General features: G+C 57.7%; 52 protein-coding genes and 1 tRNA gene (1 of these 53 running past the window's edge). 32 read left to right on the top strand and 21 right to left on the bottom strand.

Going from position 1 to position 57,671, the window contains the following annotated elements; translation table 11 throughout:
* The 5 genes from ACR0DL_RS11555 to ACR0DL_RS11535 form a co-directional block, all read right to left on the bottom strand.
* A protein-coding gene (locus ACR0DL_RS11555) for a TRAP transporter large permease (protein ID WP_170350193.1) crosses the window boundary here: on the bottom strand, positions 1-408 show its start. Its footprint begins 993 nt before the window's first position; the window shows 408 of its 1,401 coding nt (coding positions 1-408); the start codon lies at positions 406-408; its stop codon lies beyond the left edge, outside the window.
* Between the two features lie 11 nt (positions 409-419).
* Entirely contained in the window at positions 420-1,052 is a 633-nt protein-coding gene (locus ACR0DL_RS11550; protein ID WP_170395831.1) for a TRAP transporter small permease subunit, read from the bottom strand.
* 68 nt (positions 1,053-1,120) lie between these two features.
* Entirely contained in the window at positions 1,121-2,131 is a 1,011-nt protein-coding gene (gene dctP / locus ACR0DL_RS11545; RefSeq protein ID WP_170350191.1) for a TRAP transporter substrate-binding protein DctP, read from the bottom strand.
* Positions 2,132-2,256: 125 nt separating this feature from the next.
* Positions 2,257-3,597 carry a sigma-54-dependent transcriptional regulator gene (locus ACR0DL_RS11540; protein ID WP_480689273.1) on the bottom strand — a complete coding sequence of 447 codons (1,341 nt, stop codon included), beginning with the start codon at positions 3,595-3,597 and terminating at the stop codon, positions 2,257-2,259.
* A complete protein-coding gene (locus ACR0DL_RS11535) occupies positions 3,594-5,324 on the bottom strand; it encodes a sensor histidine kinase (protein ID WP_480689271.1) in 1,731 nt (576 codons plus the stop codon). Before ACR0DL_RS11535 ends, ACR0DL_RS11540 begins: the two co-directional genes overlap by 4 nt.
* Positions 5,325-5,452: 128 nt before the next feature.
* Between ACR0DL_RS11535 and ACR0DL_RS11530 the strand changes: the two genes are divergently transcribed.
* The gene (locus tag ACR0DL_RS11530) at positions 5,453-5,653 is read left to right on the top strand and encodes a hypothetical protein (RefSeq protein WP_170350188.1); all 201 of its coding nucleotides are present in this window, start codon (positions 5,453-5,455) and stop codon (positions 5,651-5,653) included.
* A 29-nt stretch (positions 5,654-5,682) separates the two neighbouring features.
* Here ACR0DL_RS11530 and ACR0DL_RS11525 read toward each other — a convergent pair whose 3' ends face one another.
* The 4 genes from ACR0DL_RS11525 to ACR0DL_RS11510 form a co-directional block, all read right to left on the bottom strand.
* On the bottom strand, positions 5,683-7,200 hold the full coding sequence (locus ACR0DL_RS11525) for an AMP-binding protein (protein ID WP_480689269.1): 1,518 nt from the start codon (positions 7,198-7,200) through the stop codon (positions 5,683-5,685).
* Positions 7,201-7,626: 426 nt separating this feature from the next.
* Entirely contained in the window at positions 7,627-8,022 is a 396-nt protein-coding gene (locus tag ACR0DL_RS11520; protein ID WP_480689267.1) for a hypothetical protein, read from the bottom strand.
* Positions 8,023-8,963: 941 nt separating this feature from the next.
* Positions 8,964-9,533, bottom strand: a complete 570-nt coding sequence (locus ACR0DL_RS11515) for a chloramphenicol phosphotransferase CPT family protein (protein ID WP_480689265.1) — start codon at positions 9,531-9,533, stop codon at positions 8,964-8,966.
* Between the two features lie 35 nt (positions 9,534-9,568).
* Positions 9,569-10,330 carry a TetR/AcrR family transcriptional regulator gene (locus ACR0DL_RS11510; protein WP_480689263.1) on the bottom strand — a complete coding sequence of 254 codons (762 nt, stop codon included), beginning with the start codon at positions 10,328-10,330 and terminating at the stop codon, positions 9,569-9,571.
* A gap of 366 nt (positions 10,331-10,696) precedes the next feature.
* On the opposite strand from ACR0DL_RS11510, the gene ACR0DL_RS11505 reads away from it, so the two are divergent.
* The 4 genes from ACR0DL_RS11505 to ACR0DL_RS11490 all read left to right on the top strand — a co-directional run bounded on the left by ACR0DL_RS11505 (position 10,697) and on the right by ACR0DL_RS11490 (position 13,611).
* Positions 10,697-11,890, top strand: coding sequence for an NAD(P)-dependent alcohol dehydrogenase (locus ACR0DL_RS11505; protein WP_480689261.1), 1,194 nt, complete (start codon positions 10,697-10,699; stop codon positions 11,888-11,890).
* 113 nt (positions 11,891-12,003) lie between these two features.
* On the top strand, positions 12,004-12,384 hold the full coding sequence (locus ACR0DL_RS11500; RefSeq protein WP_170377225.1) for a hypothetical protein: 381 nt from the start codon (positions 12,004-12,006) through the stop codon (positions 12,382-12,384).
* 143 nt (positions 12,385-12,527) lie between these two features.
* Positions 12,528-13,031, top strand: coding sequence for an outer membrane protein (locus ACR0DL_RS11495; RefSeq protein ID WP_170550559.1), 504 nt, complete (start codon positions 12,528-12,530; stop codon positions 13,029-13,031).
* Between the two features lie 82 nt (positions 13,032-13,113).
* Positions 13,114-13,611, top strand: coding sequence for a GNAT family N-acetyltransferase (locus ACR0DL_RS11490; RefSeq protein WP_480689259.1), 498 nt, complete (start codon positions 13,114-13,116; stop codon positions 13,609-13,611).
* Positions 13,612-13,882: 271 nt separating this feature from the next.
* On the opposite strand, the gene ACR0DL_RS11485 is transcribed toward ACR0DL_RS11490, so the two are convergent.
* Positions 13,883-14,575, bottom strand: coding sequence for a Crp/Fnr family transcriptional regulator (locus ACR0DL_RS11485; protein WP_480689257.1), 693 nt, complete (start codon positions 14,573-14,575; stop codon positions 13,883-13,885).
* 178 nt (positions 14,576-14,753) lie between these two features.
* On the opposite strand from ACR0DL_RS11485, the gene hemA reads away from it, so the two are divergent.
* A complete protein-coding gene (gene hemA / locus ACR0DL_RS11480; protein ID WP_480689255.1) occupies positions 14,754-15,977 on the top strand; it encodes a 5-aminolevulinate synthase in 1,224 nt (407 codons plus the stop codon).
* A gap of 56 nt (positions 15,978-16,033) precedes the next feature.
* On the opposite strand, the gene ACR0DL_RS11475 is transcribed toward hemA, so the two are convergent.
* The 7 genes from ACR0DL_RS11475 to ACR0DL_RS11445 all read right to left on the bottom strand — a co-directional run bounded on the left by ACR0DL_RS11475 (position 16,034) and on the right by ACR0DL_RS11445 (position 22,694).
* On the bottom strand, positions 16,034-16,282 hold the full coding sequence (locus ACR0DL_RS11475) for a cytochrome C oxidase subunit IV family protein (protein ID WP_480689253.1): 249 nt from the start codon (positions 16,280-16,282) through the stop codon (positions 16,034-16,036).
* Positions 16,283-16,287: 5 nt separating this feature from the next.
* Positions 16,288-16,836 carry a cytochrome c oxidase subunit 3 gene (locus ACR0DL_RS11470; protein ID WP_480689251.1) on the bottom strand — a complete coding sequence of 183 codons (549 nt, stop codon included), beginning with the start codon at positions 16,834-16,836 and terminating at the stop codon, positions 16,288-16,290.
* The gene (locus tag ACR0DL_RS11465; protein ID WP_480689249.1) at positions 16,833-18,755 is read right to left on the bottom strand and encodes a nitric oxide reductase activation protein NorD; all 1,923 of its coding nucleotides are present in this window, start codon (positions 18,753-18,755) and stop codon (positions 16,833-16,835) included. Before ACR0DL_RS11465 ends, ACR0DL_RS11470 begins: the two co-directional genes overlap by 4 nt.
* 9 nt (positions 18,756-18,764) lie before the next feature.
* Entirely contained in the window at positions 18,765-19,574 is an 810-nt protein-coding gene (locus ACR0DL_RS11460) for an AAA family ATPase (RefSeq protein ID WP_480689247.1), read from the bottom strand.
* A 5-nt stretch (positions 19,575-19,579) separates the two neighbouring features.
* Entirely contained in the window at positions 19,580-20,947 is a 1,368-nt protein-coding gene (locus ACR0DL_RS11455) for a cbb3-type cytochrome c oxidase subunit I (protein WP_170350173.1), read from the bottom strand.
* 16 nt (positions 20,948-20,963) lie between these two features.
* Positions 20,964-21,413, bottom strand: a complete 450-nt coding sequence (locus ACR0DL_RS11450; RefSeq protein WP_170350172.1) for a c-type cytochrome — start codon at positions 21,411-21,413, stop codon at positions 20,964-20,966.
* A gap of 99 nt (positions 21,414-21,512) precedes the next feature.
* Entirely contained in the window at positions 21,513-22,694 is a 1,182-nt protein-coding gene (locus ACR0DL_RS11445) for an NnrS family protein (RefSeq protein ID WP_480689245.1), read from the bottom strand.
* Between the two features lie 236 nt (positions 22,695-22,930).
* Between ACR0DL_RS11445 and ACR0DL_RS11440 the strand changes: the two genes are divergently transcribed.
* From ACR0DL_RS11440 to ACR0DL_RS11345, 20 genes are all read left to right on the top strand, one after another.
* Positions 22,931-24,607, top strand: coding sequence for a cytochrome D1 domain-containing protein (locus tag ACR0DL_RS11440; protein WP_170377212.1), 1,677 nt, complete (start codon positions 22,931-22,933; stop codon positions 24,605-24,607).
* 123 nt (positions 24,608-24,730) lie between these two features.
* Positions 24,731-26,515, top strand: coding sequence for a NapC/NirT family cytochrome c (locus ACR0DL_RS11435; protein ID WP_480689243.1), 1,785 nt, complete (start codon positions 24,731-24,733; stop codon positions 26,513-26,515).
* A gap of 56 nt (positions 26,516-26,571) precedes the next feature.
* On the top strand, positions 26,572-26,973 hold the full coding sequence (locus ACR0DL_RS11430) for a cupredoxin domain-containing protein (RefSeq protein WP_480663056.1): 402 nt from the start codon (positions 26,572-26,574) through the stop codon (positions 26,971-26,973).
* Positions 26,974-27,161: 188 nt separating this feature from the next.
* Complete coding sequence (gene cobA, locus ACR0DL_RS11425) at positions 27,162-27,923, top strand: uroporphyrinogen-III C-methyltransferase (RefSeq protein WP_425082366.1); 762 nt, start codon at positions 27,162-27,164, stop codon at positions 27,921-27,923.
* A gap of 46 nt (positions 27,924-27,969) precedes the next feature.
* Positions 27,970-28,278: a c-type cytochrome gene (locus tag ACR0DL_RS11420; RefSeq protein ID WP_254428531.1), complete on the top strand. Its 309-nt coding sequence runs from the start codon at positions 27,970-27,972 to the stop codon at positions 28,276-28,278.
* Complete coding sequence (locus ACR0DL_RS11415; protein WP_480689241.1) at positions 28,275-29,420, top strand: cytochrome D1 domain-containing protein; 1,146 nt, start codon at positions 28,275-28,277, stop codon at positions 29,418-29,420. Before ACR0DL_RS11420 ends, ACR0DL_RS11415 begins: the two co-directional genes overlap by 4 nt.
* Before the next feature lie 4 nt (positions 29,421-29,424).
* Positions 29,425-30,414: a siroheme decarboxylase subunit beta gene (gene ahbB / locus ACR0DL_RS11410; RefSeq protein ID WP_170411811.1), complete on the top strand. Its 990-nt coding sequence runs from the start codon at positions 29,425-29,427 to the stop codon at positions 30,412-30,414.
* Entirely contained in the window at positions 30,411-30,860 is a 450-nt protein-coding gene (locus tag ACR0DL_RS11405) for an Lrp/AsnC family transcriptional regulator (protein WP_170377198.1), read from the top strand. The genes ahbB (ACR0DL_RS11410) and ACR0DL_RS11405 overlap by 4 nt, the downstream gene beginning before the upstream one ends.
* Positions 30,857-31,339 (top strand): siroheme decarboxylase subunit beta, encoded by a 483-nt coding sequence (gene ahbB / locus ACR0DL_RS11400; RefSeq protein WP_170400006.1) that lies wholly within the window; start codon positions 30,857-30,859, stop codon positions 31,337-31,339. The genes ACR0DL_RS11405 and ahbB (ACR0DL_RS11400) overlap by 4 nt, the downstream gene beginning before the upstream one ends.
* 3 nt (positions 31,340-31,342) lie before the next feature.
* The gene (nirJ, locus tag ACR0DL_RS11395; RefSeq protein ID WP_170359403.1) at positions 31,343-32,557 is read left to right on the top strand and encodes a heme d1 biosynthesis radical SAM protein NirJ; all 1,215 of its coding nucleotides are present in this window, start codon (positions 31,343-31,345) and stop codon (positions 32,555-32,557) included.
* Positions 32,532-34,085 (top strand): cytochrome D1 domain-containing protein, encoded by a 1,554-nt coding sequence (locus tag ACR0DL_RS11390; protein ID WP_425082363.1) that lies wholly within the window; start codon positions 32,532-32,534, stop codon positions 34,083-34,085. Before nirJ ends, ACR0DL_RS11390 begins: the two co-directional genes overlap by 26 nt.
* Positions 34,042-34,305, top strand: a complete 264-nt coding sequence (locus ACR0DL_RS11385; protein WP_170350160.1) for a hypothetical protein — start codon at positions 34,042-34,044, stop codon at positions 34,303-34,305. Before ACR0DL_RS11390 ends, ACR0DL_RS11385 begins: the two co-directional genes overlap by 44 nt.
* Positions 34,306-34,453: 148 nt before the next feature.
* Positions 34,454-34,858 (top strand): hypothetical protein, encoded by a 405-nt coding sequence (locus ACR0DL_RS11380; protein ID WP_480689239.1) that lies wholly within the window; start codon positions 34,454-34,456, stop codon positions 34,856-34,858.
* A gap of 44 nt (positions 34,859-34,902) precedes the next feature.
* Positions 34,903-37,026, top strand: a complete 2,124-nt coding sequence (locus ACR0DL_RS11375; RefSeq protein ID WP_480689506.1) for a 4Fe-4S binding protein — start codon at positions 34,903-34,905, stop codon at positions 37,024-37,026.
* A 16-nt stretch (positions 37,027-37,042) separates the two neighbouring features.
* Positions 37,043-38,950 carry a TAT-dependent nitrous-oxide reductase gene (gene nosZ, locus ACR0DL_RS11370; protein WP_170359395.1) on the top strand — a complete coding sequence of 636 codons (1,908 nt, stop codon included), beginning with the start codon at positions 37,043-37,045 and terminating at the stop codon, positions 38,948-38,950.
* Positions 38,951-38,953: 3 nt separating this feature from the next.
* Positions 38,954-40,210 (top strand): nitrous oxide reductase family maturation protein NosD, encoded by a 1,257-nt coding sequence (locus ACR0DL_RS11365; RefSeq protein ID WP_480689237.1) that lies wholly within the window; start codon positions 38,954-38,956, stop codon positions 40,208-40,210.
* A complete protein-coding gene (locus ACR0DL_RS11360; protein WP_480689235.1) occupies positions 40,200-41,093 on the top strand; it encodes an ABC transporter ATP-binding protein in 894 nt (297 codons plus the stop codon). The genes ACR0DL_RS11365 and ACR0DL_RS11360 overlap by 11 nt, the downstream gene beginning before the upstream one ends.
* Positions 41,090-41,911, top strand: coding sequence for an ABC transporter permease (locus ACR0DL_RS11355; RefSeq protein ID WP_170359390.1), 822 nt, complete (start codon positions 41,090-41,092; stop codon positions 41,909-41,911). The genes ACR0DL_RS11360 and ACR0DL_RS11355 overlap by 4 nt, the downstream gene beginning before the upstream one ends.
* The gene (locus ACR0DL_RS11350; protein WP_170350153.1) at positions 41,908-42,423 is read left to right on the top strand and encodes a nitrous oxide reductase accessory protein NosL; all 516 of its coding nucleotides are present in this window, start codon (positions 41,908-41,910) and stop codon (positions 42,421-42,423) included. Before ACR0DL_RS11355 ends, ACR0DL_RS11350 begins: the two co-directional genes overlap by 4 nt.
* Positions 42,420-43,322 (top strand): FAD:protein FMN transferase, encoded by a 903-nt coding sequence (locus ACR0DL_RS11345; protein WP_480689233.1) that lies wholly within the window; start codon positions 42,420-42,422, stop codon positions 43,320-43,322. Before ACR0DL_RS11350 ends, ACR0DL_RS11345 begins: the two co-directional genes overlap by 4 nt.
* A gap of 121 nt (positions 43,323-43,443) precedes the next feature.
* Here the strand turns inward: ACR0DL_RS11345 and ACR0DL_RS11340 are convergent.
* Positions 43,444-43,533: transfer RNA gene (locus ACR0DL_RS11340), tRNA-Ser, on the bottom strand.
* A gap of 474 nt (positions 43,534-44,007) precedes the next feature.
* Between ACR0DL_RS11340 and ACR0DL_RS11335 the strand changes: the two genes are divergently transcribed.
* Both ACR0DL_RS11335 and ACR0DL_RS11330 read left to right on the top strand, forming a co-directional pair.
* Complete coding sequence (locus ACR0DL_RS11335; RefSeq protein WP_480689231.1) at positions 44,008-44,880, top strand: FecR family protein; 873 nt, start codon at positions 44,008-44,010, stop codon at positions 44,878-44,880.
* A 106-nt stretch (positions 44,881-44,986) separates the two neighbouring features.
* Positions 44,987-47,221: a CHASE2 domain-containing protein gene (locus tag ACR0DL_RS11330; protein ID WP_480689229.1), complete on the top strand. Its 2,235-nt coding sequence runs from the start codon at positions 44,987-44,989 to the stop codon at positions 47,219-47,221.
* A gap of 18 nt (positions 47,222-47,239) precedes the next feature.
* On the opposite strand, the gene ACR0DL_RS11325 is transcribed toward ACR0DL_RS11330, so the two are convergent.
* From ACR0DL_RS11325 to ACR0DL_RS11315, 3 genes are all read right to left on the bottom strand, one after another.
* The gene (locus tag ACR0DL_RS11325) at positions 47,240-50,425 is read right to left on the bottom strand and encodes an ATP-binding protein (protein ID WP_480689227.1); all 3,186 of its coding nucleotides are present in this window, start codon (positions 50,423-50,425) and stop codon (positions 47,240-47,242) included.
* Positions 50,426-50,561: 136 nt separating this feature from the next.
* Positions 50,562-51,332, bottom strand: a complete 771-nt coding sequence (locus ACR0DL_RS11320) for a pyridoxine 5'-phosphate synthase (RefSeq protein WP_480689225.1) — start codon at positions 51,330-51,332, stop codon at positions 50,562-50,564.
* A 9-nt stretch (positions 51,333-51,341) separates the two neighbouring features.
* Positions 51,342-51,992 carry a pyridoxamine 5'-phosphate oxidase family protein gene (locus ACR0DL_RS11315; RefSeq protein WP_480689223.1) on the bottom strand — a complete coding sequence of 217 codons (651 nt, stop codon included), beginning with the start codon at positions 51,990-51,992 and terminating at the stop codon, positions 51,342-51,344.
* A gap of 93 nt (positions 51,993-52,085) precedes the next feature.
* Here ACR0DL_RS11315 and pdxR point away from each other — a divergent pair, with 93 nt between their 5' ends.
* From pdxR to ACR0DL_RS11295, 4 genes are all read left to right on the top strand, one after another.
* Positions 52,086-53,489 (top strand): MocR-like pyridoxine biosynthesis transcription factor PdxR, encoded by a 1,404-nt coding sequence (gene pdxR / locus ACR0DL_RS11310; protein WP_480689221.1) that lies wholly within the window; start codon positions 52,086-52,088, stop codon positions 53,487-53,489.
* A gap of 140 nt (positions 53,490-53,629) precedes the next feature.
* Positions 53,630-55,549, top strand: a complete 1,920-nt coding sequence (locus tag ACR0DL_RS11305; RefSeq protein ID WP_480689219.1) for a DUF3604 domain-containing protein — start codon at positions 53,630-53,632, stop codon at positions 55,547-55,549.
* A gap of 126 nt (positions 55,550-55,675) precedes the next feature.
* On the top strand, positions 55,676-56,497 hold the full coding sequence (locus ACR0DL_RS11300) for a peptidylprolyl isomerase (protein ID WP_170350145.1): 822 nt from the start codon (positions 55,676-55,678) through the stop codon (positions 56,495-56,497).
* Complete coding sequence (locus ACR0DL_RS11295) at positions 56,494-57,495, top strand: HupE/UreJ family protein (protein WP_170350144.1); 1,002 nt, start codon at positions 56,494-56,496, stop codon at positions 57,493-57,495. The genes ACR0DL_RS11300 and ACR0DL_RS11295 overlap by 4 nt, the downstream gene beginning before the upstream one ends.
* The last annotated feature ends 176 nt before the right edge of the window (positions 57,496-57,671 follow it).

Here is a 57,671-nt window from a genome sequence, read left to right as displayed (position 1 = left end):
CACAGCGGAAGTCGCGACCGAGGCTCCGGATACCGCAGCAAACCCAGCGGTTGCGAAAACGGTCGAAACCGCCAGCCCACCGGGGACCCAAGCCAGCCAACGCTTTGCGGCTTCGAACAGTGCTTTGGTCAGGCCCGCGTAATAGGCGAGGTAACCAATCAGGATGAAAGTCGGGATAAGGCTCAACGCTTGGCTTGAAATCTTGGAGTGCGGCACCTGCCCCGCTGTTTTGACGGCCACAGTCACAGCCTTGCCGAACCGCGCCGGGTCATAACCAAACTTGGCCCAGAAGATCCAGATTAGACCAACCATGCCAGCTGTCGCGGCGGCGAAGGCCACGCGCATCCCCAGCACCACAAGAACAAGCATACCGCCCGAGACGATCAGACCAATATCAATGGGTTCCATCAGATTTAACCTCAGTTATCGTGGCCCGAGACGTGCTCGGCTTCCATTGCAGCTTGAGTGGCTGCGTCAGCTATCAGCGGGACGGCAATAGGTGCTTGATCGGGGTGCCGGATCGCGCGCCCGTAGGCCCAGAGCTGCAAAGAAAGCCTTAGGCAAAGCACGCTAAAGGCAACGGGGGCCAACAGCTTTGCGGGCCACAGCGGGATACCTATGTCGATGGAGCTGTCGCGGCTCCAGAGTGGAGCACCAAAGTCAAAGCTGCGTGCGAAATGCGCCCAGCTCCCCCAGATCAGCAAGACGATCAGCGCCAGAATGACAGCGGTTGTGACGAACTCAACGATATAGAGCGTCCGGCCTCTAAGCGCTCCAACAACCATGTCCATTCGGATATGACCGCCATCACGCTGCGCATAGGAAATCCCCATGAAGGCGATTAACGGCATGGCCTGCTCGATCCAGTCCACGTAACCGGGAAGTGGCGCATTGGCGAAATTCCGACCACCAACGGAGACTACGGCCATGACCATCAGCGAGAAAACCGCAAGACCGCTGATCAGGGCCAGAAAGCTTTCCAGTTTGTAGAGATGTTGATCGAGAATGCTGAGACGGCTGTCGTTGGACAGCACCAGGGATGACCCGGCCATCGTTTTGCTCCGCTGTCAGGGAAAAAGGCACCCGACGCCAGCCTGACCGACGCCGGGTTGTGAGTGGATTAGCTGCCGTTTGCGATCTTCCCAGTCACAAGATCATAGAGTTCTTGTGCTGGTAGGCCACGCTCGGTGTTTTCTGCAATCCAGGCCTCGGCCGCGGGGGCGGCAGCGGCTTCTTTGAACGCTGCGATTTCTTCATCGCTGAAAGTGACCCGTTCGATGCCGCGTTGATCCAGTTCAGGGCCCCACGCTTCCATCGTTTTGGTCTGGTAGTGGCTCACGTAGTGATCCAGTGCCTCATCCACCGACCCCAGCAGAACTTCGCGGTGTTCGTCAGACAGATCTTCCAGTGCCAGCGTGTTCACCACGACAGGGCAGTTGACGGTGCCGGGATTGAGGTTCGTCGTCCACCACGTGCCATTCTCAATGGTGCCGAAGGACATATGCGCGTGTGGCGCAAAGCTGACCGCTTTGACGATGCCGCTGTCCATTGCCTGACGCACTTCGGATGCAGACATCGAGGTCGGAACTGCTCCAACCGTCTCCATCGCCTTGCCGATGCCACCTGTCGCCCGAACGCTCAGACCTTCAAAATCGGTTAGGGATTTGGGTGCTTCACCGACACCAACAAGGTTGTACTGCGGCAGCGGAGACGGCATCAGCAGAGTCGCGTCCCAGCGGGCCAGATCTTCGACAACGGCCGGATGTTGATAAACGGCCATCGACAGGTCGACTTCCTGTTCAAGGGATGTCACGCCCAAAAACGGCAGTTCCAAGACAGTGATCGAAGGGTTCTTATCGCGGTGGTAGCCAGCGCAGAACTGCGCCATTTCAAACGCACCAATCGAAATCCCATCGAGGTTTTCTTTGTTCTTCGACAGGCCACCATAGCTGATGTTGAGCGTGAACTCACCGCCCGTCTTTTCGTTCACCAACTCCGCAAGTTTCTCGACGTGTTCGGTAAAGGCGCGACGCTTGCCCCACAGGGAAACGTTCCATTCGACAGCCAGTGCTTCGGATGCAACGGTCAGCGACAAAGCTGCAATGGCCGCCCGGTTAAGATGTTTGCGCATAGTGGCTCCTCCCAGATCACGCAATGTGTTTGGGCAGAGTATTCAGGATGTGCAGCAGCCTGCCTATGAAGGAAAATGCGCGAGGAATTTCTGTTTCCCTGCGGATATCCGCAGAGTGGTTTCGCTTACAACAGCGCCTCTTTATCGAGACCGAGTTTGACGATCTTTTCGTTGAGCGTCCGTCGGCCGATTCCAAGCGCTTCGGCGGCGGCATCCATGCGGCCTTTATGCGCCTTGATGGCTTTGCCGATGAGCTCGCGTTCAAAAGCAGCAACCGCTTCGCGTAGGGTATCCGGCACTTCGTCGAAGTGCTGATCGCTTTGGATGGCCTGCGCCACCGACCCTCCTCCGCGTCGGACCGCCAAAATGCGCCGTTCGCAGACATGGCGCAATTCACGCACATTGCCGGGCCAGCTATGTGAAAGCAGAGCGGCCAAATCGTCCTGATCGAGTTCTGGCGCGTCTATCTCATAAACCTTTGCGTATTCGTTCAAGAAATGCGTTGCCAACAGAACCAGATCATCCCGTCTTTGACGTAGCGGAGGTAGAGACAGGACGACAGTATTCAATCGAAACAAAAGGTCCTGACGCAAGCGGCCTTCGTCTGCTGCCAGTACAACGTCTTCGTTGGTTGCTGACACGACTCTGAAGCTTACCGGCACCGGTGACACAGCCCCCACCGGCAGCACCTGCTGATCTTCAATGACCCTTAGTAGCTTGGCCTGCGCCGCTGGTGGGCACGAGCAGATTTCGTCCAGAAACAAGGTCCCTCCCGACGCCGCCGCAAGCCTTCCGTCGGATTCACCCGCGATGCCGAACATTTCCGCTTCAAACGTATCGGCCGACAATGCAGCGCAATTCAGCGCCAGAAACGGTGCCTCCGGCGAGCGGCCCAAATCATGTAAAGCATGAGCAACCAGCTCTTTCCCGGTGCCCGTATCTCCCTGCAACAAAACCGCAACCGATGTATCAGCAAGATCAAGTACTTCTTGTCGCAAGTCTGTAATGGCGTCTGTTTGGCCCAGCAGGATGCGGTCAAGGCCTGACAGTTTGAACAGCCGGTCTTTGAGGCGAGCATTGCTTCTTCGCATTCTGTTTTGTTCAGCTGCGTGCCTCAGGACCGTAAGCAATCGCCGTGGTTCATATGGCTTTTCGATGAACCCGTACGCCCCGTCCTGTATGGCCTGAACCGCCATCGGGATGTCACCATGTGCCGAAATCAATACCACCGGAGGCGCCACCTGTCTGTCCAGACTGGCCAGCAATTCAAGCCCCGACATACCCGGCATACGCACATCGGAAAGAATGACATCGGGCGACGCGCTGGCCAGATACTCCATCACGTGGGTCGCGCGCGACAGAGCGCTAACAGTCCAGCCGGCGGCTTCGAGCAACTCGACAAGAGACTGTCTCATTGATTTGTCATCATCGACGACCAGAACTTTAAAGGGTTGCCGCTGGGTCATTCGTTCGTTTCTTTAGTAATTGAGGCCGTCGGGAAGGTGACACGAAAAACTGTTCCGCCGCCATCACGATTTCGGGCCGTCATCTTGCCATCGTGATCTTTGACAATGCTGGTGGAAATGGCCAGTCCCAAGCCCATGCCTCTCCCGCTCTCTCTTGTGGTTACAAATGGCTCTTGCAACTCAGCCAGCGTTGCCTCACCCAACCCGTGACCGTTGTCCTGAATTTCCAACACCGCTTCATTATCAGTAGCTATGACAGCGATATGGATTTCAGGTGCATCCACTTCGTCCATCGCGTCAATCGCATTGCGCAAAAGATTAGTGATGACTTGTTCGATCCGCAGTGCACTGCCCCGGATAAAAACCGGACCGGTCGGCGCATCAACTGTGATTTTCACCTTGCCCTGGTCGATGTTTGGCGCAACCAGAGCCAACGCGGCATTGACCGAGGTGCATAAGTCTACGTCGTCGAACGCCTCGCTCTCTGAGCGCGCGAAGAACCGCAATTGGCGCGTGATCCCTTCCATCCTGTCGACCAGACTTCCAATTTTTTGTGGTAGCTTAGACCCACTGGAAGATGAGATCTCTTCTGCCACCAGGTGATTGCGCATCGCAGCGATCGGCTGGCCCAGTTCATGCGTGACCGACGCGGATAGTTGCCCCAGAGCCGCCAGTCGGCTTGCGCGCTCCAATTCCCCTTGGGTGCGTTTGAGGCTCCGCTCGGCTGTCTTGCGGTCGTCGATTTCGATAGCGAGCCTTTCATTTGCCACCCGCAGCTTTGCTTCTTCCTCTTCTGACCGCACTAAGGCCGCGCCTACGCGCCTTGCGCGTTGTATCTGGAAAAAGATAAATGCGAGCCCCGCCAAAAGGACAAAAACTGCAGTTACAAGCCAACTGCGCGCAACGGCTTGATCGTCACTTGCAAAATAGTGAAGCGACCAGCCATGGGGTAAATCCGTAGCTGCAAGGTGCAGGCGCTTCGTTCCAGCAATTCTGGCCTGATCTCCCGGCAACTCAATCCAGTCCAACGCATCTAAGTCTTGCCCCGGAAACTGCCTGGCATCTCGAATCCGTTCTTGCTGAGGTTCTGACAATGGCGCCAACGCGCGATATTGCCAGCTCGAGTTCGAAGAAAGCAAAACGACGCCGTCTTCATTGGCCAAAAGAACCTGTTCGCCCGAGTTTTTCCAACTATCCTGAAGATTGGAGAAATCGATCTTAATCGCTATGACGCCAGTTGAAGCACCCTGGTCGTCAAGCACTGCGTTGGCGATGAAGTAGCCTGGCAGACCAGTCGTTGCCCCGATGGCATAAAAGCGGCCCTGTTCACCAGAAATGGCAGTTTGGAAATACGGACGGAAAGCGTAGTTCTGGCCAACAAAGCTCCCAGTGTCGCGGTAGTTCGATGCGGAAATCGTGATCCCGTCTTCGTCCATCAAGTAGATCGCATCCAGCCCCGCCTGCTCCGCAAAATCCTCGAGGCGTCGGTTCAAAGTTCCGGTGCCGTCTCCTTCAGCTGTTCCAATTACAAAGGAATCCTGTGACAGCACATATGTGAGGTGGGAAAATCGTTCGAGTTCGCTGTTTACCGAGCTTTGGTAAAGAGAGAGCCGGCCCCGAGCTTTCGAAAGCTCCTCCGAAACGAAGTACTGGTAAGAAACCAAATAAAGGCCAATGCTGGCGGCAATGGCTATCAAAATACCTACAATATACGAAGCTGATCGCATCGAATGCCCATGAACTGCGACGGCATAGGATCACAGTAGGTATTAGCCGTCCATCCCAAGCGTACTAAACTAACATTTGGATGTTTAGGCCAAACAAGAATGACCGAGTATTTAGAGAACGCGAAGCAATGAACGAACATGCCGAAACAACTATTTGCATTCCGCAAGCAGATTCGGCCCAGAGCCGACATCCAACCCTTTGTTTCGATGCTGCGGTCGCAGCCCGCATTGCAGACTTTCGCCGCGAACGCAAAATCCTGTTCAAACCGAACTTACACAACGCGGGAAAAACCGTCGTTCTCTGCCTGGTAGAATTGGCATGCAGTTGAACGAAGGAGCTTGCCTTCGAGAAGCTTGATTACGCACCGCTGACATTCGCTTGGCGAAGCAGAAATCTCTGAATTTTACCGCTGGGTGTCTTCGGCAGTTCTTTGACGAATTCGATAAGCCGAGGATAGGCGTGAGCAGAAAGGCGCTGTTTGACATAGTCCTTCAACTCCGCGGCCAACGCATCATTACCTTCTGTGCCATCCGCCAGTACGACTACCGCTTTCACTATTTCGGTCCGTTCCTTGTCAGGAACGCCTACGACCGCCGTTTCCGTTACAGAGGGATGTTCGATCAGAGCGCTTTCAACGTCAAACGGTCCGATGCGATAACCCGAAGAGGTGATAACGTCGTCGTTCCGACCAACGAACGTTATACATCCGTGTTCATCCCGCTCCACTGTGTCCCCAGTAAGATAGTATCCGTTCTCGATCGATTTGGTGCCCATGTTTAGGTAGCCGCTAAAGAACAAGAGAGGTGAATCCTCAATGTTGACGGCCAATTGACCTGGCTCATTGAAGTCGGCGATGCTGCCGTCCTCAGCCAGAACCTCAACCCTGTATCCTGGCATCACATAGCCAGCCGATCCCGGGCGTACTGGATGTTCGAGCCCGTGATGATTATTCACCAGCATACCCGTTTCCGTCTGCCCATAATGATCCTTAATCGGCGCATTCAGTTCGGTCTCGAACCAACGGATGACTTCGGGGTTCAGTGGCTCGCCTGCGCTGCTGATGCAACGGATCTGATCGCGCAACTGTGACGCGCGCTCGGTTCCCGCGGCGATGATTAGTCGAAACGCAGTTGGCGCGCCTGCAAAGTTAGTCACGCCCAATTTCGAAATCACGTCATATGTACTGTCCACTGTGAAAGGCCCTTCGACCAGAGTGGTTGCATGTCCCAATAGAAGCGGGCCGATCAATGCATAGTAGAGTCCATAGGCCCAGCCTGGATCGGCTATATTCCAGAAAACATCCTCATGTTGCAGGCCGATCCCTTCGACCATGTAGGATCGAAAGGCAGCCAGAGCCTTTAGGGGCACGGGCACTCCTTTGGCGGGACCTGTAGTTCCAGATGTCGCCATCATGAACATCAGATCATCGCCGTTCCGCAAAACAGGGACGAACTCAGGCGAATGCGCGGCCATCGCCTGGCGGAAATCAATGTCTCCCGCAATAACCCCTTGTCTCATTTCCACAATCGTCGCAACAGGCGGACAACTTTCCACTCCGTCGAGCTTGATGCGGTTCGCGGCGTCAGTCACAACCAACTTCGCGCCACTCATGGTCAAACGGTCCTGAATGGCCTTGGGCCCAAAGGCTGTAAACAAAGGCTGATAGGCCGCGCCAGCCAGGAGGGTGCCGAGAACAACTGTCACAAGATCCGGGGTGCGAGGTAACAGACCCGCCACGATGTCACCGGGTTGGATGCCTTGTTCTTCCAGCAAGTTGGCGAAACGCGCAGCTTCTTCGCGCAACTCTGCAAAACTGCGCGTCTCATGGTGCCCATCCAATGCAACCCAGTTCAAAGCACGGGGATTGCCCTGCAAATGGGCGTCACAACATTCTACGCATGCATTTATCCCGTCGCTGAAGTTGCCGAAAAAGGAAGACTTTGCCAGCTCCAGGTCAAATTTCTCCACCGTTTTGGAGTATTCTGGGGAAGTCTCAGTGTCAGAACTCGATTCCATCAAAACGTATTCCTCCAAGTGCAGCCCTTAATTACCCTGCACTTAAACAAGTCGAGTTTCCACGTTGGAAATTACGCGAACATCAGCGCAACGTGAGTGGTCCATTTGTCCCGAACCAAAGCTCGGTTTGTGTTACATAGCAACCATCGGGGGTTGCGCAGCATCTGCATAGTTTCGGCTTTAGTTTGCGACGCCAACGGCCCATTTCAGACATTCGAGTAAAGCATAATTTGAGATGACCGCTTCCGCCGAGTTGACCTCCGAGTATTGCGAAATATCGGACGGCTACGGCCCTTCGCAGATCAGCGGGAAGGCACCGACTTCTGGTATCGTGAGTGTGCCCACGGTGACGAAATCGTCACCTTCGACGGCTGTTATCAATCGAACCGAGGCAACGATCCGGCTATATTCAGGATCGGCGAAGTCGATGACAGTGTGCATATCGACATCGGCCCCCTGCGCCACGATGATTGGTATCGCACCATCAACTTCTGTTAAGCTCCAGTGTTTGCTGTCTGCGTGAATGGTCGCACTCACGACTGCGAGTCCAGGGACAGTTCCCAATCCGACAGCAACAACTGCGCCTGATCCATCAAGGGCTTCGCAATACAACTCAACAGTTGCGAATGCCGAGGTTGCCGAGAAGAAAGCAAACAGCGCCAGCGCAGAAGTCCTGATCATGAAGATTTCCCTTCGTTCGCAATCCGACCTAAAATACATTTTGGGTTCACTGTTCTCAACAAGCGTGTCTCAACACGGGTCAAAGACAAGGAAACACCGGCATCCACAGACCACTACGTTGCCCCAAATCATTGGCATCGAACGGCTAGAAGTTGATTGAATCCGTTAAGAGTTTGAGCATTGTAGCGGACATTCGACTTCAGCACAGCGACCGAAGCAATAATACCCCAGGCTGCGACGTGGCACGACCCAAAAGAGACGTTGGCCAAGGGCTGTGGTGTTGCAGTGCAGCTTCCCGAAAGCAGACATTTCCAGTTCACATCAAACCAACTTCACCTCGGATGGACCAGCTTATCTGCGTTTGCTGCGGCCCACTCGTGCATCGCGCGAAGCAACCCGTCACGCATGAAATACTTGTCGGAGAAGCTCTAGAGCGCGGCAGCCTATGCCACGGCTGGTGCAGATGGAATCTTTGTTCCGGGACTGACGATTGTTTTGGTGAGTGCTGAATTCCCTTTACAAACCGACCGCCGGTCTAGATATACAGACCAACGGTCTGTATTGATGGATTCGGAAAACCACTAAAGCCTGACCGCCCTCTCACCTCGTGAGTACTTAAAACAAAAACGCCGGTCGCTCCACGACACCCATTTCGTGGACGCATTAGCTGTGCCCGAAATTGAAAGCTCGAAACATGCATCATAATACAATTCGTGCCCCGCGCAGTATTTTGGAGTTCTGCGCCCGTCAGTTGCGTCGAATTTGGCAACACTCAGGAGATGTTCGAAAAAGAAATGGCTCAGTAGGAAATCCCAACACTACAACACCATTGTCCGACCACATGCGCCGAGACGTTGGGTTGATTGAGCGAGGGCCGGATGATCGTTCGCATTGGTGGTCATATTGACGTGGTCAGCGATGGGATTGTGTATCTTCGCAACCTACAGGTTCAAATTTTCCTTTATCAACTCTGCGCATGCAATTGGCGAGGCATCTTCTGTATTCACCGATAAGTCATATTTCATCCCATCATGAACACGCTCGAATTGCCATCTGGAAAGCCCGAGCGTCCGGTCGCCTCGCTTTCGTTCCCGTGCCTCCAGCACGTCCAGCGAAGCAAACAAACCAACCATGAAAAAATCATACGGCTCCAGTAAGCTTTGATATTCAGCTACCGCGCTCGCAGACCCGGCTTCCGTGTTTCCAAACAACACCTCGTCAACAATCAAATTATTCCCGACGCGCGCCATTGCAGCAACTGAACGGCGCATTCCGGAAAGTGCGCGACTGGCTGTTGGCCCGACCCGCGCGAAGGTCACTGCTTTCCCGCCCACCACACGCTTTTCAAAACTCAATCCATCTGGATCACCAGCAAGCCGCTCTGGCAACATTGCCAGGAAGGCATCCATTTCGATGTGAAGGAACGGTAGTGTCGTAATGTTCTGAAGCGCTTTTGCGATAGAACTTTTACCAACGCTCCCTACTCCGTTTAGGAGAATTACTGTCGCCATAGGTCTCGTGACTGAATGATCGCTGCCAAGGTCCGTTATTTGGCTGTGGAAGGGGGTGAAGGCACAGTTTCCATCGTAACATCCACCGCTTCCGGCCATCCAAAATCTGTTGTCCCATCCGGCAGACCCAGAATTCGGTCGAGTGTTAGAAATTGCATATCGATCGCCGCCTGTAAATTGCGTGCGGCTTCATCTGCTATGTCAGTTCCCCTGGCGTCGATGGCGCGCAGCAATGCAAAATCAAAGAAGTTCATAAGGAAGAGTATAAGCTCTGCCGCCGTATCGACATCGGCGACAGTGAACGTTCCTTCGTCACAGCCCTTCTGGATGATTTTGGTCAGGACCGGCATGGCACCAGTTCTGACCCTGCGCTTGAATTGTTCGAGCAGGAACAGGTTTTTGTCCTGGTTCATGATCTTGAACATCTCGACCTGGCCTGGGTAGTCATGCTCGCGCAGGTAGTTTGCCCTTAGATGGGTGAAGTTATGCAACAGATCGAGTGCCGAAGATTTCTCGTCAGAGGCAACAACAGACATTTGCGCGAACACGCCTTCTGCCATGCCATCCAATACCCCGAACAAAAGCTCATCCTTGGATTTGAAGTGGTGATAAAAGCCACCTTTCGAAACACCGGCCAGATTCAGTACATCCTGAATGGTCGTATCTTCGAAACCTTTCGAAAAGAACAACATTTGCGCACACCCCAGTAACTGCGCGCGCCGCGCCTCTGGCTGCATATTCTTCCGCTTCGTAGGTTTCATACATTTTCCCCTTGCAAACCGACCGACGGTCTGCAATTACAGACCCGCGGTCGGTTTATATCCCGACTCATCTGGCAGGACAACGAAATTCACCTGCCGCCCCGAATTAAATGATGCGCTGATGCAGCCCAAGACCGCAAGCTACAACGCTTCGCGCGCCCAGTTGAGTTGTGTCTACTACACAGGATCGAATGCCATGAATGCTCTTGTCTGCAGGGATATTTCAATATCCGAGTTACGCCAAGCATCTCGGCTGGCTGGTATCCGGGATTTGCTTGAACTTCTGGTCAGGCTTTCCCTGGACTGGGACGAAGCTAGGCGATCTTTGTCACAAACAAGTCCGCAGACTTGGCTCGTAAATCCGTTCTCCCTCAATTGATCCAAACCTCTCAGGAGAGAAACATGTTGGACAATGTAAGAGCGCTTTCTACGGTTTACCGCGCAGCCAAAAGCATGACGGCAATCGCTTTGACAGAGTTGCCTGAGCCTGGGAATGTCGCGGAAGCATTGCAATTGGTGAACGTGCCCGTGCCAAGACCTTCGCGCCACCAAGTCGCGATTCAGCTGTTCGCTTCATCACTGCATGTCGATGAAATTTATGCGGCTCAGGGCACCGCTCTTGGTCGTTTCTTCGGGCCTAAACGCGCTTCGGCAAATTCCCCCTACGTCATGGGGACTTTGGTGTCAGGGGTCGTTGTCGCAACTGGTCAGGACGCAACCCGGTTCAATGTTGGAGACGAAGTGATCGTCGTACCCAACGAGCTTGGCGAAAACGGGTCTTGGGCAACATACAGATGCGTTTCGCACGACTATCTGATGCTCAAACCCCCGGCCTTGTCTCATGTCGAGGCGGCAGCCGCGACACTATCAGGTTGTGTTGCGTGGGGTGCGATCAACACCGCACGCGTCGAAAAAGGTGACCATTGCCTCGTTGTTGGGGCATCGGGTGCCGTCGGATCCATGATGGTTCAGTTCCTCAAATCAAAGGGCGCAATCGTGACCGGGGTTTGCAGCGGCGCGAATGCCGATCTGGTGCGCACGTTGGGTGCAGATCACATGATCGACTACAACGTCACCAGTTTTGGTTCGCAGGGCAAAAACACCTACGACAGGGTCTTTGATCTGGTAGGCGGTCGGGACATCGAGGCCGCAGCGTACCGAATACTGAAACGCAATGGCCGGTTCGTCACGATTGTTGGCCCAGTGCGCCACATTGGTGAACGCAAGCTGTCCAGGGCCGAGTTTCTTCTGGGTGTTGGGCACATTGTTTGCCGCAGTATCGCAACACGGTTCCGCGGTCCTCGGTATCGTTTTTGTGCCTCCTTGCCACGGAACAACGCCTATGCAGCAATACTGAGCATCGCAAAGCACAACATACGCTCTCCCATTGAAGCCGAGATTCCATTCGATCTGCCGCAAATCCAGGCCGCAATCAGAACTCTGACGTCCCATCGGACAAGAGGTCGGATCATCATCAATTTTGAGGCCGAAAAACAACCAGGCCAGGCTGCAATCGGTTTTAGACCTGAAGCACAACTCAATCGGTCATTGTTCTGGCAAAACTCACAACCCAATCAAGATACGGTAATAATATGAAAAACCTCTGGAAATTTCCGGGATCGGGAAATCCTAATTCTTCGGAATCCCCTCGCAACGAAAGCACTCCAGCTCAATGCACAGCGAACTGTGTTTGGCCCGTGCGGTCAATAGTGGTCGCGTTTACCCTTGGCGTCGCGCTGAGCGGGTGTGCAGCAAACATGGCCGCAAAAGGCAGTGATGGTCCAGACCTGAGCGTAGTCAGCCAGGAGGCCACCCGGATGGATGTCGAACGGCAGTTGGGGTCGCCTGAGCAGCTACAGCAACAAGCCAATGGTGATTGGGTGGCCGTCTATGACGTCGAACCCCGGACAAAGCCAAACCTTGCTCGGGCGGCAGGCCACGGAACGCTGGACCTCTTTACCTTCGGGCTCTGGGAGGTTGTCGGGGGGCCTTTGGAAGTGGCCCATGCGCGGCGGGTTCTCGTCACTGCGCGATATGACGACGCGGGAAAACTGCTGCAACTGACCAGCAAGCCCAAACCCATCCTTTGATCTGAGGGTGGGTCACCGCCGACCTGCAACAGGCCGGCGTTAAATCCAACACCCCGACGAACAGCAAGCCATCCCCGTTGAACCATAGTGCAGGTCCAGCGGGCAGATACCCCTGTCCACACAAACAAGCAAACGGACTAAAAATGAAGACTATAACATTGATCACACTGGCCGCTATGGCTCCCACAATATGTTTGGCAGACGAAAGCTGGACCGGCTTCAATGCTGGTTTGCAGCTATCCACGGTTGATGTTTCCCAAGACGAAAACGATAACGGAAACGCAGCGTTGGGCCTCCACGCCGGATATCTTCGTAATTTTGACGGCTATGTAGTTGGCGGTGAACTGACTTATGATGCGGGCGCTGAGCTTGTGTCTGACAACAAAACAAAAAAGGTCGATACGATACGCCTGAAGTTCAAAGGCGGACACGTATTTGGCCGGACGTATCTGTACGGCGTCATTGGATATGCGAACATCGATGGCGGTTCCATCAGTGAAGATGGCTACTCTGCTGGCGTTGGCGTTACGTATCGCGCAACGGACAGAGTTCTGGTCGGCCTTGAGTACCTGAGAGACACATATGACACGTCAGCTGACGACATCACAGCTGACTCTGTCGCGCTTCGGGTGTCTTACAAGTTCTGACAGAAGGCGTTTGAGAACCTGACACAAGCAGGGGACAGTCAATTGCCCCCCCACTCATAATTCAATTCCCGGGAGCCACCAGGTGACTGAAATACCAACGCTTGAGACTGAACGACTGCTACTTCGACCACCAATAACGGCAGACTGGCCCGACTATCTTGCGCTGATGACATCAGAGCGCTCAAAGTTCATGGGAGGCCCGGTCTCTGAGCGCATGACCTGGGGGATTTTCTGTCATGACATAGCTCAGTGGACCCTCATGGGACACGGGGCACTGATGATGGAAGACCGTGTTTCAGGAGCGTGCCTTGGGCAGGTTAGCATCAACTCCGGACCGCTTTTCCCCGAACCCGAATTGGGCTGGTTTGTCTATGCTGATGCCGAAGGAAAAGGCTATGCGTTTGAAGCTGCGCGAACGCTGCGAGATTGGGCCTGTACATGGAACGTAACCCAGTCGCTCGTCAGTTATATCGATCCGAACAACTTCCGCTCCTGCCGCCTTGCTGAGCGGCTTGGAGGAATTTTGGATTCAAATGCCGAGCGAGATGACCCCAATGATCTCGTCTACAGGTACCATTGAGTTGCGCAAACAACTCCCCGGACCATTCGTGCGAGGGTCACCTTCATCAGTCGCCCGATCAGACCGTCATCCCCAACATCCTTTGCTTTTTGATTGTCCCGGTATCAAGGGGCGCAACGCAGCCCTGTCTGCTTTTATCGGTTGGAAATACCGGATCACGGGCCGGGTTGCCGCAACCTATGCGCGGCAATACGAGGGCACAAAACCTCAGTCAGACAATGACCAGCATCCTCAGCCCCCCGCGGAAAACCCGAAACGCCCGTCGGGCTGATCATTTGTCCGACGGATCGCTTTCAGCATATTCTCGCAGACGCTCGATATCAGAGATTACGGCGTGGTTGCGGTTGATTTGCACACCAACCGTTTTTAACCGCGAAAAGGCCCGGCTCAGGCTTTCCGGCTTCATTCCCAGACGCCCGGCGATCAGCATCTTGTCATAAGGTAGCTCTACATCGCAGCCATCGGGTTTGGCATCGCACAGGTTCAGAAGAAACTCTGCCACCCGCTGCGCACCCGTCTGCGCCTTGAGCTGCTCCAGCTGTGCCACCAGCGAATGAAGATGCGTGAACGTGGACGCCAGAATAGAAACGCCAATCTCGGGGTCTTCTTTCATCAACGACAGCAGCAAAGGGCTTGGGATATGCATCACCTCGCAGGCCGAAACGGCCTCGGCAGAAACGGGGTAAGGGACGTTTCGCAGCGCGACCGCCTCGCCAAAACTTTCACCGCGGGTAAAGACGCTAACCACCGCCTCGGCCCCCGTTGGGGACATGCGGAACAACTTGACCCACCCGGCAAGCACCACGTGGACGGCCTTGGCCTCTTCTTCCTGTATAAAGATCGTTTCGCCCCGATCATAGCTGCGCCAAATTGCATGGCTCAGCAGTGTATCGACATGCTGGTCCGGCAAACTCTTGAGCAAAAGCGATTGTCTCGCGATCGCTTTTTGTGCTTCGTGTGCCACGGAGTTTCCCCTTTTCCCTGGTCGATCGTCCGACCGGTACGTCCTTTTTCGCAAGGCTATGCCAAAGCTCTGCCCGGCGCGCCAGCCTTTTCCTGCTTCAACTTGACTATTGTCATGTCTTAGGCGTCACCATGCGCATAAATTCGGCCCAAAGCCAGCAATCCGGGGAGCCAGTATAATGGACTACGAGCGATTTTTCACCCAGAGCCTGGACGATCTGCGGGACGAAGGAAACTATCGTGTTTTTATCGACCTGCAACGCCGCTGCGGATCATTCCCAAACGCACGTCAAACCGACGGGGCGGTACAGCGCGATGTGCGGATTTGGTGTTCGAACGACTATTTGGGCATGGGGCAGCATCCGGCGGTGACCGGGGCGATGCATGACGCGCTGGACCGGTGCGGCGCTGGTGCTGGTGGCACCCGGAACATCTCGGGCACCACGCACGATCACGTTTTGCTTGAGGCTGAGCTGGCCGATCTGCACGGCAAAGAGGCAGCGCTTCTGTTCACCTCTGGCTATGTTTCGAACTGGGCGGCCCTTGGCACCCTTGCTGCGAAAATCCCCGGCCTTATCGTTTTCTCGGACGCGCTGAACCACGCCTCGATGATCGAAGGCATCCGTCATTCGCGCGCGCAAAAGGTGATCTGGAAGCACAACGACCTTGAAGACCTCGAGGCGAAGCTGGCTGCTGCCGATCCTGACGCCCCCAAGATGATCGCCTTTGAATCCGTCTATTCGATGGACGGAGATATCGCGCCGATCCAAGAGATTTGCGATCTGGCCGACAAATACGGCGCGATGACCTATCTGGATGAGGTTCATGCCGTCGGTCTTTACGGCCCGCGCGGTGGCGGCATTGCCGAACGCGAAGGTCTGATGGATCGACTGACCGTGATCGAGGGCACGTTGGGCAAAGCCTTTGGTGTGGTTGGTGGCTATATCGCGGCCTCAGCCGCACTTTGTGATTTTGTGCGCAGCTTTGCCAGCGGGTTTATCTTTACCACCGCCTTGCCCCCGTCGATTGCGGCGGGCGCTGCGGCCTCGATCCGGCACCTGAAACAGTCGAATACCGAACGCGATCAGCAGAAGTCCCGCGTGGCGCAGGTGCGTGCCCGGTTGGATGCCGAAGGCATTCCGCATCTGCCCAACCCCAGCCACATCATCCCGGTGATGGTGGGTGATCCGGTGAAATGCAAATTCATCTCGGACACGCTGCTTGAAGAATTCGGTATCTACATCCAGCCGATCAACTACCCCACTGTCCCCAAAGGAACCGAGCGTCTGCGGATCACCCCTTCTCCGGTGCATACGGACGAAGATATCGAACATCTGGTCGGCGCGCTGTCGGCCCTATGGCAACGCTGCCAGATCGCGCGGATGCCGATGGCTGCCCAGTAAACAAAGCGCTCCTTGCTTGAAAAACTGCCGCCCAGATCGGGCGGCTTTTTTCTGCTTCAAACGAGGTAGAGGGCAAAGATCAGCACCGAAAACCCGGTTAGAACCATGGTGAATCCGCGCAGCCAGGCTGGGCTTTTAGCAAGGTCCAGATACTGTGCAAGGATTACGCGCGTCTTGATCAGCGCAAGCAACAGAATGCCACCACCCATGACCGCAGCCGGCACCGGCAACAAGGTCAGTACCGCTGAGCCGACACTTAGCCCCAAAAGGGCAAGCCAGGCCCGTGTCAGAGTGTTGTCCCCCATCGCCCTCATCCCAACAGATAGATCACCGGAAACAGCATGATCCAGACCAGGTCGACCATGTGCCAGAACTGCGCGCCCGCCTCGATATTGCGTGCGCCATCCCGCCAGGACACCAGTAGCAGAATGCCGACCCCGGCCAGAACATGGGCCGCGTGAAAACCAGTCAGAAGGTAGTAGAACAGGAAGAAGGGATGCGTTTCATAATTGATCCCCTGCGCCATTTTATCCGCGTATTCCGTGCCTTTGATGATCAGGAAAACAACGCCCAGAAGGGCCGCGCCGACCAAGGCCATGCGCGCCGCCGCGCGCCGCGCGACCTGTCGCCAGTGCAGCGCCTGTGCGGCCAGATACCCCGATGTGACCAGAACCGCTGTGTTAAATGCCGCTCCAGTGCGATGCAGATGTGACTGCGCCTCGGCAAAACCCGCCGGGTCGGTCAGACGCACGCCCATAAAGGCGATCATCCCAGCGCCAAACACCAGCAGTTCCGAGACGATCAGAACCCACATCAGCAACTCGCCCGGAAGCTCGTCGATCACAGAAGCATCGCTCATGCGCCAACCAGTTGGCGATAGATTTGCGGCAAAGCCATCGTCAGGCGGTGCGGGTCAGGGATCACCGCAAAACCGCCTTGCCCGAACATACGCGGGAACCAACTTTTGCCGGTTTTGTCGATGGTGACACCAAAGACCGATTGCCCGGCGCGACGCGCTTCGCGGACGGCCATGCACGTATCTTCGATACCATGGCGACCCTCATAATGATCCAGGTCGTTCGGCTTGCCATCGGTGATCACCAGCAGCAGCCGGCGCTTGCGCGATTGATCCGCCAAATCGGCCGAGCAATGCCGGATTGCCGCCCCAAGCCGTGTGTAATGCCCCGGGCGCAGTGACGCGATTCGCTGTTCGACCGTTCCGCACATTGGCTCATCAAACCGCTTGCAGCGCTGCACATAGACACGCTGACGTTTCAGAGAACTGAAGGCGTGGATCGCAAAGTCATCCCCACAAGCATTTAACCCCCACGCCAACGCGGCCAGCGCCTCGCGTTCAATATCGATCACGGCGCGGCCTGTGACGGCACTTTCGGTGGATCGGCTGACATCCAGCAGGATCGAGACCGCCAGATCGCGAGCTTCGGGACGGGATTGCTGCCAGATGCGCTCGTTGCCTTCGCCACAAGCCCGGCGTTCAGTCTCGGCACGCACGGCGGCTTCGATATCCAACTGGTCGCCGTCCAGATGGCCGCGTGTCATAACCCGACCGGGGCGCAGCGCCTCGAACTGGCGCTTCACCGCGCGGATGCGGCGGGCAGTGGCCGGGTCCTTGCCAAACTCGGCTGCGTCTTCGCGGATATCGGCATCCGACAACAGGACATTCACGTGGTCTGGCAAGTACTGACCGGTGCGCACGTCCCATTCGGGATAAAGGATACGGCCCGACAGACGCTCGCGATTCACATCCTCGGGCGCCAGATCCAGGTGCAGCTTCAGCTTGGTGGGCGGCGCCTTCGAGATTTGGCCCAGCCCGATCTCTTCCTGATCGTCGGCCGCCTTTTTGGCATTGTCGGGATCGTCATCATCGACCCGGCGGTTCAGGTTCAGAAACTCGGCCCAACTGAGGATCGCCTCGAATTTGTGCAGGATCAGGCTGTCTTTCCGTTCGGCCTGATCAGATTTACGGCGGCGGGCGCGGTGGGTTTTCTCTCCCGACTCTTCGGGCGGGCCTTCGGTATCGGGGTTTTCCACCTCATTATGTTCTGAAAAGCCAACGGCGCGCAGTTCGGGCCACAGGGGGACCGGGCGAAAACGCTGATACCCGCGCGGGGCAGACAGGCTGTCATCCAGCTCCAGCAGCTGTTCCGCCTTGGCAGACAGCGATGCCGGATCACCTAGCATATGGCGAACCAGTTCTTCCAGCGCGGCTTCGACCGGCGGCAGGTTAGGGATATCACGTTGGTGCAGCAGACCCTTGCACAGTTCGGTATAAAGGGGGCGCAAGCCGGGGGCGTTTTCCAGCGTGGCCTCGACCATCTGTCGCGCAGCGATCAGCGCATGCAGATCGGCCCGCAGGGGGTCATCCTCATCAATTCGGGTGTCGGCATGGGCCGCAACGGCTGCCAGCCAGACATATAGCGCGCCGTTGGCTTCGCGCGCCGGGAAAACGGCCAGACGGTCCGGCAGGCGCAATACCTCGCCATCGAACGAAGCACGCGGCATCAACTCGGCCTCGGTTCCCAAGCGGCGACGCCAGCTTAACCGGTGGCGTGAAATTTCGGGTGAGACCGGGCGTAATTCAACGCCCGGACTACCCCCAAGCCCTCGGAAGAGGACTGCCAGCCGCCCCGCGACCTCAGAAAGGTCGACCGCGGCTCCAACATGCACCTCAGGTGCATCGAGGCGGCTGGCAAGGGTGTGCCACAGTTTCCCGATCGTTTCTTCGGGTTCCCATGGCTCAAAATCGATCTTGACCATTGGCCGGCCTCACCCAAAGACAGCCGTGACAAGATCGAGGAGCCCGCGTTTGATATCCTCGTCATCAGTCAGAGGTTCGATCATTGCGGCAAGAATGGCGCGGTCCGTCGACATACCCTGTGCGATCAGCGTCGCAGCATAGACAACCAGTCGGGTAGAAACGCCTTCCTCAAGATCCTGACCCTTGAGCCCCCGCAGTTTGTTCGCCAACCGGATCAGCGGTTTGCAGCGCTCAAGCGCCAGGCCACTTTCCTGGGCGACAACCTCGGCCTCCATCTCAGGCGACGGAAAGTCGAATTCCAGCGAAATGAACCGCTGCCGGGTCGAAGGTTTCAGGGTTTTCAGGATATTCTGGTAGCCGGGATTGTAGGATGCCACCAGCATGAAGCCGGGCGCGGCTTCCAGTTCTTCGCCGGTGCGATCAATCGGCAGGATGCGCCGGTCGTCAGTCAAAGGGTGCAGCACGACGGTCACGTCCTTGCGGGCCTCGACCACCTCATCCAGGTAACAGATTGCGCCTTCGCGCACTGCGCGGGTCAGCGGGCCATCGACCCAGACGGTTTCCCCGCCTTTCAGCAAATAGCGGCCAATCAGGTCGGCAGCGGCCAGATCATCATGGCAGGCGACAGTATAAAGCGGGCGGCCAAGCTGCGCGGCCATATGGGCCACAAAGCGGGTCTTGCCGCAACCTGTCGGCCCTTTCAGCAGAACCGGCAGATCGTTGTTATGGGCGGCGGTGAACACATCGCATTCATCGCCCTGGGGCAGGTAGAAGGGGGCGTTTGCCGCCCCCGTTCCCATTTGTATGGAGCCATCCATTTGCATTACTCCGCAGGGGTTTCGGCTGCGCCGGGTTCGATGACCTCTTTCCGGGGCACCCAGATCGAGTAGACGAACAGCAGCGCACCAAGGACCACGACTACACCAGACCCAAAGCGCATCCAGTAGAAGATCGCGATCTGATCCTGCACGTCCATGAAGTAGTCACCGATCACACGTTGCATGTGCGTCTGCACGGTTCCGCCGAAGGTCAGCACGAAGGTCATGAAGACCATACCGCTGGTCATCAGCCAGAACGAACCCATGTTCAGCACCTGATTATACGGATCACGGTTTTTCAGGATCGGCATGGCATAGGTGAAGATCGCCAGATTGAGGCAGACATAGGCGCCGTAAAAGGCCAGGTGACCGTGGGCCGCGGTAATCTGCGTGCCGTGGGTGTAATAGTTCACCCCGTGCAGCGTATGCAGGAAGCCCCAGACACCTGCACCGAAGAAGGCCAGTGTGGCACAGCCCAGCGACCACAGCAACGCGGCCTTGTTGGGGTGGTCCCGGCGGCCCTTCCAGACCATGACGAAGGCAAAGGCCATCATCGCAAAGAACGGGATCACCTCAAGGCTCGAGAAGATCGAACCGATCCACTGCCAATACGCTGGCGTACCGATCCAGTAGTAGTGGTGACCAGTCCCAAGGATGCCCGAGAACAGCGCTGCAGCGACGATGACATACAGCCATTTCTCAACCACCTCGCGGTCAACACCGGTCAGCTTCAGCATCAGGTAGGCCAGGATCGAGGCCATGATCAGTTCCCACACACCTTCGACCCACAAGTGAACAACATACCACCAGTATTGCTTGTCCAAGGCCAGATTGCCGGGGTTGTAGAAGGCAAACAGGAACAACAGCGCCAGACCCCACAAGCCCAACAAGAGGATGTTGGTGATCGCGGTCTTTTTGCCCTTCAGAACGGTCATCGACACGTTGTAAAGGAAGATCAGCGCGGCCACGACAATGCCGGCCTTGACCCATTTGGGTTGCTCAAGGAACTCGCGCCCCTCTTTGCCCAGCAGCCAGTTTCCTTCGAACAGGTTGAAGGTATAGGTCAGCACCACTCCCAACGTCCCCACAACCAGAATGATCAGTTGTAGATAGGCCAGCTTGGGTGAATGGATTTCACGTTCAGCCTCTTCCGGGATCAGGAAGTAGGCCGCGCCGAAGAAGCCCAGGATCAGCCAGACGATCAGCGCATTGGTGTGCAGCATCCGCACGATGTTGAACGGCAAAAGCTCGCTCAGGAAATTTGGTGATACATAGATCAGGCCAGCCAGAAGGCCACCCAGAACCTGTATCACGAACAGGGCCATGGCCACCGCAAAGTAGGCGTAGGCGATTTTTTGGGATTCGTATTTCATTGCTCCGTTCCCTTTCTCAGCCAGCCTCGTTGGGCGGCCAGTCCTGAGCGTCGATATTGTCCGTCCAGATCAGGAAGTTGGTCAGGTCGCGAATTTCTTCGTCGCTGAGGTTGAAATTGGGCATCTGCCGACGACCGGGAATGCCGGTCGGTTGTGCCTCCATCCAGCCCTTGAGGGATTCAAAGGCTGATTCCGGGTCGTCCAGCACACCCCAACGTGTCATCACGTTGCCGACTTCGGGGGCGAAATAGGCCCCTTCACCCAAGATCGTGTGACAGTTGATGCACGCGTGTTTTTCCCAGACGTGCTTGCCCCGAACCACACTTTCATCGAGTTTTGCCGAATTCTCGGAATTCACGATGTACCAGTGGGAATGGGCCGACAGGGCCAGAAATATTAGGATAAAGAACAGGGACCCGCCATAGAATATGTTGCGAGCCATGCTCTTGGTCATGACTTCTCGCATTGCGCTCTCCTTTGCGCAGTTTAGCTTGTCTAGCCAGAATGGCGGCTGGGCCGCAGGAGGGCCTTAACGAAAGTCAAGGCTGGCGGAAGTAAATGAAAATCATCCCTCCCGGCCCGTACGAGGGCCCGTCAGCGCAGGCCACATGGCGATCAGGTAAAGCGCAAAGGCACAGACCCACAGGCCGTCCGACAACAGCATCGCCACCATATAGCCTGCGTTCAGCTCGGCCCCGATCCAGCGTGACAGTGCAGCAACCGCCATCAGACCATAGGCCACGACCATCGGGGCGGGCGCGATTAGTGCACGGCCGCTGTGACCCAGCGCGGCGCGGCTCATGACTGCCAGGGTCATACCGCCCACACACCCTATGCCCAATACGTGCAGGGCGGCGATTTCATTGCCCAGACCCAGCACTGCCAGTCCCCACAAGATCAACCCCATCGCCAACATGCCTAGACCCAAATGCAGCGCCAGCAAAATTGGCTGCCGGGCGGCCCAGCGGCTGCGCCAATTGGCCATGCGCAGTATCTGAACCACCCCAAGGGCAAGCGCCAAAACCCCGGCCAACGGCCCTGCACCCAGCACCAGAACACCCAGCGGCAAGATCAGGGCCAGAACCATGACTGCCTTGTCGAACAAGGCGACCGAAACTGGCCAGTCCGCCTCTGGGACCCCAGCGCGTTTCATGGCATTGCGGGTAAAGGCCGGAGTAATCCGACCACCCAAAATGGCGATCATCGCACACAACGCCAACAATCCCGCGCGCAGCCCAGTTTGCAGAGTACCTTCAGTGATCCCAATCCATTGCAGATGTGTCATCATGTCCGCGACCCAGATCAAGCTCAGCAACAGCAGGAAAATCATGTTCTGCGGCTTGGGACGGCGGATCAGCTGCGTAGCTATTTTGGCCCCCAGAACCGGCACAAAGGCCAGATCGACCACCGCGACCAGAACTGGCGGCAATACACCTGAAAACCACATGGCCATCCGACCGGCCAACCACAGCCCGGCAGCCAGAGTGATAAAGTGCGCCCGCGCCTCGGGGGCGCCGGTCCAGTTCGGTACTGCGGTCAGAAAGAACCCGCCCAGCGCGGCCGTCGCATAGCCGAAAATCATCTCATGCGCGTGCCACATCGGCGGCGTCATACCGTAATCCGGCGCCATGTAAGGCACTGTCAGCCACAGCCCCCAGACCACGCCGACAAACAGGCCGTAGAGACCGGCAGACAGAAAGAAAACACGAAATCCTTCACCAAGAATGCGGGCGATGATTGTGGGCATGGCTGCTCTCCTCAACCGTTTTTTTCAGCCCTAGCAGCCAACCCGCGCAACGGACTTAACAAAAATCAATCCTCACGAAAAACATGCCTCTAAAACACAGATTTTATGACGGTTTTTTCGCCATTTTTTCCTTCCGAACCCTTGAAATGGGCCCCTGGCGTTGACTTTCGTCAAGGAGCCGTCGGGCGCGATGTCTCACCCTTGGACCTGCCTCACCACGCAAATGGAGAGTGATCATGTCACTTGGAATCAGCTACAACAAAACTGGCCGCGCCTTTGGGGTCGGTTTGGCGATGCTGCTGGGCAGCGTCGCTGCGCCAACCTTCGCCGAAGAGCCAACCCTTAGCGAGGAAGCCTTTGAATCCTCCAAACAACTTTATTTCGAGCAATGCGCAGGCTGTCACGGCGTTCTACGTAAAGGTGCCACCGGTAAAAGTCTTGAACCGATGGTCAAAACCAAAAACGACGATGGCACCGTAACCGAATCCGGCACCCTAAAACTAGGTCAGGAACGGCTTGAAAAGATCATCGCCTGGGGTACCGAAGGCGGGATGAACAACTTCTCGGACATCATGACCGAGCAGGAAATAAAGGACATGGCGACCTACATCATGATGGAGCCGCCAAAGCCGCCTGAAATGTCACTTGAACAGATGATGGCGACCCGTAAGGTCTATGTCGAAGAAGCCGATTATCCAACCGAGCCGCTGCATGGCCGTAATTGGGAAAACTTCTTTGTTGTCATCGAACGCGATGTAGGCAAGGTGGCCGTGATCGACGGCGACACGAAAGAGGTTCTGACACACATCCCGACCGGCTATGCCGTTCACGTTCTGAAAGCATCTGAACACCACGCACTGGAAGAGCCAGAACAGCCCGGGCGTTTCTGGTACACCATGGGCCGTGACGGCAAGATGACTAAGATCGACCTCTGGCAGACGCCAGACAAGATGTTGGTTTCCGAGGTCAAGATTGCCTATGACGCCCGCGACGTTGCCGTTTCTGGTGACGGCAAATACGTCATCGGTGGGGGCTATTGGCCGCCGCATTTCGCAATCGTCGACGCCCAGACCATGGAACCGGTCAAGGTCGTATCAACCCGCGGTGTGAACGTGGACGGGGATTACGTGGAAGAGGCCCGTGTGGCCGCAATTTACACAACTCCGAACGAACCCACCTGGATCGTTGCCGTGAAGGAATTGGGGCAGTTGTGGCAGGTCGATTATACCGATCTGGACAACCTGCGGATCGACAAGATCGACAGCGCCAAGTTCTTGCATGACGGGTTCTTTGATCCGACAGGCCGATACTTCCAGATCGCCGCGAACGCGTCGAACAAGATGGTGGTTGTCGATACCGAAACCCACAAGCTGGAAGCGATGATCGACACAGCCGCGTTGCCGCACCCCGGCCCGGGTGCCAACTGGGTCGACCCCAATTGCGGCCCGGTTGCTGGTACGACACACCTTGGCGTGGGTACCGTGACCGTCTGGGGTAACGATCCCGAAAACCGCCCGGATGATGCCTGGAAGATCTGCTACGAAGTGGAAACCGACGGCCCCGGCCTGTTTGTCCGTACGCACCCGAATTCGGACTACATCTGGGCTGACCAGACCAAACACCCGGAACCTGAAGTTCAGCAATCGGTGCAGGTCATCTCGAAAGAGACCGGCGAGATCGTGAAAACCATCCAGATCACCGAAGACGAAGGCAGCGCCGCTGTTCACTTCGAATTCAACGCGGATGGTACCGAGGTCTGGGTTTCCAAGTGGAACCTGTCGGACTCGAAAGAACCTAACGGTCAGATCGTGATCTTCGACGCCAAGACGCTGGAAGAAATCGGCCGCATCGAAGGGCTTTATGCTCCGACCGGCAAGTTCAATGTCTACAACCGTTCGAACCACGTCACCTGACGAGTTCGCAACCAAAACCGGAAAGGGCGGGCCCCTCGCCCGCCCTTTCCTCGTTTGACCAAACAGCCAAATCCACCGGCCTGCCACCCAAGGCCAGATAAGAAAGCCAAACGGAGCCCGGATATGACTTCCGAACCGGAAAAAAAGAAACCAATTTGGCGCCGGTATTTCCTGTGGGGAATGCCCGTGGCCGGAATAGCCGTGGCCTTTGTCGCGGGCATCGTCTTTTGGGGCGGGTTCAACACCGCCATGGAAGCCACCAACACAAAGGAATTCTGTGTCTCGTGCCACGAGATGCGTGATTTCGTCTATGAGGAATACACCGGCACGATCCATGACGTGAACCGGTCTGGCGTGGGCGCGGTCTGTTCCGACTGCCACGTTCCCAAGGACTGGACCCACAAGATGATCCGCAAGATCAAGGCGTCCAAAGAGCTGTATGGCAAGCTGGTCGGCACCATCAACACCCGCGAAAAGTTTGAAGCCAAGCGCGTACATCTGGCGATGAATGAATGGGAGCGGATGAAATCCACGGACTCACGTGAATGCCGCAACTGCCACGATTTTGAATCGATGATGCCCGAGTTCCAGAAACCGCGCGCACGTCAGCAGCACCTGAATGCGATGGAGATCGGCCAGACCTGTATCGATTGTCACAAGGGGATCGCCCACTCGGACGCCCGTGATCGGGCCGATGAGGACTATCTGGAAAAGCTTGAGGCACCCAACCCGGCCTTCATTCGTGAAATCCCGCAGGAATACCTGACCAGCCTTGCGAAGATCGAAGCCAAGGAAGCTGCCGAAGCCGAGGCTGAAAAAGCAGCCAAAGCCGCCCAGCAAGAGGCCGTTCAGGCACAGATCGCGGCCGCCGTAGACGCAGCCGTCGCCGAAGAACGCGCCAAGGCAAATGGCGAAGAAGCCGCAGCACCGGCAGGCGGCGGCAGTGATGTTGGCAGCAGCGTCGACTGGAATGCCGTTGCAAGCGCCGATCTGAAACTGTTCTACCCCGGTCAAGCCTCGTTTGAGTGGGCGCAGAACGGCAAGTTCCACGGCGGGGCCCGTCCCCTGACCAAGGGCGGTGATCAATGCTCGACCTGTCACGCCAAAGAACTGGATACGATCGGCAACAAGATCGTTGCGGGCGGTGATCTGGAACCAACCCCGATCCCCGGCAAACGTGGTGTGATCGATGCGACCGTGCAGGCCGCGCATGATGACGAGAACCTTTATATCCGCATGCAATGGCCGGATGCAGGCCATAACCCTGCCCCCTTCGTCGATGGCGGCAAGATGGACCCCGACAACCAGATCAAGGTTGCAATGATGATCACCGGTACCGGGATCGAGTTGGGCGATCAGGTAGGCTGCTGGGCCTCGTGCCACGCAGACAACAGCTATATGCCATTTGATCCGGGCGCTGACGCGATTGCCGCCAATGGGGATATCGCAGGCCGCCTGAGCACTCAGGACACAGTGACCAAATACATCAGCGAAAGCCGGACCGAGGTCGAAGTCAAAGGTCGCCGCGGCAAGGCATTGGGTGGCTGGGACAAGTTGGAGGCCGAAGCGCAGATCCAGCAATACCTGGACGATGGCACCTATCTTGACCTGATGCGCGTCTATGCCGATGGCAGCGCCTCCAACGGTTATCTGTTGGAACAGCGCGTGGTCAATGACGGAGAAATTGCCGCCTCGGCCAATCTGTCCGGTGGCGTGTGGACCGTCGTCTTCTCGCGGCCACTGAACTCGGGTGCGCCCGGCGACGTGCCGCTGGAACCGGGTCAGACCTATACGGTGGGCTTTGCCATTCATGATGACTTTGCCGCCGCGCGGTTCCACCACGTTACGCTGAACACCAGCCTGGCGCTGGACGACGAAAGCGCCAACATCAACGTGGTCAAACAATAACGGATAGGGGCCGGAAAACCCGGCCCCCGCCCTTTTTTGGAAAGGAGAGATGGATCATGAAACCCTACTGCCTTCTTCCTGCACTTCTACTTCTCGCCCCACCCGTCTTGGCGGATGAAACCGCCGAGATTTGCGCCGAGGCTGAGCAACGCTATGTCGACTTATTCGGGCAACCTTCGTCAGCCGTCGAAGACGCCGAAGTGGTGCTGATGTACAAATACAATTTCTGCCCCGGTCAGTTGACCGTGAAAGCAGGAACGACAGTGCGCTGGATGAACGTGGACAAACGCACCAGTCACAGTGTGCTGCTGAAAGACGGCAGCGAACCCGAAAGCGACCGTTTGTTCCCCGAGGAATCCGTTGATCTGACATTCCTTACTCCAGGCCCGCAGGAATACCTGTGCGGGCCGCATTGGGAAACGCAGAACATGATCGGAATGATCACCGTAGAACCCTGAGCCGAGGCAAAAAATACAGGCAAGTCAAAGGAGCGCGGGCGCAAATCCCGCGCTCCTTAACTTTAGTCAAGGAAGCCACGCGCAGAATCCGCCAACCTGTTCTCATGACACGCCCGGTTCGCCCAGCAACGTCCCTTTTCGCAGGCAAACCCGGGCTCGGAAGACATTCAGACCAAGCGAGTTTGCACATGAGCGGTAAGGTTTTTCTGATTGGCGCCGGCCCCGGCGACCCCGAACTCATGACCCTGCGTGCCTTGCGCATGCTGCAAGAGGCCGACGTGGTCGTCTATGACCGGCTGGTTTCGGACGACATCCTTGCCCTGCATGCCGAAAAGGCGCGGCTGATTCCGGTCGGCAAGGCCCCCAAATGCCATACCGTACCGCAAGATCGCATCAATGAGATTCTGTTGGAAGAGGCCCGCGCCGGTCACACCGTTGCACGGCTGAAAGGCGGCGACCCGATGATCTTTGGCCGTGGCTCGGAAGAAGCGGCGTATCTTGTGGCCCATGGCGTCACGGTCGAGTACGCACCCGGCATCACGGCCGCGCAGGGGGCATCCTGTTCGACCGGCGTGCCGCTGACCCATCGCGGGCTGGCAACCTCGGTCCAATATGTCACTGGCCACCGGCAGGAAGACAAGGTGCTGGACCTGGATTGGAAGCGGTTGGCCGATCCCGACTCGACGTTGGTGGTCTACATGGGCGTAGCCAACATTGGCCAAATCGCCATGGGGCTGATGACCGAGAACCTGCCCGGATCGACCCCCGTGCTGGCTGTCAGCAAAGCCACCACACGGGCCGAACGTCGCATCGTGTCCCGGTTGGACAGGCTGGCCACCGACGTGCGCAGCGCTGCACTTGAGGCACCCACTTTGTTCATCATCGGACAGGTGGTTTCGCTGTATGCCGAACGTTCGGTGGCCGAATTGATGGAACAAGCGCATGGCTAGGCTAGGTCACCGGACTGTTGCGCCTGGCAGGCAGAGCAGCCAACCGTTGACTTCGGTTCTGCTGGCCGGCGCGGTTGTGATCGCCACCTCGGCATTTGCCGCCGACACCTTGAACCCCGACGCCCTGAGACGGCTTGTCCATCAGGATTGCGGGTCGTGCCATGGGCTGTCGCTGAAGGGTGGCCTTGGTCCCGATCTTCGGTCCCAAACGCTGCAACACTATGATCCGGACGTGTTGACCGGCGTCATTCTCGATGGGATTCCCGACACGGCAATGCCCCCCTGGCGCCCCCTTATTACCGAGGAAGAGGCCGAATGGATCGCCCGTTACCTGCTGCAACAGGAGGCACAATGAAACAGCTTATTCTTGGCCTTGCCGCCACCCTGATGATGACCTCGGCGCATGCTGAACCAACCGCCACCGGTGATCTGGGTCTTGTGATCGAACGCGCCAAGGGTTCGGTCCTGTTGGTAGATCAATCCGACCGGGCCGCGCTGGCGCGGATCGAAGGGCTGGGCGATCTGTCCCATGCCTCGCTGGTCTATTCGCCCGACGAACGCTTTGCTTATGTGTTCGGGCGCGATGGCGGGCTGACCAAAGTCGATATCGTCACCCGACAGATCGTGAACCGCGTCGTACAGGCCGGTAACGCAATTGGTGGCGCAATTTCAGACGACGGACAGCTAGTCGCCGTGTCGAACTACGAACCCGGCGGCGTCCGTGTGTTCGACACCAATACGCTTGAGTTGGTCGCAGATATCCCAACGGGTAGCAAAACAATCGGTCTGGTCGACGCGCCGGGCCGCAGGTTCGTCTTCACCATGTGGGACTCTGGCGAAACCTGGATTGCCGATTTCGCGACAGGCACGCCCGAGATCACCAAGATCCCCGATATGGGCAAAAACCCCTATGACGCGCTGATCACCGCCAATGGCCGCACCTATATCACTGGCCTTTTTGGCGAGGACGGGCTGACCGCGCTGGATCTCTGGGCCGAGGCCCCGGAACCGATCCGCGTCCTACCGGATTACGGGCGCGGGCAAGAAGAAATGCCTGTCTACAAGATGCCCCACCTGGAAGGTTGGGCGCTGACAGGCCGCGAATTCGTTCTCCCCGCCGTGGGCCATCACGAGGTTCTTTGGATCGATGCCGACACTTTGACCGAAACCGGACGCACACAGACCCACGGTCAGCCGGTCTTTGCCATGGCCCGGCCCGACGGGCGGCAAGTCTGGGTGAATTTCGCCCATCCGCTGAACGATACGATTCAAGTGATCGACAGCGTCACCAAGGACATCATCCACGAATTCAAACCCGGTCCAGCCGTACTGCATATGGAATTCACCCCGCGTGGGCACGAGGTCTGGATCAGCGTGCGCGATGCCAACAAGGTCATGGTTTACGACACGCAAACCTTTGAAAAGCTGCGCGAGATTGAAGCGGACAGCCCATCAGGCATCTTCTTTACGGCACGTGCGCACAGAACGGGGCTTTGAGACGATGGATCACATCACTGACCCGATCGACTGTCGCTTGCTGGACGAGTTTCAGCGCGATTTTCCCATAACCGACCATCCGTTTGAGGTACTTGGCGCAGCGTTGGGTCTGGACGAGGCCGAGGTCATCGATCGCCTGACCCGGATGCGTGCAACCGGTCGGATCACGCGGGTGGGTGCGACGATTGCACCGGGGGCAGTATCGGCCAGCACCCTGGCCGCCGTTGCCGCCCCCGAGGAACAGTTGGAAGAAATCGCCGCCCTGATCGACGCAGAACCCGGAGTGAACCACAATTACCAGCGCGAGGATACGTGGAACCTGTGGTTCGTTGCCACCGGGCCGGACCGGGTGCATGTGAACGATACCCTGGCCCGGATCGCCCGACGTACCGGGCTGCGGGTACTGGACCTGCGGCTGGTACGCCCATTCAATGTCGATCTTGGTTTTCGAATGTCGGGCAATTCCCGCAATGTGCCTGGCCCCCGCAAGGTGGATCGCTCGGCCATGCGGGACGGCGACCGCGCTCTGCTACAGGCGCTCAGTTCCGGCCTAGAACTGGTCGCGGAACCCTATACCGCGCTGGCCCGATCAATGAACCGATCCACGCCCGAGGTTCTGGCGCGGATCAAGGCGCTGCACGATGCCGGCATCATCTCGCGCCTCGGCGTCATCGTACGTCACCGGGCGCTGGGTTGGTCGGCCAATGCGATGGTGGTTTGGGACATGCCCGCCAGTCAGATCGACACCGCCGGCCCGGCGCTGGCCGCACATCCCGGCGTGACCCTGTGCTATGAACGTAACCCGGTCGAAGACGTCTGGCCTTACCGCCTGTATTCCATGATTCACGCCCGCTCGCGCAGCGAGGCGCAAGAAGTTCTGTCCGGCGCCGTTGCACTGCCGGAACTGGCCGGTGCGCGCCACAAAGTTTTGTTTTCGACCCGCTGTTTCAAACAGACCGGCGCATTGATCCAACCGAAAGAGGCCGCCGCATGAGACTGGACGAAACCGACCGTGCAATCCTGAACCGAATGCAGGACGACCTGCCGTTGATCCCTCATCCCTATGCCGCGATTGCCACCGAACTTGGCATTCCGGAAAGCGAATTGCTGCACCGCCTCAGCCGCATGAAAGAGGAACGCATCATCACCCGCTTCGGTCCGTTTTTCGACGCGGCCGCCATGGGGGGTGCGTTCTGTCTGTGCGCCATGGCGGTGCCGGTCGAAAATTTCGAAACCGTCCTGACCAAAGTCAATGCGCACGCGGAGGTTGCCCATAATTATGAACGTACGCACCGGCTGAACATGTGGTTCGTACTGGCCACCGAAACGCCCGAGGGGATCGAGGCCACCGCTGATGCGATCGAACGGGAAACGGGGATCGAGGTTCTCCGTTTCCCCAAATTGCAGGAATTCTTCATCGGCTTCCGGGTAGCGGCATGATCGACGCAAAAGACAGAGAGATTATCGAGGCGCTGCAAGGCGGCCTGCCCCTAGTGCCCGCGCCCTATGCGCGGGTGGCCGAGCGTCTTGGCATCGACGAAGACGCGTTGCTGTTCCGCCTGGCCGAACTGAAATCGCGCGGCGTTATCCGTCGCATTGCCGCTGCTCCTAATCACTACAAACTGGGCATGACCTCGAACGGCATGACCGTGTGGGATGTGCAAAACGACCGTGTGACTGAACTGGGCACCCAGATCGGCGCGCTGCCCTTTGTCACCCACTGCTATGAACGCCCCCGCGCCCTGCCCGACTGGCCTTACAATTTGTTTGCCATGGTTCACGGCGCGGACCGTGACGAGGTCGAAGAAAAGCGCGCCGAGATCACCGCCATTCTCGGCGATGCCTGTCGGGCCAAAGACATCCTCTATTCCACGCGCATTCTGAAAAAGACCGGGCTGCGCCTGAAAGCGAAAGGCTGAAACATGTTCCGCCTGACCGAATACATGCACCAACTCGTCACCCCGACCCCGGTGCGCAAACGCCGCCCTGGACCGGTGAAACCGGTGGTGATCTGGAACCTGACGCGGCGCTGCAATCTGAAATGCCGCCATTGCTACACCGTCTCGGCGGATGTTGCGTTCCCCGGTGAGCTCAGCCACGAGCAAGCCATGGTAACCCTTGAGGATCTGGGCCAATTTCGCGTCCCGGCCCTGATCCTCTCGGGTGGGGAACCGCTGGACCGGTTTGATTTCTTCGACATTGCCAAACGCGCCCGCGATCTGGTGCCGATGCTGGCGCTGTCGACCAACGGCACGCGGATTTACGATGAAACCGCTGATATGATTGCCGATGTGGGATTCAACTATGTCGGTATTTCGCTGGACGGGATCGGGGCCACAAATGACTGGTTCCGCGGCGTTGAAGGCGCCTTTGCCGACGCTTTGCGCGGTGTGCGCGAGTGTAAGAAACGCGGGATCAAAGTGGGCCTGCGATTTTGCCTGACAGAAGGTACTCAGCATCACCTGCCCGACCTGCTACAACTGTGCGATGACGAAGGGGTCGACAAGTTCTACCTGTCGCATCTGGTCTATGCTGGGCGCGGCGACAAGAACCGGGGCGAAGATGCTGAACACCTGCGCACCCGTAACGGGCTGGACCTGCTGCTGGAGCGCGCGTGGGAGGCCGCCTCGGGCGGGCGCCCGCTGGACATTGTGACCGGCAATAATGATGCAGATGCGGGGTACTTCCTGAACTGGGTGCGCACGCATTTCGATGCCGACAAGGCCGCTCATGTGCGCGAACATCTCGCCGCTTGGGGCGGGAATTCCAGCGGGTTGGGCGTGGCCAATATCGACAATCTGGGGCGCGTGCATCCCGATACGTATTGGTCCGACTACACGGTCGGCAACGTGAAGACCAAACCGTTCTCAGAACTGTGGGCCAGCGAGGACCAGATGCTCTCTATGCTGCGCACCCGACCACGTCCGCTGAAAGGGCGCTGCGGGGCCTGCCAATTAAAGGACGTCTGTGGCGGCAATACTCGTATCCGGGCTTTGCAGGTGACCGGCGATCCCTGGGCCGAAGATCCGGCCTGCTATCTTTCCAATCAAGAAATCGGCGTGGATGACGCGGGCGAACGCCTTAAGGTCACGCCGTTCCGGGGGAAACGTCATGATCCGGCACATCAGTTCTTTTGACACGCTGAAAATAGGCACGCTCTGCTCGCTGCTGCTGGCTGGTTCAGCATGGGCCGACGCCCCGTCGGACTATGCCGAACACTGCGCCTCGTGCCATGGCGAGAACCGTTTGGGCGGTGTTGGCCCGGCCCTGATCCCCGAGACGCTGAAACGCATGCGCGGCCCGCGTGTGGCCGCCGTGATTGCCGAGGGGCGTACAGCCACCCAGATGCCCGCCTTTTCGCATGAACTTGACGCCTTGCAGATCGAAGAACTGGCGGGTTGGCTGAAATCCCCGCTGGAAACCAACCCCGAATGGGGCGAGGCCGAGATCATGGCCAGCCGTACGCTGGACGCAGAATACAGCCCGGTCGATGCTCCCGTCTGGGACAGCGACCCGATGAACATCACGCTGGCCGTCGAAACCGGCGATCACCACGTCAGCGTGTTGGACGGTGATACGTTTGAAGTACTGGATCGGTTCGAAACCCCGTTCGCCGTCCACGGAGGCCCGAAGTTCAGCCCCGACGGGCGCTATGTCTTCATCATGTCGCGCGATGGTTGGGTTCAGAAATACGATATCTGGGCGCTGAAACAGGTGGGCCGCGTGCGCGCGGGGCTGAACAGCCGCAACATCGCCATGTCAGGTGATGGAAAATGGGTGGCCGTCGCCAATTACCTGCCCAACAGCCTGACCCTGCTGTCGACCAGCGACCTTTCGGTCGCCAAGGTCATCGAGATCAAAAGCAAAAAGGGCAATCCCAGCCGCGTTTCTGCCGTTTATCAGGCCCCGCCACGCGAAAGCTTTGTGCTAGCCCTGAAAGATGTTCCCGAGATTTGGGAGGTTTTTTACGGCGACAACCCGCCTCAGTTCGGACTGGGTCATGACTTCCGTATCGAAGGGCAGTTCAAGAACCCAAATCCCTTCCCGGTCCGCAAGATCACCACGCCTGACTATCTGGACGATTTCTTTTTCGACCAAAGTTATGAATACGTCATGGGTGCCTCGCGCGACGGCAAGGGTGGGCAGGTTATTGATCTGGTCATCGGTCAGAAAGTGGCTGATCTAGACCTGCCAGGTATGCCGCATCTGGGATCAGGCATCACGTGGCGGTACGGCGATACAACCGTGATGGCCACGCCGCACCTGACCGACGGCACCGTGTCTGTGATCGACATGCAGACATGGGAAACGGTCAAACGGATCAAGACCGAAGGGCCGGGTTTCTTCATGCGCAGTCATGAGAATTCTCCTTACGTCTGGGCCGATGTGTTCTTTGGGCCCAACAAGGATGCGATGCACGTAATCGATAAGCAAAGCCTTGAAATCGTAAAGACTTTACGCCCAGCACCCGGTAAAACCGTGGCCCATGTCGAATTCACCAAGGATGGGCGCCATGCACTGGTATCGATCTGGGAAGATGATGGTGCCGTGATCGTCTATGACGCGCAAACTCTGGAAGAGGTTCGCCGCTTGCCGATGCGCAAACCTTCGGGGAAATATAATGTCTGGAACAAAATCACCTTCTCGGAAGGTACCAGCCACTGAGGGCAAATGGCCGGTCTGGAAACTGGCCATCCTGCTCTACCCCGCCACGGCACTGACCGTGGCCATCAACCTGTTTCTGGCGGGTCTGGTTGCCAATGGTATGGGGCTTGGCGTGATCGCACCTGTAAGCGCAATCCTGTGGTCGATCCCGCTGGGCTTGCCCGCATCCTGGCTGGCCGGGCGCTGGTTGCGCGGGTTGATGGATGAAGCCGACGATTAGTCACAAATTTCGGATACCTGACCTAAGTCAAGTATCCGTCTGAGAGAATCCCGTAGGAAAAAGGAAAGAACGCCGAGTTGGATTCTCCATGTCTGCCCCAGTCCCACTGCACACACTGTCTGTCCGCGCTTTACGCGCGGCGTGCGCCATGGCAGGCACCCTTCTTTTGCTGTTGCAACTGCTTAGTCCGGCGCTGGCGAGTCCCGGACAAAGCATGTGGGTTGAGATCTGCTCGGAGGCAGGCGCGGTCTGGGTTCAAGTGGACCTCGAAGAAGGGACCGAAGACCCAACCGCGCCCTGCCCGAAATGCGCCGACTGTGCCTTGTGTGCCGTCACCGCTGCGGCACCCCTGCCAAACCTGCCGGAACTGAAGTCGGACGGGATTGTTCAGGTCGCTCGCTGCGATGACTGCAACCTGGTCAATTACTACCAAGTTAGGCGGTTATGGCCCGAAACCAGAGGCCCCCCGCACGCGCCCCAAGAAACATCCGAACGCGCCCCGCGCGCGTCCATGGCGTCAATCCAAGTAACCGGAGGTGCGCCGTGGTCGTAAGTCGCGCAACCCATATCCTGCTGGCCTTTGTCCTGTCCTGCCTGATGGCGATCAGCGCCCATGCCGACAGCCTTGCCAGCTTCCTGCCCGAGATTGAGCCCTCTGACCTTGCCCCCGGTGCCGATGCCTTTGGCCCGGTGCGCGATGACGTGCCTGTTGCCCCGGTTCTGAAGGGGGGCGAAACCGTCGCCTGGGCTTTCCTGACTTCGGATTTCGTGGGCACGACCGGCTATTCGGGCAAACCCATCCATGTGGTTGCCGCAATAAACGCTGATGCCGTGCTAACCGGTGTCCAACTGGTCAAACACTCGGAACCCATCGTGCTGATCGGCATTCCCAATTCGCGCATGGTCGAGCTGACCGAAGGCTACACCGGTCTGGACCTGAAACACGAGGCCGCAACGGGTGGTGAGGGGCATGACCTCGACATCATCTCGGGTGCCACCGTGACCATCATGGTGATCGACGACAGCCTTGTGCGCGGCGGTATCAAAGTGGCCCGCGCGCTGGGTTTAGGTGGGCTGTCGCCATTACAGGCCGACGGGCCGAAACGCGAAGTCGATATGGCTAAGAACGCCATCTATGACTGGACCACCCTGTCTGGTGACGGCTCGATCCGGCGGCTGACGCTGGATGTCGGTCAGGTCAACGCCGCTTTTGAAGCTACCGGAGATCAGCGCGCCATCAAACGCCCGGAACCGGGCGAACCGGATGACACGTTTATCGATATGCATATGGCGTTGGTCACGGTTCCCTCGATCGGGAAATCCCTGCTGGGTGAAGCCGAGTATCAAAACCTGGTCGAGTGGCTGGACGACGGCGAACAGGCCATTCTGGTACTGGGGCGCGGAGCTTACAGCTTCAAAGGCTCAGGCTATGTGCGCGGTGGGATCTTCGACCGGATTCAGCTGATCCAAGGCGACAATTCGGTCCGGTTCTTTGACAAGCAACAAGAGCGCCTAGGCAAGGTTGCGGCCGCTGATGCGCCCAGCTTCACCGAACTGGATATCTTTAAAATCCCAGCCGAGGCGGAGTTTGATCCCGCCGAGCCGTTCCGCCTGCAACTGCTGGTACAGCGGGCCGTGGGCGCAGTTGAGAAAACCTTCCTGACTTTCGATCTGGGCTACAAACTACCCGAGCAGTACCTACTGCCCGTAACCGCCCCAACCGTTGTTGACGACGCCACCGGCGAGGCCGCCGCCAAAGCCGCCCTGTGGAAGCGCATCTGGAAGGACCGCACAGTCGAAATTGGCGTCCTTGGCGTCATGCTGCTGGTCCTGACGGCGACGTTCTTCTTCCAGTTCCACGTGACGATGAACGCGAGGGTCTTCTATTGGTTCCGCATCGGGTACCTGACCATGACCCTGTTCTTCATCGGCTGGTACGCCAATGCGCAGCTGAGTGTGGTGAACCTGATGGCACTGGCTGGCAGCCTGCGGACCGGGTTCAGCTGGGACGCCTTCCTGCTGGATCCGCTGGTCTTCATCCAATGGTTTGCGGTCGCCGCCGCGCTGCTGTTCTGGGGGCGTGGGGCCTATTGCGGCTGGCTGTGCCCGTTTGGCGCTTTGCAGGAGTTGACCAATAAGATCGCACGGGCATTGCGCATCCCGCAATGGACCCTTCCCTGGGGCCTGAACGAACGCCTGTGGCCAGCGAAATACATGATCTTCCTCGGGTTGTTCGGCCTCAGCTTTGTCTCGATTCCGCTGGCCGAGAAATATGCCGAGGTCGAACCGTTCAAGACTGCCATCATTCTGAAATTTATGCGCGACTGGCCGTTTGTGGTCTTTGCGCTGACCCTGCTGGGGATCGGGCTGTTCATCGAACGGTTCTACTGCCGCTACCTCTGCCCGCTGGGCGGAGCGCTGGCGATCCCCGCCCGTATCCGCATGTTTGACTGGCTGCGCCGCTACAAGGAATGCGGCACCCCCTGTCAAACCTGCGCCAACGAATGCCCCGTTCAGGCCATCCACCCCACCGGTGAGATCAATCCGAACGAGTGCGTCACCTGCCTGCATTGTCAGGTGCTCTACCAGTCCGAGGACAAATGTCCCGTCGTTATCCGCCAACTGAAACGGCGGGCCAAGACAGGGTCGGTCGACCTCAAGACCCCCCTCGGACAGCCACCGGCGAACCATCCGAACGCCAAACCGCAATCCGTTTCCTAAAAAAGGAGGAACGAACATGTCGGAACATGACAACAAACTGAACATCACACGCCGAGGGATGCTAGGTGCAACCGCAACTGGCGCGGTGCTGGCCGGGACCGGTCTGGGCTCGACCCTGATGACCGCGAAACAAGCCAGTGCTGCGGCCAACGCCAACCTGCAGCCCGGTGAGCTAGACGAATACTACGGCTTCTGGTCCTCGGGTCAGACCGGCGAACTGCGCATTCTGGGCTTCCCGTCCATGCGCGAGCTGATGCGCGTGCCAGTGTTCAACCGCTGCTCGGCCACCGGCTGGGGTCAGACCAATGAATCGTTGAAAATCATGACCGACGGCCTGCTGCCTGAAACCAAAGAGTTTCTCGCCAAGCGTGGCATGAAAACCTATGACAACGGCGACCTGCACCACCCGCATATGTCGTTCACCGATGGCACCTACGATGGCCGCTACCTGTTCATGAACGACAAGGCCAACACCCGCGTTGCCCGCGTGCGCTGCGACGTGATGAAATGCGACAAGATCACCGAGATCCCGAATGCCAAGGCGATCCACGGTCTGCGTCCGCAGAAGTTCCCGCGCACCGGCTATGTTTTTGCCAATGGTGAGGATGAAACCCCGCTGGTCAACGACGGCACAGTGCTGGACGATCCGTCGCAATACGTGAACATCTTCACCGCGCTTGACGGCGACACCATGGAAGTGGCGTGGCAGGTGATGGTGTCGGGCAACCTCGACAACACCGACTGCGACTATCAGGGCAAATACGCCTATTCGACCTCGTACAACTCGGAAATGGGTATGAACCTGGCCGAGATGACCGAGAACGAGCTGGACCACGTGGTTGTTTTCAACATCGCAGAAATCGAGGCGGGTATCGAAGCCGGTGACTATCAGGAGCTGAAAGGCGTCAAGGTTCTGGACGGCCGTAAGGGTCAGAACAAGAAGTACACCCGTTACATTCCGATCCCGAACTCGCCGCACGGCATCAACACAGCGCCCGACGGCAAGCACGTCTGCATCAACGGTAAGCTGTCGCCGACCGTTTCGATCATGGACGTTACAAAGCTGGACGCCCTGTTCGAAAGTGATGCCGATCCGCGGTCGTGCATCGTGGGTGAGCCGCAACTGGGTCTTGGCCCGCTTCACACCGCCTATGACGGCCAGGGCAACGCGTTCACCACGCTGTTCCTGGACAGCCAGATCGTGAAGTGGAACATCGAAAAGGCAATCGAGGCTTACGGCGGTGCCGATGTGGATCCGATCATCTCGAAGGTCGACGTCCACTATCAGCCGGGCCACAACTCGACTTCCATGGGTGAAACCAAGGATGCCGACGGAAAGTGGCTGATTTCGATGAACAAGTTCTCGAAAGACCGCTTCCTGAACGTGGGTCCGCTGAAGCCCGAGAACGAGCAGTTGATCGACATCTCGTCTAACGAGATGAAAGTGGTTCACGACGGCCCGACCTTTGCCGAGCCGCATGACTCGATCATCGTTCGCAGCGACATCGTCAACCCGGTAAACGTCTGGGATCGCGCCGATGTTACATGGGAAGACGCCCGCAAACAGGCCGAGGCCGATGGCATTGATCTGGAAGAAGGCGCCGAAGAACCCATCCGGGACGGCAACAAGGTGCGGGTCTACATGACATCGCAGGCTCCGACCTTCAGCCTGGAAAAGTTCACCGTCAAACAGGGTGACGAGGTGACGGTTTACATCACCAACCTCGATGACGTGGACGACGTGACCCACGGCTTCTGCCTAGGTAACTACGGCATCGCAATGGAAGTTGCACCGCTGGCAACTGCCTCGGTCACCTTCACAGCCGACCGTCCGGGCGTACACTGGTTCTATTGCCAGTGGTTCTGCCACGCACTGCACATGGAAATGCGCGGTCGGATGTTGGTCGAACCGCAGGGAGCATAACCCATGCGTTGGCCTCTGCTCATACCGCTCCTGCTTGGCTCGCCCCTTTGGGCGGCGGACTGGGATGTGCCCAACCGGGCGGGGGCCATCAATGAAATATTGGCGCAGGCGGCGGATGGAGACACCCTCCGCCTGAGCCCCGGTGTTTACACCGAAACGCTTGTGCTGGACCGGCCCGTCACCATCGATGGGCTGGGACAAGCCACCATTGACGGCCAGAGCGCGGGAAGCGTCATCACCGTGACCGGACCGGGCGTGACCGTTCGTGGACTGACGGTGATCGGCTCGGGCTCAAGCCATGACGGGATCGACAGTGGCATCCAGCTGACCAAAACAGCCAAAGCGCCGGTGGTCGAAGACAATGTGTTGTTGGGCAACCTTTATGGCGTCGACATTCACGGTGCCAAGGACAGCATCGTGCGTGGCAACCGGATCGAAGGTCGGCAGGACCGGCGGATGAATGACCGCGGCAATGGCGTCTACGTCTGGAACGCGCCGGGTGCGCGGGTTGAAGACAACGACATCCGGTACGGGCGCGACGGGATCTTTGTGAACTCGTCGAAAAAGAACACCTTCACAGGCAACCTGTTCCGCGACCTGCGGTTCGCCGTGCATTACATGTATGCGGACAATTCGGTCGTCAGCGACAATGTCTCGATAGGTAATGATCTCGGCTACGCGGTTATGTTCACCACAAACGTGACTGTGGCCAACAATGTCTCGATCGGTGACCGCGAACATGGCGTCATGCTGAACTACGCCAACAAGAGCGTCATCACAGGCAACGTGGTAAAAGGTGCCAAGGAAAAGTGCACCTTCCTGTATAATTCCAACAAGAACGAATTCACCGACAACTGGTTCCAGGGATGCGGCATCGGCATCCACTTTACCGCTGGCAGCGAACGCAACCGCATCGTTGGCAACTCTTTCATCGGGAACCGGACACAGGTGAAATACGTCTCGACCAAATGGGTCGAGTGGTCCGAAGCCGGGCGCGGCAACTACTGGTCCGATTTCGCCGCATATGATGTGGATGGCAACGGCATCGCCGATGCCCCCTATCGCCCCAACGACTCGATGGACCATGTGCTGTGGACCCAACCCTCAGCCAAACTGCTGCTCGGCTCCCCCGCCGTGCAGCTGGTGCGCTGGTCGCAATCTGCCTTCCCGGCCCTGTTGCCGGGCGGCGTGATGGACAGCAACCCATTGATGCAAGCCCCTGAACCCCCAGCTATGAAAAAGGTGCCTCATGACGGATAAGGCCCTAGTTATCGACCATGTCAGCAAGGACCGCGGAAAAACTCGCGTTCTTGACGATATCGACCTGTCTCTTGCCCCCGGACAGCGCGTGGCGCTGCTGGGCCATAACGGCGCGGGCAAGTCGACCCTGATCAAATCCATCCTCGGCCTGACGCCGATCCATGGCGGAGCCATTCGGATCGGAGACGCCACCCCCGGCAGCGAACAAGCGCGGCGCGAGACCGCGTATCTACCCGAGGCGGTGTCGTTTCATCCCGCTTTAACTGGACGGGAACAGCTAACACTGTTTGCGAAATTGTCGGGAACCAAAGCTGATGTGCCCGGCCTGCTGAACCGTGTCGGTCTCAGCGATGCGCTGGATCGCCGGATCGGAACGTATTCCAAAGGGATGCGGCAACGTCTGGGCTTGGCTCAAGTTTTGTTGGGTCAGCCGAAAGTGGCGCTGCTGGATGAGCCCACCTCGGGGCTAGACCCCATTTCGCGGCAAGACCTTTACGCCATCATTGACGAGTTGGCAGCGAAAGGTACCGCCGTCCTGATCGCATCCCACGCCCTGACCGAAGTTGAGGCGCGCACAGACCGCATCGCCATCATGCGCAAAGGCCGGATGGTGGCTGATGATACGTTGACCAACCTGTCGGCCCTAGCTGGTCTGCCGATCCGCCTGCGCGTGCGCGCCAGCACCAACCCAGAAGCCCTGGCCGCGGCATTGGGTGGCGACCGGATCAATGGCGCATCCGTTGAGTTGCTGTGTTCCCCAGATGACAAAATGGAGGCCCTGCGCCGGATCGCTGGAATGGGCGATGCCGTGGCGGATGTGGAAATGACCCCACCCAAGCTGGAAGACCTTTATCGCCACTACGCTCAGGAGGAGATGCAATGACCCGCTTCCTCGCCATTACCCGCACAGAGATGCTGATCCTGCGCCGCAACCGCTGGCTGCTGGTGGCCACCCTGATCATGGTGCTGTTCGCCTTGGCGCTAACCTTTGCAGGCAGCGCGCCTACCGGTACGCTGGGCGTCGATATGCTGACCGTCTCGGTTGCCTCGATGACTACGTTGTCAGTATATCTTGCCCCCTTACTGGCGTTGATGATCGCTTTTGATGCCATCGCAGGTGACGTGGACCGGGGCAGCTTATCGCTGCTGCTATCCTATCCGGCGGGGCGTGGAGAAATCCTGTTGGGCAAATTCACCGCCCATCTGGCCGCGCTTGCCTTTGCCATGACCGTCGGCTTTGGCACCGCTGGTGCAGTGGCCGCATGGTTCGGCGGCGCGGGGCCAGAAAGCCTGATGGCTTTGCTACGCCTAATCCTCACATCCATCCTGCTGGGCGCCGTGTTTCTGGCGCTGGGTTACCTGCTGTCTGCCCTGGCTAGGGGCGCCACGGCAGCAGCAGGTTTGTCGGCCGGGCTCTGGCTGGTCTTTGTCGTCCTTTATGATCTGGGCTTGTTGGGAGCCGTCGTCATGGACAAGGGCGGCACCTTCACCCAATCCGTCTTTCCGTGGGTGATGGTAGCCAACCCGGCCGACGCATTCCGTTTGTGGAACATCGCCGCGACCGAAGGCGTTGCGATGGCATCCGGCATGACCGGGGCCGCGCAGGCACTGCCCGTCTGGGCCGCTCCTGCCTCCCTGCTGATCTGGCCGGTATTGGGCTTTGTCCTCGCCCGCGCCGCGTTTCGGAGGGTCGAGCCATGAAACGTCTTGCTTTGATCGCGTTTGTCGCGCTGGCGGCCTGCAAGGAAGAGATCGCCGAGGCCCCTGATCCAGTGGACCTGACCCCCGATGCGCTAAGCTTTTTCTGCCAGATGAACATCGCTGAACATGGTGGCCCCAAAGGTCAGATCCATCTGGAAGGCTACCCTACACCTCTGTTCTTCGCCCAAGTGCGCGACATGGTGGCCTACCTAAAAAGCCCCGAGCGTGATGCACCCATTGCAGCGGTCTATGTCAGCGATATGGGCGCCGCGCCCAACTGGCAACAGCCGGGTGTTTCCAACTGGATCGCCGCCGAGGGCGCAACCTTTGTGGTCGGAGCCAATGTTGCGGGCGGCATGGGCGCGCGCGAGGTGGTGCCCTTTGCAGACCCCGCTGCCGCTGAAACCTTTATTGGCCAGTACGGTGGCAATCTGCTGCCTCTGTCCGGCATCCCCGACACCGAGGTTCTGGGCCCCGTTGATCTGGACCTGAAACTGGAGACCCCCTCATGACCGCCCTCTCCCGCCGCCGGTTTCTGACCATGTCCGCCGCTTGTGCCGCCTTTCCCGCGAGTGCCAATTCTGCCCCTACGGCTCACTGGCACGGGGTCGCGCTGGGGGCCTCGGCCAGCTTGCGACTTGAGGGGCTGACGGACACACAGGCCGCGCCAATCATCACCGCGGTCGAAGCCGAAGTGAACCGGCTTGAGAACATCTTCAGCTTGTACCGACCGCAATCCGAACTCAGCCGACTGAATCGCGACGGGCAACTGCCAGCCCCAGCTCCCGAACTGCTGAACGTCCTCAGCCTGTGTTCGGCCTTGCACGAGGCCACAGACGGCGTTTTCGATCCTTCAGTTCAACCGCTCTGGTCCGCGCTGGCTAACGGGGCCGCCGCGCAAGAGGTCCATTCCGCCCGAAAATCCATTGGATGGTCTCGCGTTTTAATCGGGTCCGACATGATCCGCCTGCCCCAACCCGGTGTTTCAGCACTGACGCTGAACGGTATCGCACAAGGCGCCATTACCGACCGCATCGCGGCTTTGCTGGCCTCGCACGGTCTACGCGATGTATTGGTAAATATGGGGGAAATCGCCGCCCTTGGCCATCGCCAAGACGGGCAAGCCTGGCAAGTCGGACTGGCCGGACCCGGCAGAGAAGTTCTCAAATCCATCGAATTAAGCGATCGTGCCGTTGCAACCTCGGACGCAGGCAACCTCATGCTGACCGATGATCAAGGCCACATCCTGAACCCGCAAGACGAGGTAGCAACGAACCACATAGTATCGGTCTCAGCCCCCAGCGCAGCCATCGCCGACGGGTTGTCCACGGCCTTGTGCGCGCTGCCTGAAACGCGCGTTGACGCCGTGATCAGGTCATTCCCCGAGGCGCGCATAGAAATGTACATCTGAAAAAACTTCGGTGGTCATCTTAGTAAGCGAGGCCATTGGCTTTCCAATAAGCCAAACCATCAAGTGCCCACAACGGCTTACAACATAAGCCGTTGTTTCGACCGCATCTAAAAATGGTAGGTGGCGGAGACGAAGGGATTCGAACCCTCGAGACCCTTCCGGGCCTACTCCCTTAGCAGGGGAGCGCCTTCGACCACTCGGCCACGTCTCCGCTGGCGGGTATATCCTTGCCTGTCACCCGGATACAAGGCGATTTTCTATGCCTTGCTCACTTTTCTCAAATTCGTCGCAAACGCACACGCAATCAGCGAAATTTCGACGCTCTTGAGGACGGACATAAGCAGTCGTAATTGCGCGAAGGAATTCTTCAAACTACTCAATATGACGCGCTCTGAACTGAAAACTTGCCAAATACACGGGCTATAAGGCATATTTGTATAGATTTATTAGCGTATAATTCAAAAATACGAATTTATTGAGGGGCAAACCGAGCGGTGGGCGCGATGCGCTCAGTACCTATCTGTGGGGGAAGGACGTTAGGTTGGCTTGGTTGAAATCGTTACTCGTTATTTGTTGTGTTTTGCTTCTGCCGTCGCAGGCCTTAGCCAACATAGGAAAAGTCATCGGCGTCGAACAAGGCGCTGAATTAACGCGCGCAGGGAAATCGCAGCCGTTGCGCACAGGGATGAAAGTTGCATCTGGCGATTCCATATCCACCGACGGCAGCGGTCTGGTTCAGTTGGTTTTCGTCGATGAAACCAAGATCGCGATTGGCCCGAATGCTCGGATGACACTGGATGTGACAATGCTGCGCGGCAACAAAAAGGCCAAGAACTTCGCGGTTCAGGCCCTTGGCGGCAGCTTTCGCTTTATCTCTGGCAAAAGCAAAAAGCGCGCCTACTCGATTCAAACGCCCACTGCGACCATGGCCGTACGCGGAACGACTTTTGACATATGGGTCGCGCCCGGCGCGCAAAGCGCCATGCTGATTTTACAGGGCCGGGTAGAAATGTGTGGTCAGAACGGCATTTGCCAAGAGACCGGGCGCAAATGCAACCTTCTCGCCACCACACAGAGTGGACGTATCGGGCGCTCTGTCGATCAGGAAAGTTACGAACAAGCGGTGAAAGAAGGGTTCCCCTTTGTTCAGTCACAAGAGCAATTGCTGATTCCATTGCAAACAGATGTGACGGGCTGCGGCAGGGACGCCGTGCCACCTCTGCCGCAACGATCAGAGGTCCCCGCGTCCGGCCCTGACTGGGGGCCGCGTGAAGTGCAAAGCGCTGGGGCCTCCGGGTCGTCCCCGTCAAACAGCGTCGGCATCGGCAGCGGCAATGGCGGCAGCGTCGGCAGCAGCACTGGCAGCAGCAACGGCAGTGGCGGCAATGTCGGAAACGGTAGCGGCAGTGGCGATGGCAGTGGCGGCTCGATCGGCGGCGGTTCCGGCAGCGGCGGGCCAGGCAGCGGTGGCACGATTGGTGGTGGCGGAACAGGGGGATTTGGCGGCGGCAGCGGCAGTGGCACCACTGGCGGTAACGGCGGCAATAGCGGCGGGTGAGCAATCACAGGCCCCGCTGCATGACATCAGATCAGTCGTTGTCGCAGAAAAATGCGCACATCCCGTTCAGGTCCGTCCGGGCTGACCACGATATTCGGAGGCAAACGTGACCGGGAAGCCCAAAGAACGAACAGGGCGGCGGCGGGCCTTCCAGCTGGTCGGGCTGGGCCTGATCCTTTTCGGGTGCTTTATCCGTGTTCTCGATCCGTATCCGGTGCGGATGACACGGCTGATCTATTTCGACATTCTGCAACGCATCTCACCCCGCGAATACAACCCTGATCTGCCTGTCCGCGTGGTGGATATCGACGAACAGTCGCTGGCAAACTGGGGGCAATGGCCCTGGCCCCGAACCCTTTTGGCACAGATGGTCCAGAACCTGGGCGAATATGGTGCCGCCGCTATCGCCTTTGACATTTTGTTCGTCGAACCTGACAGGTTCTCGCCTGCGCGGTTGCTGGAAGAACCCTCGCTCTCTGGGGTGCTGTCAGTTGAGCGCCACGCCGAGAAGCTGGACCATGACGTGCTTTTCGGAATGGAGATCGCCAATTGGCCGGTTGTATTGGGCGCAGCTGCCCGGCAATCCAGCGACGGCAGGCACGTCACGCCGATGACCGGGATCATCGAAATAGGGGAATCACCGACCTCAGGGCTGGTTACCGTTCCTTATTGGACCCCACCAGCCTCACCGCTGGATCGAACAGCAGCAGGCATCGGAGGGGTCAATGTCTCACCCCTTGGCGGTATGGGCATCGTGCGCCGCGTGCCTATCTTGTGGGGCGGGCCGGATGGTGCGCTGCCGGGGCTGGGGATTGAGGCGCTAAGGGTTGCCATAGACGAACCCGTCATCATTGCCGAAGGCATGCCGGATGAGGCCGGTATCATGCTGGCGGTCGAGATTGGTCAATTCCGCCTGCCAACCACCGAAAACGGCGAGGTCTGGGTCAGGTACAGGCGCGATAACCCGGACCTGTATCTGTCAGCTGATGATATCATGCAGCCACAGGACAATCCCGATCTGCGCGCCGAAATCGAAGGGCGGATCATTCTGGTCGGCACGTCGGCCGCCGGATTGTTTGACATGCACCAGACACCTTTGGGTGAATCTGTTCCGGGCGTGTCGATCCATGCGCAAATTCTTGAACAGGTCCTGACCGACGAAATGCTAAGCCGCTCGGATGTGACGTCGGCGCTCGAACTGCTGTCTTTCGTCATTCTTGGCGTAGTGGTCACGGCCGTCATGACGCGGTTCGGGGCGGTTGCGTCATTTGTTGCAGGTGGCGTTGCTGCGGCGGTTGTCCTTGGCATCAGTTGGCTGGCATTCCAGCACCAGTTGGTTCTGTTCGACGTTACCTTTCCGCTGATGGGGGGCATGGCTAATTTCGGCCTGCTGGCGGGCTATCTGTTCATCTCGACCGAGCGCGAAAAACGTGTGATCCGACAGATCTTTTCCCACTATGTCGCGCCCGAGATTCTGGACGAAATTGAGGTGTCTGGGCATCAGCTTCAACTGGGCGGTGAAACACAAGAGATCACCGTCATGTTCTCGGATATACGAGGCTTTACGCCTTTGTCCGTGTCTGTTTCGGCCACCGATCTTGTCACCTTGCTGAATGAACTTTTTTCTCAGATCGGCGACCAGATATTGCTGGAACGGGGCACCATAGACAAATTCATCGGCGATGCGGTAATGGCGTTTTGGAACGCTCCCCTGCCGGTCGAAGATCACCCATGCCGTGCCGCAAAGGCGGCGCTGTTGATGCGACGGGCGCTGGTAGAGTTCAACGCCTCGGACGTCATGCAGGGGCGGCCGCCGATTGCGCTGGCGACCGGTTGCGCCACGGGTCGGGCCTGCGTCGGTAATATCGGGTCAAAGCGCAGGTTCAACTATACCGTCATCGGGGATGTGGTGAACGTCGCCGCACGGATCGAACAAAGCTGCCGCCATGTGGACTATGACATCGTTGTCTCAAGTTCGGTGTATGAGAAAACGCGGCACGAAATGGCGATGCTTGAGGCCGGGTATGTCGACCTTAAGGGACGAACTGACCTGGAACCCGTTTTCGTGCTGGTTGGCAATCAAGACGTACTGGAAACCCCTGAATTTCAGAAATTGGAAACAACCCACCAAAGGCTGATCGCGGCTATTCGGGACCGGCACCCTCAGGATCGGATTGAACGAATATGCGAGGATTGCATCGAACAAGCCCACCATATCGAACCCGGATTGATGAAGTTTTATTACGCGCTGTCCGGCAGGGCTGCCGATTTCCGGTCGGATTTCCAATCCAATCAGTTGATCTTCAGCCACCAAAGACGCGCCCGGAAACCATCAGCCTGAGCAATTTGAATGGAAAGGCTATGCCAATTCCGCCAGCGCCGCATCAATGCGTGTTAGCATCGGAGATCGCCCTGCAGACTCGACGATGACGCGGGCCCGGCTTAGATGCTCGATAGCCTGCGCCTTCTTTTTCTTCGCCTTGTACAGCAGCCCCATGATCATATCACAGCGCGCGATATAGTGGCCCTTTTGGTCGAACTGAGGGTTCTTGCGCACCTGCTCGACCATCGCGATCAGACGTTTTTTTCCAAACAGCATAACCCAAAGGATCGACCGGAAATTTCGAAACAGAACCCCCAGCGAACCGCCGCCTTCACCTGTTAGGATGGCCAGATACATCTCGCACAGAAACAGACGGGCCCAGTCAGCGGATATCTGAGTGCCCTCGTCGGTACGTTTCTGAATGGCGCATTCAATCTGGCGCAACCCGTCCGTAATCCGACCGTTCAGCGCATAGGCCACCCCCAGCATCGCCGCGGGCCCGAAGGTGAACAGCGTCCACCCCTTTTCGTTGCAGGCCTTGATGTGGTTTTGGACCACCTCAGTCGCCCCTGGCATTTCCAGCGGCACCATGGCTCCTACTCTGGCTGCTTCGGCTATGGCCAACTCAAATTCGACCTTTGATGCTTTGCGCGCCTTCTCAGCCATTTCAAGCGCCAGTTCGTGATCATCGGTGACCATCGCGATCAACGCTTTCATGGCGGTTCCATAGCCCAGCGCGCGCGGGTCGTTTTTGGCTTTTCCCAAGGCGATCATTCGATCCGATGCGGCATGCGCCCGCGCCACCCGCCCCCGTGTCAGTTCGTTCCACCCAACAGTGGCCTGATAAAAATTGTGGATATAGGCGTCGTCGATCTGTTCCAGCACAGCCTCGACTTCGCGTTTTCGCGCCTCGAAACGGTCATTGTCGATCGGCGCGTGATAGATTGAGACCGAAAGCTCATTCACCATGGCATACGCCTTAGAGGCCGGATCATTCAGACGACCGGCCATGTCTGTCAGCTCCTGCTGAACCCAATGCGCCTCGTGATACTTGCCGTTGCAGACCAGACAAGAGACATAGTGGTGCAGGAACAACGCGTGATCCTGACTGTCACCTGCTTTTTGCAGGATCGGACGAACTGTCCCGGCCAGTTCGATAATCTTTTTGACCCGCAGTGAGATATTGGAACACAGCGCGAAACTGGCCATGAATCCGGCAAATTCTGCATCTGTGGCGCAACTTGGGTCGTTTTGGTACAGCTCAAGAGCGTCCACAAAATATCGGTTGGCTTCGTCCAGTGAATAAACGCCGAGGCATTTATCACCAGCCATGGCACTGTAGTGAAACGCCTGATCTGCCCGATCCGTCTGTCCATAGTGAAAGGCCAGCACCTCGGCGGCCTCGTGCAACCGGTTGGCGTTGCGCATCACCAACGCCTCGGCAATGGCAAGATGCAGGTCGGACCGGCGGGACAGAACCAGGCTTTGATAGACCGAATCCCGCAGCAGCACATGTTTGAAGATGTAATCCGACGATTTCGGCTCGCGGTACAGTACATCCTGCGCTTGCAGCCGTTGTAGGGTGGCGCCGGTTGACTTGGTCGTCTCGGTGATCTGGGACAACAGACCGGGATCAAAACGCCGACCAATCACGGCTGCAGCCTGCAGCAAGGCGCGATCTTCGGGATCAAGTCGTTCAATTCTGGCCGTCAAAAGACTGCGCATGGTGACGGGCAGCCCGCTGTCGCGGATATCCGCTTCGATATGGGCGCGGCCATTTTCGACGCGCAAAACTCCCTGATCCAGCAGAAAGCCCAAGATTTCTTCGCCAAACAGTGGATTGCCCCCAGCACGGTCTGCCAGCTGTTCGGCCAACCCATCGGGCAGAGCATCCACCCCAAGACGGTTTTGCGCCAGGGTGGCAAGGTCTTCGACTCTCAGCGGGCGAAGCACCACGGTTGTCACCCCGGCCATGTTTTGCCAACTGGGTGTGTATTCGGGTCGCCGTGTCTGGATGATCAGCAGGTTCGACAGACCCGGAGCCTCGATCATATTCGCCAGCAAATCCTTTGACGCGCTGTCGATCCAATGTCCATCTTCGATCAGCAAAACAACCTGGCCCCGCGCGCATTTCAGGCGCAGCAACTCGGTCAGCAACTCGCGAATACGCAGACCGATCAGAACACCGTCGAGACCGTCCAGAGCCCCCTCGGGCGGTGTGAGACCCAGAAAATTCATCATTAACCCAAGGTTCTGTTGCGTGAACAGCCCGGATTTTTTTAACCCGGCCTCAAGCTTGGCCCGAACCCGCAGCGGGTTGTCGGCATCGGTGATGAGAAATGAATTTCGCGTGATTTCCAGGAAGGGTAGAAACGGAACCTGCTGGCCGTCGGCAAAGCAGTTCCCCGTCAGGACCGACACCTCGTCCGCAGGTAGGCGATGAAGAAACTCGAATACCAGCCGCGTTTTGCCCAACCCCGGCTCGGCAACCAGGTCAATCACGGTCCGGGTGTCTTTCGCCCGCTCCAGCGCGGTGGAGATCGTGCTTAGTTCATCTGTTCGGCCAACATAGCCGCTCAACCCTTGCGCCACTGATGCGTCGAACCGGGTTGCGTCGGGGTGAACGGCCTGCAACTGCCACAGCTTTTGCGGCGCGGACAAACCCTTGATCTGATGTTCGCCGAAAAAGCCAAGCTCGGTCACCCATTCGACCAGCCCCCGTGTGGTGTCGCAGATCAGGCTTCCACCCGACGGGGCAAGATTTTCAAGCCGCGCGGCCAGATTCACTGTGCTGCCCACAGCAGTCGTCGGGCCGCTCTCGCCCTGGACAGCCGCCATCAGAACCGTACCGGAACTGATCCCCACACGCACCTTCGGGCGCACGCCGAAACGCGCTTCGATATCCGAGGCGGACGCTTCGAATGCCGCATGGATCGCCATAGCGGCCCGGCAGGCCCGCAGTGCCGTATCTTCGGTCGCGTCGGGAATGCCGAACAGCGCCATTATGCTGTCGCCAGCAAAATCGCGCACCGTTCCACCGTGGGCCTCGACCGCGCGGACCAGCGTATCGTAGGTCAGCCGAACAAAGCCCAACGCCTGTTCGTCCCCAAGCGATGCAACAATCGCAGTATAGCCGACCATATCGGCAAACAGCACCGTGACCTGACGCCGTTGCTCGCTATCCGCTTGTTCTCGCTTAGGTTTATCCGCAATCTTCCCCATACCTGCAAAGGTGTACTACAGCCAATTCAGGCTCGCCAGTATTTGCAGATGAATTGCCGCAAAGGCTTATTCAAATAGCAGTGAAAATGTCACGCCCAAAGCCGGGTGCGACCATAGTCGGCGACATCAGTCTGTTTCAGATAGTTTCCGCCCACAGATCATCTACCCGAGGGATGCTGCAGACCCCAAGATACCGACGAACCGTCTCAGTCATTCCAAAGTTCAGAGCATCGCAAAACAACGCGTGCCCGATGGACACTTCGGCAATCGACGGGATCCGAGCGATCAGTTTGCGCGTGCCACTGACCGTCAGATCGTGGCCCGCATTGACCTTGAGCCTTTGCGCCGCAGCCGCGGTCGCTGCGGCGGTCAGACGGTCAAGTTCCCGCGTCTCGGCCACTGGGTCGTCATAAGATCCGCCGAACGGGCCGGTGTAAAGTTCAACGCGATCTGTTCCGGTCATCGCCGCATGCGGCATGTGCGCTGCCTCGGGGTCGCAGAACAGGGATACGCGATGACCGTTCGCCTGTAACCCGGCAACTACATCCGCTAGTATCGCGCCCCGCGCCGGGAAATCCCAACCATGATCACTTGTCGCCTGACCCGGATCATCGGGAACCAACGTCACCTGGTCCGCGCGCACCTGCTGAACCAGCGACAGAAACCGTTCATCTGGATAGCCTTCGACATTCAATTCCCGGTCTGGAAATTCCGCGTCAAGCATGGAGCGTAGCCCGCGCACGTCATCGGGACGGGTGTGGCGCTCATCCGGGCGGGGGTGCACCGTCACGCCCGCCGCGCCCGCGTTCAAGGCGATCCTTGCCAGACCTATCAAATCCGGCCAAGGGTGCTCACGCCTATTGCGCAGCAGGGCGGCAACATTCAGATTTACCGAAAGGTCCGTCATCACCCTGCCCTACAGCCGAAAGGATTGCACATGTTCGGGCGTCGGCACGCCATCGATGTTTCGGGGATCAGGAATAGGATCACCAACCGACGTGTGAACGGGAATGACCCCGGCCCAGATAGGCAGATCATAATCCTCTTCCTCGTCATTTGGACCGCCTGTGCGGACCTTGGCGCTACCCTCCGATACATCCATGCCCAGCACCATTGTTGCCTTCAGATCCTGCGCGTGATCGGGCCGCAGGCTTTCATATCGCCCCGGGAACAGGCCGTTCACGAACCTGCCAAGCTTGTCCAGCTTTTCTGCCGGGTCTTCAACCTTGACCGCGGTGCCAAACAACGTGACCGACCGCGAGTTAACGGAATGATGCATACCGGACCGAGCCAGGACAAACCCGTCAAGAATTGCGACCGACAGACAAACCTGCGCATCGCGAGAATTGCGCAGCGCACGACTGGCCGAGGACCCGTGCCAATAAATGCGATTGCCCTCTCGCCATTGCAACGTCGGAGTGACAAAGGGCTTGCCATCAATCACATAACCCACGCTGCACATGGGTTGCGCGTCCAGAATACTGTTGATGGCGGCACGGTCGAAATGCCCCCGCTCATGGGATCGACGCAAGCGGGATCTGTCGGTGATGTTCAAAGTCTCGTTCATGGTCATAGCTCGGGTTTGATCTTGCTATGACTGTAGTGCCCGGATATTGGATGTTTTTAAATGTCCAATTTTAAAACTTCTCCTAAGGCCAATTTGAATCGAGATCTTTTTGCGATCTCGTTGGATGCATCGCTGAAGACCTCGCTTCAGGCGCAACTGCTTGAGGTGCTGCGCGGTCTCATATCTACGTCCCCTGACCTAGTCGGGACGCGGCTGCCAGCCAGCCGCACACTGGCATCCGAGTTGTCGATATCCAGAACAACGGTTCAGGCGGTTTATGACCAGATGATCAGCGAAGGGTATCTGGTCACCCGGCAAGGCAGCGGCACATTTGTGGCCAGCGAGATCACCCACCTGTCGCAACCGCAGCCCATCCCCCGCCCGGCGGGTCCAAAGACCCAGAAATGGCTGCCCTTTCAAACCGGTCTGCCGGATCAATCCCTGCTGCCGCACAAACAATGGGCACGCCACCTTGAACGCGCATGGCGCACCCCAAAACCCGAGCTTTTGGCGCGAGCGGACCCTTTGGGTTGGTATCCGCTGCGCGCGGCTATCTCGGACCACGTTGCCGCGTGGCGACACTTGTCCTGTGATCCGGGGCAGATTGTGATCACCTCGGGCGCGCGCGAAGCCTTCGAGGTTATATTCCACGGGCTGCTTGGTGCGGGCAAACAGGTGGCGATCGAAGACCCATGCTGGCCGAAACTTCACACGATTCTGAGGGATACAGGAAACTTAGCCTGCCCAGTACGTATCGATCAGGACGGGCTGGATGTGACACGCCTTCCAGACAAGGCCCATGCCACTATCGTCACGCCTTCGCGGCATTATCCAACAGGGGTCAGCCTGCCCTTGCCCCGCCGGGTCGCCTTGCTGGATTGGGCCAGACAGACCGGTGCGGTGGTGATCGAGGACGACTACGACAGCGAATTCCGCTATCGGGGGCAACCTCTGCCATCGCTTTCGGGGTTGGATGGCCTCAATAACACGATCTACCTTGGCAGCTTTTCAAAACTCGTCAGCCCGGCACTGAGGATCGGGTATCTGGTTGTGCCCAAACGCATGCTGCAAAGCACGCGGACCTATCTTGATCGTGTGGGACCACGCGCCTCGCTGATCCCGCAACCCGCCTTGGCGACATTCATGAACAGCGGTGAATTCGCTATGCATTTACGACGCATGCGACGCGTTTATGCGCGACGTCAGAGCCATCTGCTCACCGCGCTCGCCCCCGCCTGTGACCTCCTGGAGCTTCAGCCGGACTCGTCGGGCATGCATCTTTGCGTTGCACTTCGAGCGGCACTTGCAGACAGAATGTCCGACATTGAAATCAGCCAGCGGGCCGGGGAAAACGGACTGCGCATCAGCGCACTGTCTGACCAATGTGTGTTGCCGCAAAAGATGCAGGGCTTACTGCTGGGGTACGCGGCGTTTGACGAAGATACACTTTCGGACGCGGCGGATCAGTTGGTTTCTCTTATACAGCTGCCACTTTGAAGCAAGCCATGCTGCCTACTGGATAATGGTCAAAAAGTTTTTCACACGTGAAGCACACAACATGATATCGTCAAATAAGAATATATATTCTCAGTATTTCACAAGCTGAATCCGCGAACTCTGTGAATGGGGAGGTTCACATGCTTCGACTGTCTGTCTGCTTACTTACTTTGGTCTCTGTCCCGGCAAGCGCGATTGCCGATGCCGTTCCCACCAAGGAAGCCGCCGAGGGAACCTTTGCCGAGCGTCCCTTTTCACCCTACGCCAACCGCACTTTCCCCGAGCGCCCGCTTTGGGGCGACACGCATCTGCATACGGGGCTGTCACTAGATGCGGGCGCATTCGGCAACACGTTGCTGCCTGACGACGCATGGCGATTTGCCAAAGGCGAGCAGGTGATTTCCTCCACCGGGCAACCAGTCAGACTGGCCAGACCGCTGGATTGGATGGTGCTGACCGATCATACTGACCTGATGGGTTTCGCGCCCGATCTGCAGGCGGGCAAACCCGGTGTGATCTCAGACCCGAAGGGGTTGGAATGGTACGAAGGATACAAGGCCGGTGGCGAAGAAGCTGGTAAAGCAGCCTTTGATATCATCACAAATTTTTCTCAGATGACGTTGCCGGAGATTTTGCTGGAGTCCTACAGCCCGGGGGCCGATGCCTTTGCGTTCACCTGGGAACATATCGTCCTGGCCGCGGAACGGCACAATGATCCCGGTCAATTCACCGCGTTTATCGGTTTCGAATGGACCTCGGTGCCCAAGGGCTTCAACCTGCACCGGAATGTTATGTTGCGCGACGGACCAATCCGCGCGTTGCAGGTTGTTCCGCCGGTAACACAGCCACCCTACGGCAACACTGATCCCAAGGCGCTTTACTCTTGGCTGGAGGATTACGAAGCCAAAACCGGCGGCCGGGCGGTAGCTTTCGCCCATAACGGCAACCTTTCTAACGGCTGGATGTTCCCAACCGAAGACACGTATCACGGTGGCCAGGTTGACGAAGAATACGTCCAGAACCGCGCAAGGTGGGAGCCTCACTACGAGGTCACGCAAATCAAAGGAGACGGCGAGGCCCACCCGTATCTCAGCCCGGATGATCCCTTTGCCGACTATGAGAACTGGGATATTGGCAACCTCGATATCACCGAATTGAAAACTGAGGACATGCTGGCGGGCGAGTATGCGCGCGAAGCCCTCAAGCGCGGCCTGATGCTTGAAGAAAAGTTCGGCGTGAACCCCTATAAATTCGGCATGGGCGGCGCGACTGACAGCCATACTTCGCTGGCAACCGCCGAAGAAGACAACTTTTTTGGCAAATCTGTAAGTGTGGAACCGTCGCCCACCCGGATACAACATCCCTTTATTGCCAATGAGCTGGGCGAGATACCGGGCGATCTGCTGGTCGCTTCGGGCTACACAGCCGTTTGGGCCACCGACAACACACGCTCAGCCATTTTCGATGCGTTCAAGCGCCGCGAAACCTATGCGACCACCGGTCCTCGGATCGGTTTGCGTTTCTTTGGAGGCTGGGCGTTTGACGAGGGCGACCTTGAGACGCGCTTTCTGGCGGATGTCGGTTACACGAAAGGCGTACCCATGGGTGGTGACCTGCGCCCGCGCGAAGGGGATGGCGCACCGAATTTCCTGATTGGTGCCTTGCGCGACCCGATCGGTGCAAATCTGGATCGGGTTCAGGTCGTCAAAGGATGGCTGGGTGCAGACGGGGCGATGCAGGAAAAGGTTTATAATGTCGCCTGGTCTGATGATCGGTCACAGGATGCAGATGGCAACCTACCCGAGGTCGGTAATACTGTGGATGTGGAAACCGCGAGCTGGAGCAATACCATCGGCGCGTCCGAGTTGATCACTGTTTGGTCCGACCCGGATTTCGACCCGAATGAACGGGCCTTTTATTACGTCAGGGTTCTGGAAATCCCCACCCCGCGTTGGTTGCTATACGACAAGTTGCGGTTTGGCATTGATCTGCCGGAAGACGCACAACTGATACATCAGGAACGCGCCTATTCCTCACCGATTTGGTACACTCCGGGGTGAATGGCCTTTTTCGAAGAACCACCACTGCGTTGGAATATAAGCGTAATTATTCTGCAGTCTGTTTGACTTATCCAAGGACCCGCCACTACTATTAAGGCGGGTCTGAAAGCGTCTTCGGAACTAAGCATGCATATTTTGAAAGAACCCCTGCTCCACTTTATTCTGATCGGAGCCGCCATCTTTGGCTGGTTTGCCATTGTGGGCCCAAAGGACGAAAGCGCTGAACGGGGTGATGCAATTGTTATCGACGACGCTGATGTCACGCTTTTGGTCACCCGCTTTGAAACAACCTGGAAACGCCCGCCCAATGACGCAGAGTTGCAGGTGCTGATCGACGCCCTGGTGCGCGAGGAAATCTTGGTGCGCGAGGCGCGCAACCTGGGGTTGGATCGCGGGGATCAGGTAATCCGGGCACGGTTGGCACAAAAGATGGATTTCCTGTCGGATGCAATCGCCGCCTCGGTAGACCCCGAAGATGCAGTGCTTGAAACTTATGTCGCAGCAAACTCGGCACGTTTTACTAAACCTTGGCAGATTGCATTCGATCAGGTGTATCTGGGCGATCAGCCGGTGCCCGAGGATGTGGACACCGCGCTTACCGCACTAACAGCGGGCAGGGAATGGTCAGAGTTTGGTGTACGATCCCTGATGCCTCGATCAATGCCGCTGTCGCCCGCCGGCGCCGTCGATGCCGCATTTGGCCCGGGGTTTTCGGCTGCGCTGGTCCCATTAGAACCGGGCGTCTGGGCTGGGCCGATTCAATCGGGATATGGGATGCATCTGGTCCGTGTAACCGAAACGCGCCTCGAATATCTGCCGCCACTTACGGACATTCGCGATGCGGTTCTGATAGCATGGCGTCGGGACACGGCCGAGGAACTGGCGCAGGCGCAATACGAAACCCTTGCCGCGCAGTACCGGGTTGAAACACCAGGGTCCGGTGAATGAGGGCCCTGTTTTGCTTGATAATAGCGATCTGGTTGGCCTGCACCCCAAAGTCCGGCAATGCACACGCGCTTGACCCCGGATATCTGGACCTCCACCAATTGACGCCAGGCACCTGGCAAGTGATGTGGCGCATACCGGATGTGAACGGCCAACCCATGAGGATTGACGCGATCCTGCCCGAAGCTTGCACCCCATCGCACGGTCCACCGCCGATCTTCGACTCGGTTGCTTGGGTGTCCTCTTGGGTTGCAGAGTGCGGGGCTGAGATCGAAGGACACACAGTCAGAATCCGGGGCCTAGAACGACAAAACAACGATGTCCTTCTGCGCGTTCAGCCACTGGAATCTGCGATTTCCACCCTCCGGTTCACACCTGAAGAGCCGGCCCTGACTTTGCCAATAGATCCGACCACATGGTCCGTTTTCATCAGCTATTTCTGGCTTGGCTTCGAGCATATCCTAGAAGGGTGGGACCACCTTCTGTTTGTCTTCGCCTTGTTCATTCTGGTGCGTGATCCTTGGCGGCTGGTCGGCGCAGTGACAGCCTTTACAGTCGCGCATTCGATCACGCTGGCAATGGCAACGCTGGGGGTGCTGCACGTTCCTGCCGCCCCGGTCGAAGCGGTGATTGCCCTGTCGATCGTTTTCCTGGCCCTGGAAATTCTCAAACACAAAGAAGGGCAGATCAGACTGTCCGAGCAATACCCATGGATTGTCTGCTTTTGTTTTGGTCTGCTACACGGGCTGGGTTTTGCCGGTGCCCTGTCCGAGATCGGCCTGCCCTCTCAGGATATCCCAGCTGCACTTCTGGCCTTTAACCTTGGGGTCGAGGCCGGACAACTTACCTTTATTGCGGGCCTGTCAGTAGGAATGTTTCTGTGGCGTCAGGTGGCGCGCTTTAATCCATCACGGCTGAGCGGGGTTACCCGACCAATCACTGGCTATGTCATCGGCAGCGTGTCGGTCTATTGGCTGGTCGAGCGTGTCAGTGGGTTTTAGGTTATTGGCCTCGCATCGCTGAGGTCAATTTGGTTTTCCGGCATTGAAGCTTTGTTTTGGATGAGGTTATTGCCTCTCACCCCATTGTTTTATGGTTCTGACGGGTTGAGTGTGTTAAGCGATTGATCTTGGGGATCAATTGTAGTGTGACCGGGTTGTTCTGAGATTTTCTGACG

Source organism: Ruegeria sp. BB5 (genome assembly GCF_056539405.1).
This window is presented reverse-complemented; position numbering and strand designations above follow the sequence as displayed.

Excerpts from the sequence above, each read along its gene's own strand:
- ACR0DL_RS11530 (WP_170350188.1), top strand. The coding sequence starts at position 5,453 with ATGAACGAACATGCCGAAACAACTATTTGCATTCCGCAAGCAGATTCG.
- ACR0DL_RS11475 (WP_480689253.1), bottom strand. The coding sequence starts at position 16,282 with ATGGGGGACAACACTCTGACACGGGCCTGGCTTGCCCTTTTGGGGCTA.
- ACR0DL_RS11390 (WP_425082363.1), top strand. The coding sequence starts at position 32,532 with ATGATCCGGCACATCAGTTCTTTTGACACGCTGAAAATAGGCACGCTC.
- ACR0DL_RS11320 (WP_480689225.1), bottom strand. The coding sequence starts at position 51,332 with ATGACGGACCTTTCGGTAAATCTGAATGTTGCCGCCCTGCTGCGCAAT.
- ACR0DL_RS11325 (WP_480689227.1), bottom strand. The coding sequence starts at position 50,425 with ATGGGGAAGATTGCGGATAAACCTAAGCGAGAACAAGCGGATAGCGAG.
- dctP (WP_170350191.1), bottom strand. The coding sequence starts at position 2,131 with ATGCGCAAACATCTTAACCGGGCGGCCATTGCAGCTTTGTCGCTGACC.
- ACR0DL_RS11350 (WP_170350153.1), top strand. The coding sequence starts at position 41,908 with ATGAAACGTCTTGCTTTGATCGCGTTTGTCGCGCTGGCGGCCTGCAAG.
- nirJ (WP_170359403.1), top strand. The coding sequence starts at position 31,343 with ATGTTCCGCCTGACCGAATACATGCACCAACTCGTCACCCCGACCCCG.
- hemA (WP_480689255.1), top strand. The coding sequence starts at position 14,754 with ATGGACTACGAGCGATTTTTCACCCAGAGCCTGGACGATCTGCGGGAC.
- ACR0DL_RS11305 (WP_480689219.1), top strand. The coding sequence starts at position 53,630 with ATGCTTCGACTGTCTGTCTGCTTACTTACTTTGGTCTCTGTCCCGGCA.
- ACR0DL_RS11405 (WP_170377198.1), top strand. The coding sequence starts at position 30,411 with ATGAGACTGGACGAAACCGACCGTGCAATCCTGAACCGAATGCAGGAC.
- ACR0DL_RS11535 (WP_480689271.1), bottom strand. The coding sequence starts at position 5,324 with ATGCGATCAGCTTCGTATATTGTAGGTATTTTGATAGCCATTGCCGCC.
- ACR0DL_RS11540 (WP_480689273.1), bottom strand. The coding sequence starts at position 3,597 with ATGACCCAGCGGCAACCCTTTAAAGTTCTGGTCGTCGATGATGACAAA.
- nosZ (WP_170359395.1), top strand. The coding sequence starts at position 37,043 with ATGTCGGAACATGACAACAAACTGAACATCACACGCCGAGGGATGCTA.
- ACR0DL_RS11415 (WP_480689241.1), top strand. The coding sequence starts at position 28,275 with ATGAAACAGCTTATTCTTGGCCTTGCCGCCACCCTGATGATGACCTCG.
- ACR0DL_RS11300 (WP_170350145.1), top strand. The coding sequence starts at position 55,676 with ATGCATATTTTGAAAGAACCCCTGCTCCACTTTATTCTGATCGGAGCC.
- ACR0DL_RS11435 (WP_480689243.1), top strand. The coding sequence starts at position 24,731 with ATGACTTCCGAACCGGAAAAAAAGAAACCAATTTGGCGCCGGTATTTC.
- ACR0DL_RS11470 (WP_480689251.1), bottom strand. The coding sequence starts at position 16,836 with ATGAGCGATGCTTCTGTGATCGACGAGCTTCCGGGCGAGTTGCTGATG.
- ACR0DL_RS11445 (WP_480689245.1), bottom strand. The coding sequence starts at position 22,694 with ATGCCCACAATCATCGCCCGCATTCTTGGTGAAGGATTTCGTGTTTTC.
- ACR0DL_RS11375 (WP_480689506.1), top strand. The coding sequence starts at position 34,903 with ATGGCGATCAGCGCCCATGCCGACAGCCTTGCCAGCTTCCTGCCCGAG.
- ACR0DL_RS11385 (WP_170350160.1), top strand. The coding sequence starts at position 34,042 with ATGTCTGGAACAAAATCACCTTCTCGGAAGGTACCAGCCACTGAGGGC.
- ACR0DL_RS11380 (WP_480689239.1), top strand. The coding sequence starts at position 34,454 with ATGGCAGGCACCCTTCTTTTGCTGTTGCAACTGCTTAGTCCGGCGCTG.
- ACR0DL_RS11455 (WP_170350173.1), bottom strand. The coding sequence starts at position 20,947 with ATGAAATACGAATCCCAAAAAATCGCCTACGCCTACTTTGCGGTGGCC.
- ACR0DL_RS11505 (WP_480689261.1), top strand. The coding sequence starts at position 10,697 with ATGTTGGACAATGTAAGAGCGCTTTCTACGGTTTACCGCGCAGCCAAA.
- ahbB (WP_170400006.1), top strand. The coding sequence starts at position 30,857 with ATGATCGACGCAAAAGACAGAGAGATTATCGAGGCGCTGCAAGGCGGC.
- cobA (WP_425082366.1), top strand. The coding sequence starts at position 27,162 with ATGAGCGGTAAGGTTTTTCTGATTGGCGCCGGCCCCGGCGACCCCGAA.
- ahbB (WP_170411811.1), top strand. The coding sequence starts at position 29,425 with ATGGATCACATCACTGACCCGATCGACTGTCGCTTGCTGGACGAGTTT.
- ACR0DL_RS11440 (WP_170377212.1), top strand. The coding sequence starts at position 22,931 with ATGTCACTTGGAATCAGCTACAACAAAACTGGCCGCGCCTTTGGGGTC.
- ACR0DL_RS11550 (WP_170395831.1), bottom strand. The coding sequence starts at position 1,052 with ATGGCCGGGTCATCCCTGGTGCTGTCCAACGACAGCCGTCTCAGCATT.
- ACR0DL_RS11295 (WP_170350144.1), top strand. The coding sequence starts at position 56,494 with ATGAGGGCCCTGTTTTGCTTGATAATAGCGATCTGGTTGGCCTGCACC.
- ACR0DL_RS11315 (WP_480689223.1), bottom strand. The coding sequence starts at position 51,992 with ATGAACGAGACTTTGAACATCACCGACAGATCCCGCTTGCGTCGATCC.
- ACR0DL_RS11515 (WP_480689265.1), bottom strand. The coding sequence starts at position 9,533 with ATGGCGACAGTAATTCTCCTAAACGGAGTAGGGAGCGTTGGTAAAAGT.
- ACR0DL_RS11360 (WP_480689235.1), top strand. The coding sequence starts at position 40,200 with ATGACGGATAAGGCCCTAGTTATCGACCATGTCAGCAAGGACCGCGGA.
- ACR0DL_RS11355 (WP_170359390.1), top strand. The coding sequence starts at position 41,090 with ATGACCCGCTTCCTCGCCATTACCCGCACAGAGATGCTGATCCTGCGC.
- ACR0DL_RS11450 (WP_170350172.1), bottom strand. The coding sequence starts at position 21,413 with ATGCGAGAAGTCATGACCAAGAGCATGGCTCGCAACATATTCTATGGC.
- ACR0DL_RS11365 (WP_480689237.1), top strand. The coding sequence starts at position 38,954 with ATGCGTTGGCCTCTGCTCATACCGCTCCTGCTTGGCTCGCCCCTTTGG.
- ACR0DL_RS11335 (WP_480689231.1), top strand. The coding sequence starts at position 44,008 with ATGAAAGTTGCATCTGGCGATTCCATATCCACCGACGGCAGCGGTCTG.
- ACR0DL_RS11520 (WP_480689267.1), bottom strand. The coding sequence starts at position 8,022 with ATGATCAGGACTTCTGCGCTGGCGCTGTTTGCTTTCTTCTCGGCAACC.
- ACR0DL_RS11460 (WP_480689247.1), bottom strand. The coding sequence starts at position 19,574 with ATGGATGGCTCCATACAAATGGGAACGGGGGCGGCAAACGCCCCCTTC.
- ACR0DL_RS11465 (WP_480689249.1), bottom strand. The coding sequence starts at position 18,755 with ATGGTCAAGATCGATTTTGAGCCATGGGAACCCGAAGAAACGATCGGG.
- ACR0DL_RS11430 (WP_480663056.1), top strand. The coding sequence starts at position 26,572 with ATGAAACCCTACTGCCTTCTTCCTGCACTTCTACTTCTCGCCCCACCC.
- ACR0DL_RS11345 (WP_480689233.1), top strand. The coding sequence starts at position 42,420 with ATGACCGCCCTCTCCCGCCGCCGGTTTCTGACCATGTCCGCCGCTTGT.
- ACR0DL_RS11495 (WP_170550559.1), top strand. The coding sequence starts at position 12,528 with ATGAAGACTATAACATTGATCACACTGGCCGCTATGGCTCCCACAATA.